The following is a 56,522-nucleotide window of genomic DNA, read 5'->3' as shown; positions in this document are numbered from 1 at the left end:
GGGTCGCGGTGATCACCGGCAAGTACGAGCCGAACGCCCGGCTGCACCTGGAGCACGCCGGGCTGCACGCGGACGCGCTGGTGGGGGACCTCTGGGCGGAGACCAAGGGCGTCGCGCTGCGCGAGCACGGCGCGACGGTGTACGTCGGGGACCACCTGGGCGACATCGTGGGGGCCAGGCACGCGGACGCCGTCGCGGTGGCCGTGGCCACCGGACCGTACGGGGCCGAGCAGCTGTGGGCGGCGGGCGCGGACGTGGTGCTGGACGACCTCACCGACTTCCCGGCCTGGCTGGCCGGGCACCTGGCCGCGCGCCCGGTCGGCTAGCCGCGCCCGGCGCGGGCGCCGGGCGCGGGCCCCGGCGCGAATCCGCGCGTGCCGGCGCTCCGGCGCTCAGGCGCCGGCGTGCACCCGGCGGCGCTGGGCGCGGGCGGAGAGCAGCAGGCCGGTCAGGGCGAGCAGGAAGCCCAGCGGCATCAGCATGCTCAGCCAGTACGCGGCCGTCGGCAGCGGCGTCAGGTGCAGGAACAGCGGGACGAAGGTGACCAGGGTGGCGAGCGCTCCGAGCCCGAAGACGATCGCTCCGGCCTTGACGTAGGCGTCGCCGCGGTCGGCGCTCTGGCTGCTCACTGGGTGCTCCTCTGCGGTCGGTCTGCCGTCCCAGTCTGGCAGAGGCAGCCGGTCGCGGCGGCGGTGGAGCGCTTCGCAGACGACTCGTCCGGTCACGTTGCGCAGTTTCCCGGAAGCTGGGAGTTTTGATCCCTGCTGGGCGGGGGTATGCAGGCTGTGCCGAGGGGTGCGACAGGTGCGCCCCGTCTCCTCAGACCGGGGGTGTGAGCCAGTGGAAAGCGCTAAGTCGCGCCCCGGCCATGCCGATACCGGATCGCCGGTGGCCACCAGAGCCCGGTACGGATCTTCCGCGGACCGCGGATGAGGCAGTGACGGACCGTTAGTCTGCTCCCCACAGCGTGCTGACCATGAGCGCCCCCACGGGCGCGGAGCCGAGGTCGGCCCGCCCTTCCACCCAGTGATCCCCGGCCAGGGCCGGGATCCCTCACACCCACATCGAGGACTGTTCGAGATGCCCACCGGCCAGGTCAAGTGGTTCAACGAGACGAAGGGCTTCGGCTTCCTTTCGCGCGACGACGGCGGCGACGTCTTCGTCCACACCAAGGCGCTGCCCGCCGGTGTCACCGTGCTGAAGCCCGGCCAGCGGGTCGAGTTCGGGGTGGTCGCGGGCCACCGCGGCGACCAGGCGATGGCCGTGCAGCTGCTGGACGCGTTGCCGTCGGTCGCCGCCGCCACCCGCAAGAGCCCGGACGACATGGCGGCGCTCGTACAGGACTTGATCACCATGATGGACGCGGTGCTGCCCGGCCTCCAGCACGGCCGCTACCCGGCCAAGCCGACCGGTCAGAAGCTGGCCGGCGTGCTGCGCGCGGTGGCGGACCAGTTCGACGTGTAGGCCGCGTCCGGCCGGGCCGGGCCGGGTTGGGCCGCGTCCGGCCGGCCGGTCGTCCTCAGGCGTCCAGCGCGCCCGGGTCGAGCGGGGGCACCAGCCCCTCGGCGGCGGCCCGGGTGAGCAGCGCCCGCACGGCGGCGTAGCCGTCCTCGCCGAGGTCGGCGGTGAACTCGTTGACGTACAGGCCGATGTGCTGGTCGGCGACGGCCGGGTCCATCTCCTGGGCGTGCGCGAGCACGTACTCCCGGCCGGCCGACGGGTCCGCCCAGGCCTGCCGGACGGAGGCGCGGATCGCCTCGGTGATCGCGCGCAGCCGCTCGGCCCCCAGCGAACGCTTGGCGATGATCGCGCCGAGCGGGATCGGCAGGCCGGTCTCCCGCTCCCAGACCTCACCCATGTCGGCCAGGCTGCGCAGCCCGTACTGCCGGTACGTGAACCGGGCCTCGTGGATCACCAGACCGGCGTCCACCCGGCCCTCCCGGACGGCGGGCATGATCTCGTGGAACGGCAGGACGACGATCTTCCCCAGGCCGCCGGGCACCGCCTTGGCCGCCCAGAGCCGGAACAGCAGGTAGGCCGTGGACCGCTCGGAGGGGACGGCCACCGTCCGGCCGCTCAGGTCGTCGCCGGTCTCGGGGCGGGTGAGCACCAGGGGGCCGCAGCCCCGGCCGAGCGCGCCGCCGCAGGGCAGCAGCGTGTACTCGTCCAGCACCCAGGGCAGGGCGGCGTAGCTGACCTTGAGGAGGTCCAGCTCGCCGCGCTCGGCCAGCCCGTTGGTGATGTCGATGTCCGCGAAGGTGACCTCGGGTGCCTCCGCGCCGGGCACCAGGCCGTGCGTCCAGGCGTGGAAGACGAAGGTGTCGTTCGGGCAGGGCGAGTAGGCGATGCTCAGCCGTTCAGCCACGGCGGGCCTCCTTGGACGTCGTCAGAAGCTCCGGGTAGGGGAGCGCGGCGAAGGCCCGCTCCAGTGCGGCCAGTGCCTCGCCGATCCGCCAGGCGGCCCGGTCGCGGGGGCCCACCGGGTTGGACACGGTGCGCAGCTCGAAGGCCGGCACCCCGTGCCGGGCGGCGGCCTCGGCGACCCCGAAGCCCTCCATCGCCTCGGCCACCGCGCGGGGGTGGCGGGCGATCAGGGCGGCGGCGCGCTCGGCGCTGCCGGTCACCGTCGAGACGGTGAGCACGGTGCCGGTGACGACGGCGGGCACGGCGGTGGAGGTGGCAGGGGCGGTCGAGGCGGTGGGGGCAGCGGCATCGGCGGCGGCGCCCAGTGCCTGGGAGGCCAGCGCCTCGGTGGCGAGCGCCACGGCGGCCGGGGCCGGGGTGTGCCGGACCGTCCCGAAACCCAGCTCGGTGACGTCGGCGAAACCCTCCGGGGTCTCCGCGCCCAGATCGGCGGCGACGATCGCCTCGGCGACCACGGTCGCGCCGACCGGCGCCTGCGGGGCGAACCCGCCGCCGATACCGGCCGAGACCACCAGGTCGTAGCTGCCGACCGCGAGCGCGGCGGACGCGGCCGAGGCGGCGGCGGCCGGGCCGACCCCGCCCGCCAGCACGTCCACGGTGACCCCCGAGGGGTGCTCGACGCGGTGCAGCTCACCGCCGGGCACCGGCACCGGGTCGGGCTCGGCGACGCCCTCGGACCGGCCCAGACCCCGCAGCACGGCCGAGGCCTCGGCCGGCACCGCGACGACGACGAGCAGCCGGCCCCACCCGGGGGCCGACTGCTCGTCGTCGTGACGTGCGGGAAGTCGCGCGGTCATCGGACGGCCGGTCAGGCGTCCTGGGTGTTCAGCTGGAAGTACCAGACGCCGTAGATCGCGTCCGGCTGCTTCGGGTCCGACTCGACCACGGTGACCAGGGTCTTGCCGGTGGCGTTGAGGGCCTTGGAGGCCGACACCGAGCCGGAGTAGGTCGAGCCCTTGGCGGCGGAGGCGAGGATGAAGCGGCCGCCCTGCGCCTGCTGGCCGCCATTGGTGTTGGCCCACCAGCCGCGGTCGGCCACGTCCGGGGTCACACCGAGACCGAGCTGGTCACTGGCGACCACGTCGGAGGTGGGGAGTTTGCCCGCGTCCAGGGCCCGGCTCGCGCTGTCCTGGCACTCCTCCTGCTGCTGCTCGGTGAGCGGCTTGCCGTCGTTGAAGCAGAACGGGCCGACCTCCATGGAGGAACGGCCGACCGTGAGGGTCACACGGTGGCTGGAGGGTTCTTCCTGGCCCATCGCGTAGGCGATGGACCCGCCGACCGTGCCGGCGCCGATCACGACGACGGCGCCGACGGCGGCGATGACACGGGTGCTGAGGCTCATGCGTCAGAGGCTACCGGGCTTTGCCGATCACGCTACGCGGGGGTCGGCAACCGCGTGTTGCGGTCGGCACCCTAGGCCACCCGCGGTGCGCCCGCGCGCCGCCGCACCCCCACCTTGAACAGCGAGCGGATCGTCCAGAGCAGCACCAGGCCGACCACCGCGGCCGCCACCGAGAGGCCCAGCGCGCCGTCCAGCGGCAGCAGGATGCCGACCGCGCCGCCGGCCACCCAGGACAGCTGGAGCAACGTCTCCGAGCGGGCGAAGGCCGACGTCCGCACCGACTCCGGGACGTCCCGCTGGATCAGCGCGTCCAGCGCCAGTTTGCCCAGCGAGGCCGCCACCCCCGACGCCGCGGCGACCACCACCACCGTCACCACGCCGTACCAGAGCGCGGCGGCGGCCGTCGCGCAGGTGGCCAGCAGCAGCATCGCGGTGACCGTCGCCTCCGAGCCGCGGGTCCGCAGCCAGGAGCCGAGCACCGAGCCGAGCGCGTTGCCGGTACCGGCGGCCAGTGCCACCAGGCCGAGCGCCAGGGTCGGCTGCAGTCCGCCGACGGGGTCGTCGCGCAGCAGGAACGCCAGGAACATCACCAGGAAGCCGACCAGCCAGCGCAGCGCCGACATCGCCCGCAGGGCCAAGATCACCGACGGACCGACGGTGCGCAGGGACGCCTTCGGGGCCGCCGCACCGGCGCCCGTCGCCGCCTCGGCACCCGGGGCGGCCTCGGCATGCACCTCGGCGTGCAGGACGGCTCGCTGCTCGCCCTTGGCGGAGTCCACCTTGTGCGGCAGGTGGAAGGCCATCAGGGTGCCGACCACGAAGACCAGGAAGGCGCCGCGAAGCGGCCAGCCCGGCCCGATCAGGTGCAGCAGCCCGCCGACCCCCGCCGCCACCATGGTGGCGAGCAAACCGGCCAGGGTGACCCGGGAGTTCGCCTTGACGAGTGACAGCCGGCTCGGCAGCAGCCGGGGCACCACCACGCTGCGCACCACCCCGTACGCCTTGGACGCCACCAGCACGCCCAGCGCCTCCGGATAGAGCGCCAGGCCGCCGCCGGCCACCGTGCCGGCCATCGTCCACGCCAGGACCGCACGGGCCAGCATCGACATCGCCATCGCGGCCCGGCGGCCGTGCGGCAGGCGGTCCAGCAGCGGGCCGATCACCGGGGCCAGCAGGGCGAACGGCGCCATGGTGATCAGCAGGTAGAGGGCGACCCGGCCGCGGGCCTCGCCGGTGGGGACGGAGAAGAAGATGGTGGACGCCAGCGCCACGGTGATCAGCATGTCGCCGAAGGAGTTCAGCGCGTGCAGCTCGATCAGCTTGGCCAGGCCGGACTCCCCGGCGCCCTCGGCGGAGGTGGCCCGGCGGATCCGCCGGCCGGTGCCGTGGACGACCTTGCCCGTCCGGGAGCCGGCGGCGGAGGCGGTGCGGACCAGGAAGTGACGGCGCGGCTCCGCGGCCTCGTCGAGTTCTGTCGCCCCGTCGTGTTCCGCGGCCTTGTCGAGCGCCGCGTCGACCGGCCGGTCCGGGTGCTTCACGAGATCCACCGGCGGCCCGTCGCCGCCCGGTCCGGGCGCCGTGGAGGCGCCCACCGGCTGCGGTTCGCCCGCAGCGAGGGCCGTAGCCTGCTGTCGCGGCACGGCGTTCGCCTCGTCGGGGCTGCCGGCCTGCGAGGCGCGCAGTGCGTGCTGCGACGGTTTTTCGTCCGCCACAAGCCCATCCTGCCCCAGAATCGGTTCTGCGACGCGGGATTCCGGTCCGCTCGGCGCGGCCCTTCCGGGGCCGGCGGCCGCCCCGGACTGTGCCGGGTGGCCGACCGGCGGGTAGCCTGCCCAGGGTCCGCCCGAACGCGCACCGGACTCCGGGGGACCGGACGAGCGGCGCGGCCGGTATCCGTGGCGGCCCGTGGTCGCGCAGAATGGTCGAGGGACACCGAGCCGCGACGGACAGGGCAACACGCCGTGGGCAACAGAAGAACTGGGAGAGAATCGACGCCGTGAGTGCTGCGATGCGAAGCCGTACCCCCGATCGGCTCTGTGCCGAGGCCGTCGAACTCGCCCGGCAGGCCGCGGACGAGGCCGTCGGAGCAGAGACCGTAGGGGCGCACCTCGGCGTCCAGGCGGATGCCGACCGCGTCGTCACCCACACCTTCGAGTGCCTGGACGCGGCATACCGGGGCTGGCACTGGGCCGTCACCGTGGCCCGTGCCCCGCGCGCCAAGAACGTCACCCTGGACGAGGTCGTGCTGCTGCCGGGCGCCGACGCCGTCCTCGCGCCGCAGTGGGTGCCGTGGAGCGAACGACTGCGCCCCGGCGACATGGGCCCCGGGGACCTGCTGCCCACCGACGCCGACGACCTGCGCCTGGAGCCCGGCTGGACCGGCGAGGACGAGCCGGCGCCGAACTCCGTGGTCGCGCTGGCCGCCGACGAGGACGTCATCGTCTCCGACCCGAACGTCCAGCCGGCGCCGGCCCGCGCCCAGATCGGCGCCCTCGCCGAGGAGCTCGGACTGGGCCGCAGCCGGGTGCTCTCCCGGCTCGGTCTGCACCTGGCCGCCGACCGCTGGGAGAAGGCGCACGGCCCGCAGACCCCGATGGCACAGGCCGCGCCGGCCTCCTGCGCGAGCTGCGGCTTCCTCGTCCCGATCGGCGGCTCGCTCGGTCAGGCCTTCGGCGTCTGCGGCAACGAGTTCGGTCCGGCCGACGGCCAGATCGTCTCCTTCGCGTACGGCTGCGGCGGCCACTCCGAGGCGGCCGTCATCCCGGCCCCGCCGGCGCCGTCCGAGCTGATCCTGGACGAGCTGGTGGTCGAGCCGCTCCAGTTGCACCCCGACCGCACCTCCGGCTCGGTGGAGCCGGACGGCCCGGCCGAGGAGCTCGGCCACTCCTGAGCCCGGCAGCGCCGACCCCGCCCCGGCGGGGTCGGCGGCGTGTCCGCCGCCCTGGAGCGCCGGAACACCGGCCACGGTCCGGGTCCGGCCGCCCCCGGTCCGCCGGGGGTGACCGCCCGGGGGAGAATGCCCCCCGTACGAAGTACAGGGCGGCGGAGGGTGGCAGTTCCAGTGGAACCTCGGATCATCGGCAGCGGCACGGACGAGCACCACGCGGACCCCTTCGGCGCCGCCGCACTGCGCCGCCGGGTACTGGACGCCTGGGTCGCCTCCCCGGCCCGATTCCGGGAGGACGCCAACGCCGAGGAGGAACTCGCCCTCGGTGGTTACCGCGACCGGCTGGTCGTCGAGTTGGCACAGAACGCCGCCGACGCGGCGGCCCGCGCGGGCGGCGCCCCGGGCCGGCTGCGGCTCACCCTGACGGACGGCGTGCTGGCCGCCGCCAACACCGGCGCACCGCTGGACGCCGCCGCCGTCGAGTCGCTCTCCACCCTGCGCGCCTCCTCCAAGCGCGCCGACGAGCAGCCCACCGTCGGCCGGTTCGGCGTCGGCTTCGCGGCCGTCCTCGCCGTCACCGACGAGCCCGCCGTGCTCGGTGCCGCCGGCGGCGTGCGCTGGTCGCTCGGCGAGGCCCGCTCGCTGGCCGAGGCGCAGCCCGCGCTCACCGAGGAGCTGCGCCGCCGCGACGGCCACGTACCGCTGCTGCGCCTGCCGTTCTCCGCCGAGGGCCCGGCCCCCGACGGCTACGACACGGTCGTCGTGCTGCCGCTGCGCGACGCCGCCGCCGCGGACCTCACCCGGCGGCTGCTGGCCGGGATCGACGACGCCCTGCTGCTCACCCTGCCCGGGCTCGCCGAGATCGTGGTGGAGACCGAGGAGGGCACCCGCACCCTCACCCGCCTCGCGACCGAGCCGCGCCCCGACACCGCCACCGGGCCGGGCCCCGACGGCGTCGCCGAGGTGACCGTCACCGACGACGCCGGCGGGCAGCTGCGGCGGACCGTCTGGCAGACCGCCGGCGCCTCCGGCACCCTGGACGCCGCGCTGCTCGCCGACCGCCCCACCGAGGAGCGCGCCCGCCCGTACTGGACGGTGACCTGGGCCGTCCCGGTCGCCGTCGACGGCAGCCCGCAGCCGACCGGGATCGCCCCGGTGCTGCACGCGCCCACGCCCAGCGACGAGCCGCTCGGCCTGCCCGCGCTGCTGATCGCCTCCTACCCGCTGGACTCCACCCGCCGGCACGTCGCCCCCGGTCCGCTCGCCGACTTCCTCACCGAGCGCGCCGCCGACAGCTACGCCGACCTGCTGCGCGCCCGCGGCGGGGACCTCGCCTCGCTCGGGCTCGTCCCCGGCCCGCTCGGCCAGGGCGCGCTGGACAACGCGCTGCGGGCCGGGATCCTCTCCCGGCTGCCCGGCACGCCGTTCCTGCCGCACCCGGCGCCGGTCGAGGAGGGCACGCCCGCGCTGCGGCCCCGGGACGCCACGCTGCTGGAGGGCGCGGACGGCTCGGTCGTCGAGGCGCTCGCCCCGATCTTCCCCGGGCTGCTGCCGGCAGGCCTGGAGCGCCGCACCGAACTGCGGGTGCTGAACGTGCGCCGGGTGCCGCTGGCCGAGGTGGTCGACCAGCTCGGCGGCCTGGACCGTGAGCCCGCCTGGTGGCGCAACCTCTACGCGGCGCTCGGCGCGGCCGACCCGGAGGCGCTCGGCGCACTGCCCGTGCCGCTCGCCGACGGGCGGACGGTCACCGGTCCGCGCCGCGTCCTGCTGCCCTCGGAGGACGCCGACTGGGCGGCCTTCCCCGGCTACCCCGAGGCGCTGGCCGGCGCGCTGGCCCTGCTCGACCTGCGGCTGGCCCACCCGGAGGCCGCGCACCCCCTGCTGGCCAAGCTCGGCGCCGCCACCGCCACCCCGGCCGGTGTGCTGGACACCCCCGAGGTGCGGGCCGCCGTCGCCCGCTCGTACGAGCTGGCCGAGGACGACCTGGACGCCGCCACCGACGTCGCCGACTCGGTGCTCGCCCTGGTCAAGGCGGCCGCTCCGGCGGTCGGCGAGCACCCGTGGCTGGCCCGGCTGGCGCTGCTGGACGACGAGGGCGAGCCGGCCCGCGCGGGCGAGCTGATCCTGCCGGACAGCCCGTTCGCGGCGCTCGCCCGGGAGGAGGACGCCGGCTGGGTCGACGACGACCTGCTGGACCGCTGGGGCCCCGAGGTCCTGTCCGCGGTCGGTGTGCTGGCGGACTTCGTCCTGGTCCGCGCCGAGGACGTGGTGCTCGACCCGGACGACCTGGAACGGCTCGACCCGACCGCCCCCGCCGACCGCGCGGCCGGCGGCCACCCCACCGGGCTGCTGGACGAGGCGCCCGACGGTCTCGCCGAGTGGGCCGAGGACGCCCTGGAGGCGCTGCACGCCGACGACGCCGACTCGGTCGGCGTCCCGCCGGTCGCCGCCGAACTGCTGGCCGTGCGCGACCTCGACCTGGTGGACGACGACGCGTGGCCGCAGGCGCTCGCCGCGCTCGCCCGCCCGCCGTACCGGGACGCCGTGGTCAACCCCGTCCGCACCCTGCTGCCCGACGGCTCGTACGCGGACCTGCCGCCGTACACCGCCTGGTGGCTGCGCGACCACCCGGTGCTGGACGGCCGCGAGCCGGCCGGGCTGCGCGCGGCCGGCGCCGACCCGCTGCTGCGCGGCCTCTACGACGAGGCCCGGACGACGCTGGACGAGCAGTTCCTGCACGCGCTCGGGGTGCGCACCACGCTGGCCGCACTGCTGGCCGAGCCGCACGGCCCGGACGAGCTGCTGGACCGGCTCACCGATCCCGCGTCCGAGCTGGGCCACCGCCAACTGCACGGCATCCACAGCGCGTTGGCCCGGGTCGAGGCCGACCGGATCGACCCGCTGGACGTCGTCCGGGCGCTGCCGCCACTGGATCCGGAGACCGGCCGCCGCCCCGCGCACACGGTGATCGTGGACGCCACCGAGGCGGTCGTCGCCGACGCCCCGGACCTCGTCCAGCTGCTCCACACGTACCCGCTGCTGCCGGTCGCCCCGGCGCTGGCCGCCGACCTCGCCGAGCGGCTGCACGTCTCGCTGGCCAGCGAGGTGGCCGGCGGCCGGGTGCTCTCCGAGGGGCAGTTGCACCGGGTGCCCGCCGTGGTCCGCGAGCTGCTGCCCGGCTGCCCGGTCGCGTACGAGGAGCACGACGAGCTGCTGGTGGTCGGCCCGGACGGCGACGAGGCCGCCGTGGACTGGCGGTGGGACAGCTCGGCCGGTACCCCGGAGGCGCCCTACGATCCGGAGGCGGCCGAAGCCGCCGACGAGGACGACGAGTTCGAGCTGCCGCCGGTGCCGGGACTGCTGCACGCCGCGACGCCGGAGGGGCTGGCGGCCGGGCTGGCCTGGTCGGTCGGGCAGTGGCACCGCCGGTTCGAGGTGCTGGCCGCGCTCACCGAGCCGGACCGCGCCTATGAGCTCTCGGCCGCCCGGGACTTCGAGGGCTGACCGGGCTGGCGGGCCGGCGGCCGGGGCGCCGGGCCGGCGCCCGGTCGGACCCGGCCGGGCGCGGGGAGCCCGCCCGTTGCCCGGCCGGGGCGGCCCTCGCACCGGCCCGGCCGGCCGCACCCAGTCGCCGGTAGAGGCCGACCGTGACGACGAGCCAGACCGCCCCGACCGCCACCGGCGCGGCCCTGTGCAGCCACCGGCCGGGCTCGATCAACTCATGGGCACCGACCAGGGCGAGGCCGGTCACCCCGGCTGCCAGCAATCCCCCGAGGAAGGCGGTGAACGCCTCCAAGTCCCCACCCCTGCGCGCCATCCGGCACCCCTCCGGGGTCAATCATCGGCCTTGTGCCGCATGATCCGCCAGCTGACCTCCAGCAGCAGCCCGGCCACCAGGGCGATGCCGACGCCGATCCACGGGTCCCGGGTGCCGGAGAGCGAGAGCTCGAAGAAGTCCGACAGCCAGGGCACCGTCAGCACCAGCGCGAACGCCCCGCCCATCGCCCCGATCAGCAGCAGCCGCCACCAGTTGTACGGCCGGGCCACGATCGCCAGCACCCACATCGCCACCAGGAACAGCGTCAGCGTCGCCACGCTGGTGTCGGACTCCAGGTCCGTGGCGTGGTCGGCCCGCGCCAGCGCGTACGCGGTGAAGGTGGCGGTGCCGGCGATGATCCCGCCCGGGACGGCCAGCCGCAGCACCCGGCGGACGAACCCCGTCCGGGCCCGCTCGTTGTTGGGCGCCAGCGCCAGGAAGAACGCCGGGATGCCGATGGTGAGGGTGGAGAGCACCGTCGAGTGCCGGGGCAGGAACGGGTAGGGCGAGTGCGTGAAGATCACCAGTAGCGCGAGCAGCACCGAGTAGACCGTCTTCACCAGGAAGAGCCCGGCGACCCGCTCGATGTTGCCGATCACCCGGCGGCCCTCGGCGACCACCGAGGGAAGGGTGGCGAAGGAGTCGTTCAGCAGCACGATCTGTGCGACGGCCCGGGTCGCGTCGCTGCCGGTGCCCATCGCCACGCCGATGTCGGCGTCCTTGAGCGCCAGCACGTCGTTGACGCCGTCGCCGGTCATCGCCACGGTGTGCCCGCGCGACTGGAGCGCCCCGACCAGCTCCCGCTTCTGCTGCGGGGTGACCCGGCCGAAGACGGTGGTCCGTTCGGCGGTGTCGGCGAACTCCTGCGGATCGGTGGGCAGGCGGCGGGCGTCCGCCGGATGGTCGGCACCGGGCAGGCCGAGGTGCGAGGCGACCGCGCCGACCGAGACGGCGGCGTCGCCGGAGATCACCTTGGCCTGGACGCGCTGCCCCTCGAAGTAGCGCAGGGTCTCGGCGGCGTCCCCGCGCAGCCGCTGCTGGAGCACCACCAGGGCGAGCGGCTGGAGGTCGGCGGCCGGATCGGGCGCGTCCAGCGGGACGGGCGTGCGCCCGAGCAGCAGTACCCGCAGACCCTTGGCGCCCAGCTCGTCCACCTCGGCGAGGGCCGGGTGGCCGGTGGGCAGCAGCACGTCCGGGGCGCCCAGCAGCCAGCTGGCCTCGCCGCCCTGCGGTTCCAGCAGCTGAACGCCGCTCCACTTGCGGGCGGAGGAGAACGGCATCGCCTCGATCACCCGCCAGCCGCCGACGGCGCTGCCGTCCGCCTCGTCCCTCCCGTACGCGTCGATGACGGCCTGCATGGAGGGGTTGGGACGGGCGTCGCTGCCGGCCATCACCCCGAGCGCCTGCTTGACGACCTCCGGGTCGGCGAGGACGTGCCGGGCCAGGGGCGCGTCGGGCCGCAGCTGACCGTCGGCCTCCGGCACCTGCGGCAGGGTGCGCAGCTCGACGACGTCCATGCCGCCCTCGGTGAGGGTGCCGGTCTTGTCCAGGCAGACGGTGTCCACCCGGGCCAGCCCCTCGATCGCGGGCAGCTCCTGCACCAGGCACTGCTTGCGGCCCAGCCGGACGACACCGATCGCGAAGGCCACCGAGGTCAGCAGCACCAGCCCTTCCGGGACCATCGGCACGATGCCGGCGATCATCCGGCGGACGGCCTCCTTCCAGTCCCGGCCCTCCACGGCGAGCTGGCTGATGATCAGCCCGATCGCGGTGGGGACGAGCAGCCAGGTGATGAACCGCAGGATGCTGTCGATGCCGCTGCGCAGCTCCGACCTCACCAGGGTGAACTTGCTGGCCTCCTCGGCCAGCTGCGCCGCGTACGCCTCGCGGCCGACCTTGGTGGCGGTGAACGCGCCCGCGCCGGCCACCACGAAGCTGCCGGACATCACCTGGTCGCCGGGCTGCTTGAGGACGGGGTCCGGCTCGCCGGTGAGCAGCGATTCGTCGATCTCCAGACCGTCCGCCTCGGTGACCTCGCCGTCGACGATCACCTTGTCGCCGATGCCCAGCAGCACGGTGTCGTCCAGCACGATGTCGCCGGTGGCGATCTGCTGGACGGTGCCGTCGCGGCGGACCTCCGGTTTCGCCTCGCCGATCAGCGCGAGGCTGTCCAGGGTCTTCTTGGCGCGAAGCTCCTGGATGATGCCGATCGCCGTGTTGGCGACGATGACCAGGCCGAACAGTCCGTCCTGGAGAGGGCCGACGACCAGGATGATCCCGAACATCACGCCGATGATCGCGTTGAACCGGGTGAAGACGTTGGCCCGGACGATCTCCCGGGTGGAGCGGCTGGACCGCACCGGGACGTCGTTGACGTCGCCGCGGGCGACCCGCTCGGCCACCTCGGCGGTGGACAGCCCGCCGCGCCTGCCGGGCAGCAGACCGAGCGGGTGGGCGCCGTCGTGCCGGTCCCCGGGCGTCTCTTCGCCAGGCTGCGCAGGGTGCGTCATGGCACCGACTCTACGGGCGCCTTATGTCCGATGCGTGCTACTAAAGGACTATTCAGTCCGACTGGGTGGCCGGGTCCGTGCCGTCGCCGGTGGCGGTCTTCGGCGCGGCCTCGGCGGCACGGTCGCGGGCGATGGCGTCCCGCCGGGCGCGGCAGTACCAGAGGCCGATCAGGCCGAGACCCGCCCCGGACAGGCAGATCCACGGCCAGGTGCCGTGCCCGTGGTCGGAGAGGGTGCCCTGGAAGGGGAGCAGTACCAGGAAGGCGACGAACCACAGCACCGTGCCACCGCCGACGATGGCGACGTCGTTGGCCTCCAGCGGCGGGGGCGAGGGGTGCAGCGGGCTCTTCGGCATGAGGCCTAGCGTACGGGGCGGGGCGCCGTTGTCCGCCACCTCCCGGGCCCGATCCGGGCCCCGTCGGCGGGTGGCCGCGGGCGGGCGCCGGCGGGGGCCCGGGACCGCTTCCGGTCGCCCGTTCCCTCCACGGCCGTTCCACGGGTCGTTCCGTGGGTGGTTCTGCGTTCCACGTTCGTTCTACGCGCGAAGATAGCGCGTGTGCAATCGGGGAACTCATACTTGTGATTCCGGTTGGCCGCGCCATGCCCAGGACGCCTGTGTTCGTGCCCGTCCCACCGGGCCCGCCCGGCCACCGTCGCTCCGGGCGTTCACCCTCTCCTCAGCCCCCACCAGAGGACGCACGCATGCCTGTGGCCCAGCCGACCACCGAGTCGCCCGAGCCAGCCTCCAGCGCGCCGAAGCCCCCCACCGGCGCCCTGGACCGCTACTTCCGGATCTCCGAGCGCGGCTCCACCCTGTCACGCGAGATCCGCGGCGGCACCGCCACCTTCTTCACCATGGCCTACATCCTGGTGCTCAACCCGATCATCCTGGCCAGTGCCACGGACATGACCGGCGCCCACCTGGACAGCGCCCAGCTGGTCACCGCGACCGCGCTCACCGCCGGCCTCACCACCCTGCTGATGGGCGTGATCGGCAACGTCCCGATCGGACTCGCCGCCGGCCTCGGCGTCAACACCATCGTCGCGCTGCAGCTCGCACCCAAGATGACCTGGCCGGACGCCATGGGCATGGTGGTGCTGGCCGGCTTCGCGATCATGATCCTGGTCGCCACCGGCCTGCGCGAGCGCGTCATGAACGCCGTCCCGCTCGGCCTGCGCAAGGCGATCGCGATCGGCATCGGCCTCTTCATCGCCCTGGTCGGCCTGGTCGACTCCGGCTTCGTCAGCCGCATCCCGGACGCCGCCCACACCACCGTCCCGCTCCAGCTCGGCGGCAACGGACACCTGCTCGGCTGGCCGGTGCTGGTCTTCGTGCTCGGCCTGCTGCTCACCCTGGTGCTGGTCGTCCGCAAGGTGCCCGGCGCGATCCTGGTCTCCATCGTCGTGATGACCGGCCTCGCCGTGGTGATCGACAAGATCGCCGACATCCCGGCGATGAACTGGGGCCTCACCGTCCCCAGCTGGCCCGGCAACCCGGTGGCCGCCCCCGACTTCGGCCTGGTCGGCAAGGTCAGCCTGTTCGGCGGCTTCGGGAAGGTCGGCGTCCTCACCGGCGTCCTCTTCGTCTTCACCGTCCTGATGTCCTGCTTCTTCGACGCGATGGGCACCATCCTCGGCGTCGCCGACGAGGCCCACCTGCTGGACGAGAAGGGCGACCTGCCCGGCATCAACAAGATCCTGATGGTGGACGGCATCGCCACCGCCGCCGGCGGCGCGACCTCCGCCTCCGCCAACACCTGCTTCGTGGAGTCCACGGCCGGCGTCGGCGAGGGCGCCCGCACCGGCTTCGCGTCGATCGTGACCGGCGCGTTCTTCGTGGTCGCCCTCTTCCTCACGCCGCTCGCCACCATGGTCCCCGCCCAGGCCGCCACCCCGGCGCTGGTCACCGTCGGCTTCCTGATCCTGGCCAACTCGATCAAGGACATCGACTGGGCCGACTACACGATCGCGATCCCGGCCTTCCTGACCATGGTGATGATGCCCTTCACCTACTCCATCACCAACGGCATCGGCTTCGGCTTCATCGCCTTCTGCGTCCTGCGCCTGGCCGCCGGTCGCGGCCGCGAGGTCCCGATCGCGATGTACGCGGTGTCGGCGGTCTTCGCCTTCTACTACCTGATGCCGGCCCTCGGTCTGCTCTGATCCGGCATGGACCGCGGCGCTCACGGCGTCTCACCGCACGGCGAACGGGCCCTCTCCTCCGACGGGGAGAGGGCCCGTTCTGCTGCCGGAACGCTCCGGCCTCCCGGCCCTCCGGTCATGTGCTCCGGAGCAGGGCGAGGTGGGCGGCCGCCGACTTCGACAGGCTGTCCAGCAGTGCCTGGCCCTTGCTCGCCGTCCCGAGGGACGGGCTGCCGATGATCTCGTTCTCGGTGTAGCCGGCCATGCCGAGAGTCAGGAGGTGGGGGCGGTCCGGGGCGGAGTGGTGGTCGCCCTCGATCCCGTCACGGACCAGGTGCGGGGCACTCTCAGGGCAGTGGGTCGCGAGGGTCAGGGCAGCGGACGCGACAGCTGATCCATGCCGCCCGGTCCGCGTCGTCACAGCGGATCAGAGGGTGGCAACGTGCAGCACGGTCAGGGCGACGGAGGCCATGGTGAGGACCGCCGCCGGAGACGCGCCCTTACGGTCGCCGACGCGCAGGTGGAAGGTGACCGCCCCGGCGAAATAGAGCATCAGGCCGATCGCGGCGGCGATTCCGACGGGCCCCCACCAGAGGCCGACGATCGCACCGGCCGCGCCGGCGACCTGAGCGCTGATCAGGAAGGCCATCATGCTCTGTGGCACTCCGAGAGTGGACATCTGCTCGGTGATGTGCCGCGTCCGCAGAGACTTGGCCCCGGCCGATACGAGGAGAAGCGCCGACATGACCACGGTGACGACGGCAAGGGAGACGAACACGGCTGAAACCTCAATCATGCGAGATGCGAGTAGAGAGGAGTGCGCACCTCGACGACGATAGGCGGCCGATAGGTACCTCCAGGTAACGTTCGGGCATGAGCCTGCGACCCGGACTTGTCTTCCTCGCCGACTGCCCCGCTCTCCTGGCCATGGAGATCATCGCGAGCAAGTGGTCCATGGTCACGCTCTTCGCGCTGACCGATGGCCCGTTGCGCCACGGCGAGCTGGTCGAGCTGAGCGGTGGCATCTCGCGCAAGGTACTGACCCAGACGCTGCGCCGGCTCCAAGCCAACGGGCTCGTCGAGCGACACGCGTACGCCGAGGCGCCGCCGCGCGTGGAGTACTGCCTGACCGATCTCGGGCGAACCCTGGAGGAGCCCATCAGGATGCTCACCGCATGGGCGCGGGAGAACGGCGAGGCGGTCGTCACCTTCCGGGAAGCAGCCGAGGCGGCCAGGATCATCGAGGCGGACCGGGTGACCTTGGTGAAGACACCTCCTGCTGATGAGAGTCTGAACCGTTCTTGATCGGTAGTAGTAGGCGACTGCCGAGTTGTGGTCAGCAGGCTTCAACTGCAAGCGGGCTGCCGGCCGTCAACAGCTCAAGGCGAGGCCGTGGCGCTCAAGTGTTGGCCTATTGGTCCCGAAGCAACCCGGGCGCCCCTCCTCCGGCATTGGCGCTCGCGCGTGCGGGTGGGCTGTTGGGCGAGTGGGGTCGATCCGCTCCATGGGGAGCGAGAGGCGGTGGAGGGCGCGGCCGGCGCCGGCTGGGTCGCTGAGAAGGCGGTCGCAGCCGATCATCAGCTCGTCGTGGTCCATCTCCAGCAGCGGCGCCGTGACGGCATCGGCTTCGGCTTCATCGCCTTCTGCGTCCTGCGCCTGGCCGCCGGTCGCGGCCGCGAGGTCCCGATCGCGATGTACGCGGTCTCGGCCGTCTTCGCCTTCTACTACCTGATGCCGGCCCTCGGCCTGCTCTGACGCCGCCCGGCGCCGCCGAGCCCTCTCCGCCTCGTGCGGGGAGGGCTCGGTGCTTTCCGGGGCGCGGGGGCCGCCGGCGGCTCCGGACGGGGCAATGTGGGGCTTCGCCCTCATGCGCGGCCGGGCTGGGGCAGAATCGGCCACGCCGACGGCGGTCTCGCGGGTGACCGTCCGGGTCGGCGTCCGATCACGTGGGGGAGCAGTTGGTCGTCGGACCCATTCCGATTCCCGGGCATCTGAAGCTGCCGGCCGGGCGGCAGGGCGTTGCCAGGCGAATACGTCGGGCCTGGCGCTCGCGGAAGGCCCTCACGGGCACCACGCAGTGGGTGGTCGACTGGGGGATCCCGATGGTCACCGGCCTGGGCGTCCTCTGCCTGTTCGCCGCGCGGGCGGGAGGCGCGAGCTCCGTCTACCGGACCTTCACCCTGATCGATCCGCCGGAGCACGTGCTCCTGTGGGTGGCGTCCCTGCTCGGCTGGCTCCTGGTGCCGGCCATCATCGGTGGTTTCGCCGGGCACATCATCGCCCAGCGCATCAGCAGCGTGAAGGCGATCTCGACCGACAGCATGTTCCGGCGCCGCCCGCTGAGCCGGCGCCTGAGGCCGCCGGGGCTGATCGACGACCTCGGGCCGTACTTCCACGGGTCGTACGGGCGGCAGGAGTTCGTCGACTCCTGGGTCCGAGTGGTCCACCGCAACGACTGGACCCTGGCCCAGGACCACTGGGAGGTCTACGTCCGGGACCTGATGTCGACCCAGCAGTACGCCCATCTCGACCGGCACGAGTGCCTGCGCCAGGCGCAGAACGCGGGCCGGATCGTCCTCATGTTCACGGGCCGGACCGGGGACTGCATCGTGTGCGACAGGAGGCGGTGACCGGTGCGTTCCGAGGACGCGGTCGAGATCGTGCGGGCCACCCTGGCCCTGGCCTTCCCGACCGCCAGCGCGGAAGGGCTGACCCGAGCGGCGGAGACGGTGATCCGGTGGGGGTCGGAGGAGGCCGCCCAGCAGCTCGACGAAGGGCTGACCACCCGCATGCTGCTCGACCTGCTGGGGGCGGCGGGGGTGGAGCCGGCCGACTTCCGGCCCGCTGAACGCGGCTGGCTGGCGCGGCGGTACGAAGAGGCAGCGGAGTACCGGACCTGGTCGCGGTCCCAGGGCATGCCCCGGTTGCCGTTCCTCCCCCGGCCGCTGGACGAGCCGATCGAACCGACCGGACCGGACGATCCGGATGATCCGGGCGGCAGCCGGCTTCGTGCCTGAGCGCTGACCGTCACCGGGGCCGCGGCGACCCGGTGGACGGGCTCGTGGGAAGTCGGACCCGCCGACTTCCCACGCCGGAGCGGTGCGGCCGGCTACTGCACGCAGAACTCGTTGCCCTCGGGGTCGGCCATCACGACGTGTTCGCCGCCGGGCTCCTTGACGTGGCGCAGGGCGGTGGCGCCGAGGGTCTCCAGTCGCTTCACGGTGGCGTCGCGGTCGGCGGGGCCGGGGTGGAGGTCGAGGTGGAGTCGGTTCTTGGTGGTCTTCTCCTCGGGGACCTGCTGGAAGAGCAGGCGGTGGCCGAGGCCGGTGTCGCTGACCGGGTCGAAGGGCTCGTCGGGGTGGCGGACGGCGGCGAGGGCGCGGAAGGCGCGGTGGCCGTCGACGTCGGTGAGGAGGTCGGGGGTGATCGCGCCGGCCGACAGCAGGCGCTCGATCAGTGCGCTGTGGTCCTCGATCCGGTACTCCAGGGCGGCGGCCCAGAAGGCGGCCTGGCGGTGCGGGTCGGCGCAGTCGATGACGAGCTTCCAGTGCAGAGGCATGTAACCGTTTATAACGGTTACCACTGACGCGTTCAATCACCGACGTGAAGAATCTGTCAAAAATGGGTCTGTGTAGTGCAGTTGGTGGTGGGCATACTGCCTGGACGGGAGACGGGGAGGGGGCTCTACCGATGGTGCAACAGGATCCGCCCGGGGGAGACGAGGCGAAGCTGCTGCCGGAGCTGTTCCGGACGGCTGACCAGGCCTCGCTGGACGGTCAGCGCGAGACGCTGCGCTGGTACCGGGGGCTGATCGGGATGCTGGTGATCGCCGCGGTGGTCGGCTCGCTGCCGGGGCCGGAGCACCGGGGGGACAGCGACATCACACCGCTCTTCTCGGTGGTGGCCTTCCTGGTGGCCGGCTACTTCTGGTCACGGCTGCGCCGCAGCAACCCGCAGGGGCGGTGGTACGAGGCGCGGGCGGCGGCCGAGTCCGTCAAGACGCTCGCCTGGAAGTACTCGATGCGGGCCCGGCCGTTCGACGGCGAGGCGGAGTCGGCGGAGGTGGACCGCGGTTACCTCCTCCAGCTGGAGGACGTGCTGCACGCCTTCGAGGACCCGGAGATCGTGCCGCCGGGCACCGTGCCGGAGATCACCCCGGAGATGCGCCGGGTACGGGCCGAGACCCTGGTCGCGCGCCGGACGCTCTACCTGCGCACCCGGGTGGAGGGGCAGCGCACCTGGTACCGCTCGCGGGCCGAATCGTGCGAGTCGCAGGCGGTCTCCTGGGGGCTGGGGATCGCCGCGCTGATCATCATCGGTGCGGCGGCGGCGATCGCGCAGGCGGTCGGTGCGCTGCCGGTGCACGTCTTCGGTGCCAGTTCGGCGGCGGCCGCCGCGGTGATCGCCTGGACCCAGCTGAAGCAGCTGCGCCCGCTGGCCGCCGCGTACCAGCTGGCCGCGCGCGAGCTGGAGAACGTCGGCAACCAGCTCTCCGACCTCGACCTGAAGACCCCGGACGCCGAGGCGCGTTGGGCCCGGCTGGCGGCCGAGGCGGAGGACGCGGTCTCGCGCGAGCACACCACCTGGCGGGCCCGGCGGGCGTTCCCCCGGTGAGGACGGGTGAGGGCCGGTGAGGAGACGGGTGAGGGCCGGTGAGGACCGGTGGTGACCGGTGGTGACCGGCCCGGGTGGTGAACCGGCGCGGTGTCCAGCGCCCGCCGTCCGGGCCGCGTCACGGGGGAAATCGGGAGGTCGTGGGGAGATCGGGCGAAGCCCGCGCACTGCCGGGTGCACAGGTGTGCAAGGTGGGTGAGGGTCGGCCCGGGAGGGCCCGTTCGTAATCGTTACGTGTCCATGCCCTGGTTTCATCGCCTCCGCGCACGACGTCAGTCACTGCCCGGAGGCCCCCCTTGCGCGTTCTTCTGATCGCCACCGCGTTCAACAGCCTGACCCAGCGCGTCCACACCGAGCTCCGCGAGCGCGGCCACGAGGTGGCCGTGCAGCTCGCGCTCGGTGACGAGCCGGTCCGGGCCGCGGTGGCCCGCACCGACCCCGAGCTGATCATCTGCCCGATGCTGACCAGGGCGATCCCGGAGGACGTCTGGTCGACCAGGACCGTCCTGATCGTCCACCCCGGCCCCAAGGGCGACCGGGGCCCCTCGTCGCTCGACTGGGCGATCACCGAGGGCGCCGAGCGGTGGGGCGTGACCGTCCTGCAGGCGGTGGCGGAGATGGACGCCGGGGACATCTGGGCGTCCGTCGACTTCCCGGTGCGGGCCTGCGGCAAGAGCGAGCTCTACCGGGGCGAGGTCGCGGACGCCGCCGTGGAGGCGGTGCTGCTGGCGGTCAGCCGCTTCGAGGGCGGGCTGTTCACCCCCGAACCGCTCGACTACGACCGGCCGGACGTCCGCGGACAGCTGCGGCCCTTCCTCAAGCAGGAGGCCCGCCGGATCGACTGGTCCGCCGACGACACCGCCACCGTGCTGCGCAAGCTGCGCGCGGGCGACTCGCAGCCGGGCGTGCTCGACGAGCTGTACGGGCGCGAGTACTTCCTGCACGGCGGCCACCCCGAGGACGAGCTGCGCGGCACCCGGCCCGGTGCGGTGATCGCCAAGCGGGACGGCGCGATCTGCCGGGCCACCGTGGACGGCGCGGTCTGGATCCCGCAGCTGCGCCCGCGCCGGACCCCCGGTGGGCCGGCCACCTTCAAACTGCCGGCCGCGACCGTGCTCGCCGACCACCTCCACCGGGTCCGCGAGGTGCCGGTCACCCCGGCCTCGGCGGCCGGGCGGGACACCTGGGCGGAGATCCGCTACCACGAGCGGGACGCCGTCGGCTTCCTCGAGTTCGCCTTCGCCGGCGGGGCGATGAGCACCGAGCAGTGCCGCCGTCTGCTGGCCGCCTACCGGGAGGCGGCGGACCGGCCGACCTCGGTGCTGGTGCTGGGCGCGCCCCGGGACTTCTTCTCCAACGGCATCCACCTCAACGTGATCGAGGGGGCGTCGTTCCCGGCGCTGGAGTCCTGGGAGAACATCAACGCGATGGACGACCTGGTCGAGGCGATCCTGACCACCACCGACAAGCTCACCGTCTCGGCCCTGGCCGGGAACGCGGCGGCCGGCGGGCTGATGCTGGCGATCGCCGCCGACGAGGTCTGGTGCCGCGAGTCGGCGGTGCTCAACCCGCACTACCGGCTGATGGGCCTCTACGGCTCCGAGTACTGGACGTACACGCTGCCCCGGCGGGTCGGCGCCGAACAGGCCGAGCTGCTGACCACGCAGACCCTGCCGGTGGGCGCGGCCCGGGCCGCGCGGCTGGGCCTGGTGGACCGGACCTCGGGCGGCAGCGCGGCCGAGTTCCGCCGCTGGGTGGAGCGGGAGGCGGACCGGCTGGCGGGCTCGCCGGAGCTGACCGGCCGGCTGGTGGAGAAGAAGCGCCGCCGGGCCGAGGACGAGGAGACCCGGCCGCTGGCCGACCACCGGACGCAGGAGCTGCGGCGGATGCACCGCAACTTCTACCGGGACGGCGAGCCGTACCACGGGCTGCGGCGTGACTTCGTGCACAAGGTCTGCCCGGTGGCCACGCCGGAGCACCTGACGGGGCTGCTCGGCCACCCGGAGTGAAGCGCGGTCCGGCGGGGGCGTCGCGCCAGGTGCGCCGCCCCCGCCGGCGGTGCGTTCGGCCCCCGTCGGATGCGGCGTTCAGCGCCCGCGCGGGGCGAGCGGGGCGGCCCGGCCGATCAGGACCGGTTGCGCGTTGAGGGTGCTGCGGCTCGGCGAGACCGCGAACGCCAGTGAGCCGAAGAAGATGTAGCAGCCCAGCCCGACCACCAGCGGGAAGATGAACTGGAGCGCCATCACGCCGCCCTGGGTGCCCTGCGAGGCGTCGAGCCGGACGGAGACCGCCGCCATCCCGGTGTAGTGCATGGCGCACACCGCGACGCCCATCACCGGGGCCGCGGCCAGCACGGCGACGGTGCCCTTGATGTTGAGCGCGGCCCAGAGCGCGGCCGTCGCCGCGAAGATCGCGATGCCGACCGAGAGGGCCACGGTGGTGCGGTCGTAGCCGATGTGGCCGGGCAGGACCATCGCGGCCATGCCGAGGTAGTGCATCGCCGCCACCCCGAGCCCGGTGGTCAGCCCGCCCGCGAGCAGTGCGGTGCGGCGGTGCCGGCTGTAGCCGACGATGAAGATGCCGATGCCGACCACCGCGATCGCGACGAGCAGGCTGAGCACGGTCAGCCCCGGGCGGTAGGTGATCTCGGCCCCGGTGACGGAGAAGCCGAGCATCGCGATGAAGTGCATCGACCAGATGCCCGCGCCGAGCGACGTCGACGCGAACAGCAGCCAGTAGGTCCGGGTGCGGCCTGACGAGACCAGCGCCCAACGGGCGCTGCGCAGCGCCACGAAGGCGCCCAGACAGGCGACGAAGTACGAGACCGCCGGCGTCACCCAGCCGAGGTCGGCATGGTGGATCTCACCCACGAGGAACTCCCTGGACGGGTTTGGGGGAGGACTGACGCCAGGAGATCGGGCGGACTCGTCGGCCGGGAGCGGCCGGTCATGGGTGGCGGCAGTGCCGGGACGCGGTACGCGCGGCGTCGTGGTCCTGCCCGGGGGAGACCTGGCGTGTGGTGCCCCTGACAACGGGCGACAGTAACCACTATCGGCGAGTCGCACAATGTTCGGTCATTTGGTGAAACCGCAGGTCAGAGGTGCTCTTCACGTCACCGGCAAGATCTCGCCACCAAGCCCTGACGCTGCCCGCGCATGCACACCCCGCCTGCGCATGCGGTCCGGGCCCGCCGTGTCACCGTGCCGCGACCGGCTGCGGGGCCCGACGCGACCGGGCCCCGCCGCAGTGTGCCGTCACTCCAGGGGAGCTAGGCCGAACGGGTGGCCGGCCGGGTCGATCAGCACCTTGAGCGTGCGGCCGTGCTGGTACTGCGGCTCGGTGGCGCCGAGCGCGAGCGCCCGGGCGGTGGCCTCCTCCAGGTCGTCGACGTAGAAGTCCAGGTGGAAGTGCTTGCCGCCGTCGGGCTCGGTCCACGGCTCCGGCCGGTATCCCGTGACCCGCCCGAACCCGAGCGGACTGCCGCCCTCGGGGTTGTCCAGGATGGCGAAACGCTCGTCCACGTGCCTGGTCTCCCACCCGAGCAGTTCGCCGTAGAAGGCGGCCAGCGCGACCGGGTCGGCGCAGTCGATGGTGACCATGGCGAGGCGGGCGAAGCCGGTGTCGTTCTGCTCGGCCTGCTCGGCGGCGACGTCGGTCATTTCTGGTCGGCCCTTTCGCTGAGGGGTGGTGCTGGTCGGCCCTTCCGTCGGGGGTGGCCTGGCATCGGGGGCTCGCGTGGGTCGGGCCCCAGGTCCAGCATCGCACCGGGAGTCACGGAGGGCACGGCCAGTGGCCCGGACCGGGGTGGGGTCCGCTCCCGGGGGCGGGACCGGTCGGCCGGTCGGCAGGAGGTGGAGCGGATCCGTCCGGATCAGTGCGGTTCGGTACAGAATCGGCACGTTCCGGAGGGCGGCGTCTGATGGTTCATTGGATAAAGTTTCTCCCATATCGACGGATTGGTGTTCATAGGGGGACCTGATGGCGATCGAGCTGCCCAGCGAGGTGGCGACGCTCCTCGACTTCATCGGTATTCACTGGCCCTCGGTCAACGAGGACAAGGTCCGCGAATTCGGGCAGCACGTGAAGGAGTTCGCGAAGGGACTCGAAGACCTGCACGCGGACTCGACCGCGACGGTCCATCAGCTCGGCGGGGCGTACGAGGGCGCGTCGTACGAGGCGCTGATCGCCAAGTGGGCGCTGATGTCCGACAAGCACTTCAACGAGGTCGTCCAGGCGGCCCACGTGGTGGCGAAGGCGCTGGATGTCGCCGCGGACGTGATCATCGCCATGAAGATGGAGGCGCTCGCCGAACTCATCGTGCTGGCCGCCTCCTTCGTCGCGGCCCAGGCCGCCGCCGTGGCGACCCTCGGCCTGGCGGAGGCCGGGGTGATCGCGATCCAGCAGGCCGGGCGCAAGCTGATGTCCTACCTGGCACACCAGTTGGAGGACCACATCATCTCCGAGGTGATCGAGGCGGCGATCACCCCGCTGGTGGAGATCGTCTCGGGGGCGGTGGCCGGGTTGGTGTTCGAGGCGGCCGAGGCCGCGCTGAGCGGCGGCGGCGGTTCGGCGGGCACCCAGTTCAAGATCGACCCCGCGGTCGTGGAGACGCACGCCCGGGCCCTGCACGACCAGGCGGACAAGGTCGCCCAGCACGCGCAGCTCTTCGGCGCCCGAGTGGCGGGGCTGAGCTTCGAGTGACCGATCCGATCGTCAAGGCGCTGCAGAAGAGCGCCAAGCAGGTGGGCAAGGCCCTGGCCGAAGACACCGGCAAGGCCGTCAAGAAGATGTACAAGCAGGCCGGCGACAACCTGGCCAAGACCGCCAAGCACCACAAGGACAACGACTCCAGCACCGCCCACGGCTTCAACGAGAAGGGCAAGGAGAAGGCCGCGCCGCCGCCCAAGGCGGGCAGCGGCAGCGGGGGCGACGGCCCGAAGACGCCGCCCCGGAAGTACTTCATCCACGACGACGGCCGGGTCCAGGAGATCAAGGACGGCAAGCTGGTCGACCTGGACGGGAGCGACAAGTCCCTCAAGACGCTGCTGGACGGGAACTCGGACAAGGTCAAGGACGCTTCCCCGGACGACCTGAAGTCGACGTACAACGCGAAGAAGTACAAGAAGTCCGACAAGGACGACGACGGCAACCCCAAGCAGGACGAGAAGGTCGTCAGCAAGAAGATCGACAGCCCGACGGAGCTGTCCCGGGCCGTGGAGGAGGCCCGGCGTGCCGAGGGCAACTACGGCGGCAAGAACTACGCCTCGCTCAGGTACCGCGACGAGCACGGCGAGTTCATCCTGGTCGGTCGGAGCGACTACGTCCGGAGCCACTCGGAACGGTCGATCGGCAAGCCGCTGCTGGGCGGCAAGGAAGGCAACGTCAGCGATCTCTACACCGAACGGGCGCCCTGTCAGGCCGGTCCGAACTGCGAGCGCTGGCTGGCCCGGCACTTCGAGTCGGAGAATCCCGACCTGAAGGTCACCCACGGCGTCGACTACGACAACAAGGTCGCCACGAAGGACCGCGACTGGGGTCACAAGGCCTATCTGGACCAGCTCGAGGAGGACCACTTCGCGGGCAAGCATGATGGCACGATGGGCACGAAGGACTTCGACGCGCAGGGGCAGCAGGACAAGGCGGCCTCCAACGCGAAGCACCCCGCGAAGAAGCACAAGGGCCTGTGACGGGCGAGTACGAAGGATGGATGACTGGTGCTGGTACAGATTGACTGGCCCGTGGTCGTCGAACGGGCCGAGCCCGGTGACCTGCTGAGGTTCCGGCCCGAGGTGGCGGCCCGGATCTGGCCGGACGGCGACGGCGCGCGCTTCGTGACGGAGGTCGGGATCCCGCACTCCAACGGGCTCTTCCGGATCCTGGAGGAGTTCGCGGACCGGGATCCGGCCAGCCCGGAGCGGGCCTTCGCGACCTGGCCGGGTGCCGAGCCGGTCGACGCCCCGCACGGAAGGCTGCAGCCGCTGGGAATGCTCTACCAGGCGGTCGTCTTCGTGCACCTCGGCGACGGCACGATCTGGGCCTCCGACCCGGATGCCGAGATCGAGTACGAGCTGATCCACGGGGACGTCTCCTCGCTGGGCTACCTCGTCTACAAGTTCGAGGTGGAGCGGCCGGGGCCGGACGAGCGCCCGGACCCCAACGACTGGGCCGAGGTGGAGGAGCTCGTCCGCGAGGGGATGGAGCGGTGGGACTCGCTGCCGTTCAAGAGCGAGTTCTGGACGTCGTTCCTCGACTCCTACCCCATGCTGTGAGAGGGCCGGTCAGGACGTGAACGCGGACAGGGACGACGACGAGCTGACGGCGGCGCTGCTGGCGCACTTCGGGCCGCAGGGCCTGCGGGCGCTCCCGATCGCGCCCGCGGGGCCGTTGCGGCACCCGGGTCTGCCGCTCCAGGTGGGCCCGTACTTCCGGGCGGCCGAGGAGGCGGACCCGCTCTCGGTGGGCGAGTACGCGGCCGCGGCCGGGCTGGACGCGGGACCGGCCGCGGGGCAGCTGCGGATCGGCACGGACGGCGGGGCCGAGCTGTACTTCGCGCCGGACCGGTCGGTGCGGGCGTTGCTGCCGGGCCAGGAGCCCGTCGACCTGCGGGTCAGCTCCGGCGTGGCAGAGTTCGCGGCCGGGCTGATGCTGCTCGACCGGCTGCTGCCGGCGGTCGCCGCGACGGACCGGCCGGAGGAGGCCTTCGCCGCCTACCGCGAGTTGCGCCAAGGGCTGCTGGCGGTCGACTCCGCGGCGTTCGAGGACCGCGAGGGCTGGTGGCCCCGGGTGCTGGACGACCTGCGGCGCCCCCTGAACGTCGACTCGTCGGCGGCCTTCGAGGTGGCCGACGACCAGGGCGGGCGGCGGATCGTCACGCAGGTGGGCGGCCCCGGGCTGCTGCACCCGGAGGAAGTGCTGTGGCACCGTCTCCGGGCGGACGGCGTCGAGGCCGAACAGGTGGTCCGGGTGCACTGCGAGCTGGAGCCCTGCATGATGCCCGGGCACTACTGCGCGCGCTGGATGGCGCGGGAGTTCCCGCAGGCGGAGTTCACGCACAGCTACGAGTACGGGGAGACGGCCGAGTCCCGCGAGATCGGGGTCAAGGCATTGATGATCAGCCTGGCCGAGCGGCAGGGCTGAGTCCGAGCAGGGCTGAGTCCGAGCAGGGCTGAGTCCGAGCAGGGCTGAGTCCGAGCAGGGCCGTTTCTGGGCAGGGCCGTTCATGAGCAGGGCCGAGCCCGGACAGGACCGGTCCGGGCACGGCGGGAACGCGGGAGAGGGAAGCAGGGGAATGGTGCGGGACGGGCGACGGATGCCGCCGCTGGGGGCGGGGCGCAGGGCGGCCGGACTGGCACTGCTCGGCTGGCTGGACGACGTGCGGGCGCCGCGGCTGTGCCGGGTGGCGGGGCCGCCCGGGGCCGGCAAGTCGCACCTGCTGGCCTGGCTGGTCCGCGGCTGCACCGCGGAGGCGGTGCCGGGCGAGCGGCGGATCCACGCCGTGCTGCCCGCCGCCGGGGCCACCGTCCGGACGGCCGTCTGGTCGCTGGGACGCCAGCTCGACCTGGTCGCGCACGCTCCGGGCCCGCTGGTCGAGGCGATCGCCGCGGACGGTCGGCCGACCCTGATCGGCGTCCCCGGGCTGGACGCGGCCGAGGACCCGGCCGGCCTGGTGGCTGGACTGCTCGACCCGCTGCTCCGGCTGCCCGGCGTGCGACTGGTGATCGAGGCGACCACCGGGGGCGCGGCGGCCGGGGCGTTCACCGCGGTGCCCGCGCCGGCGGTGCTGGACCTCGGCGATCCGCAGTGGACGGACCGGGCGCGGTTCGCGGGGTGGGCGGCGGCCCGGGGTGCCGACGCGGCCGCCTACCCGCTGCCCGGGCCGGCCCTCGGGGCACCGGCCGTCCCGCCGGTGCCGGCGCCGCCCGCGCTCCCGGCCGGCGCCGACCTGCGGTCCGCCGGGGAGGAGGTGCTGTCCGCGCTCTGGACGGCCGCCGCGGCCGGTGGCGACCCCGGCCCGCTGGCCGCCGACCCGCTGCTCTACGCGCTGGCCCGCCCCGTTCCGGTGACGGCGGCCGTCGAGCGGCGGGACGACGCGCTCGGCCGGGCCTGGCGTGCCGCCGGTCCGGCCGTGATCGAGGAGCCCGATCCGGCCGTCCGGGCCGCCGTGCTGCGGACCAGGCTGCTGGGCACGGACACCGCCGCCGCGGCCGTCCTCGCGCAGCTGCCCGCGCCCTGGTCCGGGCGCTGGGCGCGCTGGGAGGGCGCCGACCGGGACTGGCCGGGCCCGTCCGTCGCGATCACCGCGGGGACGGGGCCGTACCTGGCACAGGTGCTGGTGGCCGATCCGACCGGCGCGGTGCGGACCTTCGACGCCGCCACCGGCCGCCGCGCCGGGGCCGTGGTGGTGCCGTCCCCGCGCCCGCTGCGGGGGCTGGCGATGACGGCAGGCGGCTCCGTGGTGCTGCTCGACGCCTGGGGGCGGGCGGAGCTGGTGGTCCCGGCCGAGCCGCGGCCCGGGCTGGACGCGTACGGGCTGATGGCAGCGCTGGACGCGGTCCGCGCGGCGGCCGGTGGCCCGGGCGGCGGCCTGAGCGCGGTCGCGGCGATCGGCGGGCTGGCCGACTCCGCGCCGGCCTTCGGCGACGCGGCCGGAGCCGTGCACTGGTACCAGGACGGCAGGGTGGTGACCGAGCGGCTGCACCACGGCCCGGTCACCGCGCTGGCCGGCGCCGCGCTGGGGGGCGGCCCGCTGTCCGATCCGGAGATCCCGCTGCTGGTGAGCGGCGGTTTCGACGGTGCGGTCCGGCTCTGGGGTCCGCGCTCGGCGCCGATGCCCGAGCCGTCCGACCGGCACGGCTGCCCGGTGACGGCGGTGGCCGCCGGGGCGACGGCGGCCGGCCCGGTGGTGGCCGCGGCCTGGTCCGACGGGCTGGTCCGGGTGCGCGACCTCGGCACCGGCGGGGTGCTGGACCTGCGGACGGGCTCGGAGGTCTGGTCGCTGGCCCTGGCCGGGACGCTGCTGGTGCTGGGGATGCCGGACGGCCTCGCGGCGGTGGACACCCGGCCCCGGACGTACGGGCGCGGCGCGCCGGCCGTCGGGCTCCGGGCGGGAGCGGAAAGCAATTTTCCTTAGCGAGAGTAATGACATAGACTAAGGACATGCCCGAGATGTCCGAGCAGGACCTCGCAGCCGTCAATCAGCTGCGGTCGTCCACCATGCGCCTCTCCCGTCGCCTGCGTCACCAGCGGGTCGAGGAGTCGCTCAGCCCTACCGAGATGGGGGTGCTGGGCACCCTCGCACGCTGCGGGAAGGCCACGCCGGGTGAGCTCGCCCGCAAGGAGCACGTACAGCCGCCCTCGATGACCAGGATCGTCGCGATGCTGGAGGAGAAGGGCCTGGTGCGGCGGGAGCCGCACCCGGAGGACCGCCGGCAGGTGGTCGTCAGCAGTACCGAGCAGGCGGAGGTGATCCTCGCGGAGAGCCGCCGCCGGCGCAACGTCTGGCTCGCCGAACTCGCCGAGGGTCTCGACGAGGAGGAGTGGGCCGCCCTGCGGGCGGCCGCGCCGGTGCTCTACAAGCTCGCACACCTGTAAGACACGCTCTGGGCCCAGCCGTTCCGGTCAGCCGCCGGAGGACGAAGGAGAACCGCATCACCGCAGCACCGACCACCGACACCAGGAACGCGACGGCCCCCCGACGGGTCGTCGCGTCGCGAGGGGAGAGCACCGTGACACCGCCGGCCGCAGCCAGCGCCGCCATCCGCACCGACGACCCGACCACCGAACCCGCCGCGGCCACCGCCGCGGCCGCCGACGCCCAGGCACCCGCCCCGACGGGGCTGCCGGGCAACGGCGACGACGACCCCGACGAACGCACCGCGGCGGTCACCCCCGCCGCTCAGGAATCCCCGACCGGAGCCCGCTTCACCCGGCCCGGAGGGATGTTCTCCTCGCTGCGCGTCCGCAACTACCGCTACTACTTCGCCGGCCAGGTGGTCTCCAACACCGGTACCTGGATGCAGCGGATCGCCCAGGACTGGCTGGTCCTCAGCCTCACCGGCAGCCCGCTCGCGGTCGGCATCACCACCGCCATGCAGTTCCTGCCGATGCTGCTGCTCGGCCTCTTCGGCGGCGTGCTCGCCGACCGGATGCCCAAGCGCCGGCTGCTGATCTACACCCAGGGTGCGATGGGCCTGCTCGCCGCGGGCCTGGCCGTGCTGACCGTCGGCGGCGTGGTGACGCCGTACTACGTGTACGCGTTCGCGCTGCTCCTCGGCCTCGTCACGGTGGTGGACAACCCCACCCGGCAGGCCTTCGTCTCCGAGATGGTCGGCCCCAAGGACCTCGCCAACGCGGTCAGCCTGAACGCCGCCAACTTCCAGACCGCCCGGCTGGTCGGCCCCGCCGTCGCGGGTCTGCTGATCGCCGCGGTCGGCAGCGGCTGGGCCTTCGCGGTGAACGCGCTCTCCTTCGCCGCCGTGATCGGCGGGCTGCTCGCCATGCGCCCGAGCGAACTGCGCCCGACCGCGCCGATCGCCCGTGAGAAGGGGCAGTTGAGGGAGGGACTGCGGTACGTCAAGGAGCGCCCCGAGCTGCTCTGGCCGATGGTGCTGGCCGGCTTCATCGGCACCTTCGGGTTCAACTTCCCGACGCTGCTCTCCGGTTTCGCCCACGACACCTTCAAGGTGGGCGCCGGGCAGTACGGCCTGCTGAACACCGCCATGGCGGTCGGTTCGCTGGCCGGCGCGCTGCTCGCGGCCCGTCGCGGCGCCCCCAGGCTGCGCCGGCTGGTCGTCGCCGCGCTGGCCTTCGGCGCGCTGGAGGTGCTGGCCGCCTTCGCGCCCGACTACTGGTCCTTCGCGCTGTTGCTGACCCTGATCGGGGTCTTCGGGCTGAGCTTCAACACCTCGGTCAACTCGATGCTCCAGCTGGCCACCGACCCCGCGATGCGGGGCCGGGTGATGGGCCTGCTGGTACTGGTGTTCACCGGCGGCACGCCGATCGGCGCGCCGGTCGTGGGCTGGGTGACGGCCTCGTACGGGCCCCGACTCGGGCTGCTGGCCTGCGGGTTGGTCTCGGCGCTGGCGGCCGGGACGATCGGCCTGGTGCTGGCCCGCAGTGCGGACCTGCGGGTCCGGGTCGATCTGCACCCGGGCCGCGGCGGCCGGGTGGTGGCCTTCGTGCCGCGCACCGTGACGCCCGTCAAGTCGGAGCTGGCCGCCGCCTGCTGACGGATCGTCGGCCCCGGACGCACCGCGTGGTGCGCCCGGGGGCGGGGTCAGAGCCGGATCTCCAGGATCTGGCCCCGCCAGGGCCTGCCCTTGTACTCGGACTCGAAGGAATCGGTCTCGGTGAACCCGAGCGCCCGGTACTGGCCGACCAGGCGGCGGTCCTCGCTCGCGTAGCAGTCCACCCGGACCAGGCCGATGCCGCGCCGGCGGGCCTCGTCCAGGGCGTCGGCGACCAGCGCGGCGCCGATGCCGGAGCCCTTCAGCGAGCGGTCGGTGACCAGGTTGCGGATGTACAGCTCGCGCTCGTCGACGGGCGTGGCATAGGCGTTGGCCTGCTCGGAGACCACGCAGCAGCCGATGGTGCGACCCTCGTCGTCCAGTGCGAGCCGGATCAGGAACGGTTCGGCGGTGTAACCGTCGATGCGCTCGATCAGGGCCGGGATGCTGCTCCAGGGCTGGTCGCCCCACTGGTCCGCCCGGCCCCGGGCGGCGAGCCAGGCCACCGCGCCGTCGAGCAGCGAGAGGATGTCGGCGGTGTCGGTGGGTCCACCGGTACGGATCTTCATGGAAAAGGTTCTAGCCCAAACCGTGTGGCGGGGGAAGATGATTCCATGAGGCTCTTTGTGGCGGTGTTGCCGCCGGTCGAGGCGTTGCAGGGGCTCGTCGACGCGGTCGCTCCGGTGCGCGGGCTGCCGGGGGCGGACCGGCTGCGCTGGACGTCCGTCGAGGGCTGGCACCTGACCCTGGCCTTCCTCGGCGAGGTGCCGGTGGAGCGGCTGCCGGAGCTGGAGGCCGCCCTGGCGGCGGTGGCCCAGGTGCACGCCGTGCACCGGCTGAGGATCGCGGGTGCCGGGCGGTTCGGCGACCGGGTGCTCTGGGCCGGTGTGGAGGGCCAGGCGTGGGCGCTGCGGCGGCTCGCCGAGGCCGTGAACGAGGCCACCGCGGACGTGGTCGGCGAGGTGGACGCGTTCACCTTCCACCCGCATCTGACCCTGGCCCGGGCCGGGTCCTCCCGGGGGCACCGGCGGGCGGTGCAGCGGATGGCGGCGGCCGAGCTGGACTCCCTGGCGCTGGCGCTGGGCGAGTACCGCGGGCCGGAGTGGGAGGCCGCCGAACTGCACCTGATGAAGAGCGAGCCGGACGGTGGCATCGCGCACTACGAGACGGTCCGCTGCTGGCCGCTGGCCCGCTGGAGCTGAGGCCCGGCGGGGCCGGCCCCCGCCGTGGCGGTGGCGGTGGCGGTCAGGGCCAGACCCGCATGGCGTCGGTGGCGACCCGCTCCAGTTCGGCCCGCCCGGCGCCGTCGCGGGCCCGCTGGGACATTCCCTGCAGCACGGTGGCGGTGAACTGCGCCAGTGCCGCCGGGTCGGCCTCGGCCGGCTCGTGACCGGCCGCGACGTCCGCCCGGATCAGTGACTCCAGCGCGCGGACGTTGGCGGTGCGGATCGCCCGGACCGCCTGTTCGACCTCGGGGGACGTGCAGTTGACCGTCGAGCTGATCAGCAGGCAGCCCCAGGGGTGGTCCGGGTCGGTGGCCTCGGCGGCGGCCTCGCGCAGCATCCGGGCGATGCCCGCCCGGGCGGTGGGCTCCTCGGCCAGCGCGCGGGTCGCGTACGCGCCGTGGCTCTCCCGGTAGCGGGCGACGACCTCCTCGAAGAGTGCCCGCTTGTCGCCGAAGGCCGCGTACAGGCTCGGCGGGCGGATGCCCATGGCGGCGGTGAGGTCGGCGACGGAGGTCGCCTCCCAGCCGCGCTCCCAGAACAGCCGGAGGGCCTGCTCCAGGGCGGCCTCGCGGTCGAAGGAGCGGGGGCGTCCGCGCGGCGGGGTGCGGGTGCCCCGGCCGGGGAGGGGCGGCGTGCCGGCGGCTGGAGTGGCGTCCATGCCGGTCATTCTATATCGACCACTACAGAAGCTCTGGTACGGTTCCTTTCATTAGCGACCGCTACAGAAATGAGGGGGCGTGGCCATGGGCGCGCTTGCGGGCAGGACGGCACTGGTGACGGGCGGCAGCCGGGGGATCGGGCGGGGCATCGCCGAGCGGCTGGGGCGGGACGGTGCGCTGGTCGCCGTCCACTACGGCCGCGACGCGGCCGCGGCGGGGCAGGTCGTCGAGGCGATCGAGGCGGCCGGCGGGCGGGCCTTCGCGGTCGGCGCCGAGCTGGGGGTGCCCGGCGACGCCCAGGCACTCTGGGCGGCCTTCGACGAGGGCCTGGCCGCACACGGTGGCGGCGAGGGTCTGGACATCCTGGTGAACAACGCGGGGATCGGTCAGTACGGGCGGATCCACGAGGTGGCCGAGGTGGACTTCGACCGGGTCTTCGCGGTGAACGCCAAGGCCCCGTTCTTCGTCGTCCAGCACGGCCTGGGCCGGCTGCGGGACGGCGGCCGGATCGTCAACGTCTCGTCCGGGGTCACCCGGGTCGCGTTCCCGACGGCCGTCTCGTACGCGATGACCAAGGGGGCGCTGAACACCCTCACGCTGACGCTCGCCCAGGAGCTCGGCCCGCGCGGGATCACCGTCAACGCGGTGCTGCCGGGCGTCGTCGCCACCGACATCAACCCCTGGCTGGCCGACCCGCAGGCGCGGGCCAGGGCGGCCGCCTACTCGGTCTTCGACCGGGTCGGGGAGGCGGCCGACGTGGCGGACCTGGTGGCCTTCCTGACCTCCGAGGACGCCCGCTGGATCACCGGGCAGAACCTGGACGCCAGCGGCGGATCGAACCTCGGCGTCTGACCGGCGGCGGGCCGGAGGTACGCTCGATGACCGTGGATCCCAAGACTCGCATGCGTATCGTGACCGGCGCCCTGCTGCTGCTGCTGGTGGTGGTGCTGATCAGCTCGCTCGTCGACAAGTAGCGCGACAGGCGGAAGGGCCACCGCCCGCAGGCGGTGGCCCTCACGCGTGTGCCGGCCCGCTCGGGGCCGCGCCGACCGCGGCGAAGCTCAGAGCTGCTCGACCACGTAGTCGATGCAGGCGGTGAGCGCCTCGACGTCCGCCGGCTCGATGGCCGGGAACATCGCGACGCGCAGCTGGTTGCGGCCGAGCTTGCGGTACGGCTCGGTGTCGACGATGCCGTTGGCACGCAGTGCCTTGGCGACGGCGGCGGCGTCCACCGCGTCGTCGAAGTCGATCGTGCCGACCACCTGCGAGCGCTCGGCCGGGTTCGCCACGAACGGGTTGGCGAACGACGACTTCTCGGCCCAGCCGTACAGCCGGGACGACGAGTCGGCCGTACGGGCGACCGCCCAGTCCAGCCCGCCGTTGCCGTTCAGCCACTCCAGCTGGTCGGCCAGCAGGAACAGGGTGGCGATCGACGGGGTGTTGTACGTCTGGTCCTTCGACGAGTTGTCGATGGCCGTCGGCAGGTCGAAGAACGGCGGGATGTAGCGGCCGGAGCCGGCGATCTCGGCGGCGCGCTCCAGGGCGGCCGGGGAGAACGTCGCCAGCCAGAGGCCGCCCTCGGCGGCGAAGGACTTCTGCGGCGCGAAGTAGTAGACGTCGGTCTCGGTGATGTCGACCGGCAGGCCGCCGGCGCCCGACGTGGCGTCCACCAGGACCAGCGAGCCCTGGTCGGCGCCGGCCGGGCGTCCGATCGGCATCGCGACACCGGTGGAGGTCTCGTTGTGGGTGAGCGCGTAGGCGTCCACGCCCGCCTCGGCGACCGGCAGCGGGTGGGTGCCCGGGGCGGTCTTGATCACGGTCGGCTCGCCCAGCCAGGGGGCCGCCTTGACCGAGGAGGCGAACTTGGAGGAGAACTCACCGAAGTCGAGGTGCTGGGACTTCTCCCGCACCAGGCCGAAGGCCGCGATGTCCCAGAAGGCGGTGGAGCCGCCGTTGCCGAGGACCACCTCGTATCCCTCGGGGAGGGAGAAGAGGCTGCTCACGCCCTCACGCACGCGCTTGACCAGGTTCTTCACCGGGGCCTGGCGGTGCGAGGTGCCGAGCAGGGAGGTCTCGGTGGCGGCGAGGGCACTCAGGGCCTCGGGGCGCACCTTGGACGGGCCGCAGCCGAAACGGCCGTCTGCGGGCTTGATGTCAGCGGGGATCTGGATCTGAGCCACGGGCGGCAGCCTACCGGCCGCGATCACCGAAGTGGTACGGCGGTCCGCCCGCTGAGATGCGATCTCCACCGCTGCGAGCTGCGGAAACAGCGGGCCCGACGGAGCGTCGGACCCGCTGCTCACCAGGGGTTTCTCAGTGCGCGATGGCCTCGTAGCCCTCGATGTCGCGCGGGCTGCGCGGGGCGGGGCCGATGTAGCGCGCGGCGGGGCGGACGAGCCGGCCCGTGCGCTTCTGCTCCAGGATGTGCGCCGACCAGCCGGCGGTGCGCGCACAGGTGAACATCGAGGTGAACATGTGCGCCGGGACCTCGGCGAAGTCCAGCATGATGGCCGCCCAGAACTCGACGTTGGTGGCCAGCACGCGGTCGGGGCGGCGGTTGTGCAGCTCCTCCAGCGCGGCCTTCTCCAGCGCCTCGGCGACCTCGAAGCGCGGCGCGCCGAGCTCCTTGGCGGTGCGGCGCAGCACGCGGGCGCGCGGGTCCTCGGCGCGGTAGACGCGGTGGCCGAAGCCCATCAGGCGCTCGCCCTTGTCCAGCGCGTTCTTCACCCAGGTCGTGGCGTCGCCGGTGCGCTCGATCTCCTCGATCATGCCGAGCACCCGGGACGGCGCGCCGCCGTGCAGCGGGCCGGACATCGCGCCGACCGCGCCGGAGAGCGCGGCCGCCACGTCGGCGCCGGTGGAGGCGATGACGCGGGCGGTGAAGGTGGAGGCGTTCATCCCGTGCTCGGCGGCGGACGTCCAGTAGGCGTCGATGGCCTTGACGTGCTTCGGGTCCGGCTCGCCGCGCCAGCGGATCATGAAGCGCTCGACGACCGTCTCGGCCTTGTCGATCTCGCTCTGCGGGACCATCGGCAGGCCCTGGCCGCGGGCGGACTGCGCCACGTAGGAGAGGGCCATCACGGCCGCGCGGGCGAGGTCGTCGCGGGCCTGCTCGGCGGAGATGTCGAGCAGCGGCTTCAGGCCCCAGACCGGGGCGAGCATGGCGAGGGCGGACTGCACGTCCACCCGGATGTCGCCGGAGTGGACCGGGATCGGAAAGGGCTCGGCGGCCGGCAGGCCCGGGTTGAACTTGCCGTCCACCAGCAGGCCCCAGACGTGGCCGAAGGAGACGTGGCCGACCAGGTCGTCGATGTCGACTCCGCGGTACCGCAGGGCGCCGCCTTCACGGTCGGGTTCGGCGATCTCGCTCTCGAAAGCGACGACTCCCTCAAGCCCGGGTACGAAGTCGGACATGCGACGGCTCCTTCAGCTCTGTGATCGGCGGTCCGCCGTGGTGGGGGCCCGCCAGTGACCGAATGGTGGTTGGCACTCGGTGCCAGCGTGCCAGGCACGGGGTGCATTGCGCCATACACCACAGCGGTGATGTTTCCCGCAGGACCGCCCGACCTTCACCTGAAGGCCGGTCGCGCCCGGCAAATCTCCGGAATCAACCACCGGTTTCCGGACAATTGCCCGTAGCTCGGACGGCCGAGCGGTGGCGAGACACCTTATCTCCCACCGGGGTTTGTCCGGAGGTAGCGGCGCCGGTTGCTTGTCGTACGGGATGATGTTGACGTGCAGACCCCGGAACGCGCCCAGTCGACGCCCCCGAGCCCCGCCACCCGGATCCTGGCCGAGGAGGCCCGGCCCGGGCCGGACCTCACCGTGATGCGCAAGCACTACGCCCACGAGGGTCTGGTCGAGGATCGGCTCGCCGCCGACCCGATCGCCCAGTTCACCCGCTGGTTCCACGAGGCGGACGACGCCGGGGTGGTGGAGCCGAACGCGATGGTGCTCTCCACGGCCGACGCCGAGGGGCGGCCCAGCTCGCGGACGGTCCTGCTGAAGGGCTTCGACCGGCGCGGCTTCGTGTTCTTCACCAACTACGGCTCCCGCAAGGGCACCGAACTGGCCGCCAACCCGCACGCGGCGCTGCTCTTCCCGTGGATCGCGCTGGCCCGCCAGGTGATCGTGCGGGGCCGGGTGGAGAAGGTCGGACGGGACGAGACCGCCGCCTACTTCCGCACCCGCCCGCACGGCTCCCAGCTCGGCGCCTGGGCCAGCGAACAGTCCAGCCCGGTCGGCAGCCGGGAGGTGCTGGAGCAGCGGTACGCGGAGCTGGAGCGCCGCTATCCGGAGGGTGAGGGGGTGCCGGTGCCGCCGTTCTGGGGCGGGTACCGGGTGGTCCCGGAGAACGTCGAGTTCTGGCAGGGCCGCGAGAACCGGCTGCACGACCGGCTCTGCTTCCTCGCCGACCCGTCGGCGCCGACGGGCTGGCAGGTGGAGCGGCTCTGCCCGTGAGCGACCCGACCGAACGGGCCACCCGCCGGGGCCCCGGGGTCGCGCGGGCCCGGGAGGCGATGGGCGAGACCCGTCCGGTCACGGCGGCGAGCAGGGCCGGGCGGCGGCTGGAGAGCGGTATCGAGAGGCGACCGGGGTGAGTCCGCGGGCCGCCGCCGGGGGGCGGTGCGCCGTGCAGGTGCCGCTACGCGACCGCCGAGTGGGTGAACTTTCGGCGAGACTTCGCTGGATGGCGGGGTAGAGGGCGCGGAGGCTTGTGCGGCAGTACGGTGTTGCCCCCGCGCTGCCACTACATTTGGTCGAAGAGGCCTCGGGATATACCCGGCGTCTGCTCTCTCTAACCCCCATCGTGGAAGAGAATCGAACATGACATCCGCACTGGACATCAAGCCCAACCAGGATCTGACGGTTCATCACCAGGCTTCCCGGCCGACCCTGGCCGATCTGGCCTCGCTCGGGGCCGACGAGCTGGCCGCGCAGCTCCGGCGCGCCCTGCCCGGCTCCGATACCGGTCTGGTGCCGGTCGCGGCCTTCAACTCCTCCATCTGACCAGCCGATCGAGCATCGGCTCCGGCTGAAAACGACTGACCATGACGCGGTCCCTGCTTCCGATCACGCAGTTCGTTGTGAAGGTCCACAGCCGGTGCGATCTCGCCTGTGACCACTGCTACGTCTACGAGCACGCCGACACCAGTTGGCGCGCCCGGCCCAAGGTCATCGGCGACGAGGTCCTGGCCAGGGCCGCCGAGCGGATCGGCGAGCACGCCGCCGCCCACGGTCTGGCCGTCGTCCGGGTCGTCCTGCACGGGGGAGAACCCCTGCTGGCCGGCCCGGAACGACTGCGCCGCGCGGCCGAGGAGTTCCGGGCGGCGCTCCCGCCCGGCTGCGCGCTCGACCTGCGGATCCACACCAACGGGGTGCTGCTCGACCCCGCCTTCTGCGATCTCTTCGACGAGGTGCGGATCAAGGTCGGCATCTCGCTGGACGGCGACCGAGCGGCCAACGACCGGCACCGGCGGTTCGCCGACGGCCGCAGCAGCCACCCGCAGGTGCTGCGGGCGGTGGGCCTGCTCCGCCGGCCCGAGTACCGCCACCTCTACGCCGGTCTGCTCTGCACCGTCGACGTCGACAACGATCCGGTCGCCGTCCACGACGCGCTGGCCGAACTCGACCCCCCGGCAGTCGACTTCCTGCTCCCGCACGCCACCTGGGAGCAGCCGCCGAAGCGCCCCGCCGACCGGGGGCCGAACCCCTACGCCTCCTGGCTGCTGGCCGTCTACGACCGCTGGGAGGCGGCCGGCCGGCCGTTCGCCGTCCGCACCTTCGACTCGGTGCACCGCACGCTGCACGGGCTCTCCAGTCTCACCGAGTCGCTCGGCCTGGAACCGGCCGCCCTGGTGGTGCTGGAGACCGACGGCAGCTTCGAACAGGCCGACAGCCTGAAGACCGCGTACGACGGCGCGCCCGCCACCGGTCTCGACGTCTTCACCCACAGCCTGGACGAGGTCGCCCGGCACCCCGGCATCGCCGCCCGGCAGTCCGGTCTGGCAGGCCTGAGCGCCACCTGCCGCGCCTGTCCCGTCGTCCGCTCCTGCGGAGGCGGTCTGTACGCCCACCGCTACCGGGCCGATGGTGGTTTCGACAACCCCTCCGTCTACTGCGGGGATCTCATGACGCTCATCAACGGCATCGCCGACCGCGGCGAGCAGGCGCCCGGGCCCGGCGCGACCACGCACGTCGTACCCGCGCAGGCCGGTGAGCCGGCCGTGCCCGCCGGCCTCACCCACCCGCAGCTCGACGAGCTGGCCCGCGGACACGGCGGCGCGGACACCGTCCGGTCCCTCGTCCGCTCCCAACTCGCGCTCACCCGGGCCATGCTGGCCGCCGTCCGGGGCGCCTCCGGCCTGCGCACCTCGGCCGCCTGGGAGCTGCTCGCCGACCTCGACTCCGCCGCTCCCGCCGCGCTGGACGCCGTGCTCGGCCACCCGTACGCCCGGGCCTGGGCGGCCCGGCGGCTCGGCGGCGACCCCGGCGCCGGCATCGGCCCGCTGGCCGAGCTGGCCGCCGCCGCGGCCGTCCGGGCCGGGCGGGGCGACACCGTGGCCGTGCCGGTCCGCGCCGGCGCCCTGCACCTGCCGACGCTCGGCCGGCTCGACGTCGCGGCGCGGACCGGCGAGGTGCTGGTCACCGGTGCCCGCGAGGGCTTCACCGTGCGGACGGCCGACGGCGAGGCGGTGACCGTCGCCGCCGAGGGCCGGACGGACCCGCGCTGGCAGCCCGTCCGGCGGATCCGGCTCGCCGAGGGCTGGACCGTCGCGCTGGAGGACACCGACCCGCAGCGCGACAGCCACCAGTGGCCGGTCGAGGACCGCCTCGGCGATGCCGAACTACAGGCCTGGGCCGGGGCGTTGCGGGAGGCGGCGGAGCTGCTCGACCGTGATCTGCCCGGCTACGCGCAGGGCCTGCGGGTGGGTCTGAGCACCGTCACTCCGCTGCGCCCGGGCCCGCCCGGACGCGACGTCAGCGCCGCCGCCCGGCAGGCGTTCGGGGCGGTCGGGATCGCCCGCCCGGCCACCGCGCCGACCCTCGCGCTGCTGCTGGCGCACGAGTTCCAGCACGTCAAGCTGGGGGCGGTGCTGGACCTGGTGGATCTCTACGACCCCGCCGACACCGCGCTCTACCACGCCCCCTGGCGGCCCGATCCGCGCCCGTTGGAAGGCCTGCTCCAGGGCACGTACGCCCATCTCGCGGTGACCGCCTTCTGGGGTACCCGGGTCCGCCGCTACGACGGCCTGCCGGGCGAGGCCGCCGACCACGCCCGGGCGCAGTTCGCCCTCTGGCGCGGGTACACCGCCGAGGCGGTCGAACGGCTCGCCGGCTCGGGCTCGCTGACCGCCCTCGGAGCGCGCTTCGCCGACGGTATGCGGGCGGGCGTCCGACCCTGGCTGGAGGTCCCGCTGCCGGGGGCGGCCGAGGAGAGCGCCCGGCGGGCCCGCCGGGCGCGGCAGTCGACCGCGGGGGCCGGCTGACCGGCCGTCCACCACGCACGCCCACCGCACCCGCCGTCCGTACGGCCGGCCGAATCGTTCGACCGGCTGATCGAGCGCCGGCGCTCGCCCGGACCGTCCGACGGCCCGTCGCGGGAGGCCGGGCGGAAGCCGGTCACCCGCCCGGTCGTTTCCGCTGTACCCTCGCCCCACCCCGGCTCCGCGGACCCCCTGCGGAGCCACGCACCCTCGGGAACCGCCATCCTCACCCACACGCGCGCCAAGGGCGCCGCGACCGCCACCGAGCGTGCCGCGCCGCCCGCGCAGGACGTGTCGCCGAGCGCCATGACCAGGAGTCAGCTCGTCGACCGGTTCTCCGAGTTGGGCGTGCGCCCGGGTGAGGTGCTGCTCGTGCAGGCCTCGCTGCGCGCCCTCGGCCCGGTCGCCGGCGGGGGCGACACGGTCGTCGCGGCACTGCTGGAGGTGCTCGGCCCCCGCGGCACCCTGGTGGCGTACACCTCGACCCCGGAGAACTCCTCCACCTCCCGGCTGGTCACCACCATGATGCGGGGCTGGACGCCCGAACAGGTCAGCGCCTGGCGGGCGGCCATGCCCCCGTTCGACCCGGACGAGACGCCGGCCTCGCCGACCGTGGGCCGGCTCTCCGAGCTGGTCCGCACCCACCCGGGCGCGCTGCGCAGCAGCCACCCGCAGTCCTCCTTCGCGGCGGTCGGCGCCCGCGCCGAGGAGATCACCGAGCTGCACGAACTGACCTGCCACCTCGGCGAGCGGTCCCCGCTCGGACGGATGTACGAGATCGGTGCACGCGTCCTGACCATCGGTGTGCCGATGGCCAAGTTCACCGCGTTCCACCTGGCCGACCTGCGGGTGCCGGACGGGCGGGTGCGCCACTACGGGTGTGTGGTCAGGGACGGCGAGGGCGGTCGCTGGATCCACTTCGACGGCCCGCACCTGGACGACCTGCACTTCCAGGAGCTGGGCGACGAAGTCCTGCGGGTGGCCACCGGGGTGGTGGAGGCGCGCATCGGCGGCGCCGACTGCCGACTGATCCCGATGCGCGAGGCGGTCGACCTCGCCGTCCCCGTCCTGCTGCGGCGCCGCGGCACGGCCCCGCCGGAGTAGCGGGCCGGGTGGCCCGAGGGCGTTCGTTTCGGTCATGTCAATCCGTGCCACCCGCTGTGCTATTCCATTGGGGCCGCAGTCGTTCCTACACTGAAGCCCCGCGTACGGGGACTCGCGGTGAAGACGTTGCCGGCGAGCCAGGGGGAGGCGCGTGTGAACGACCATGGCTGGGACGAGGACGCCGCCCGGCCGTACTTCTTCCTCAGCTACGCCCACACCCCGAGAGCGGGGGCGCGCGGTGCGGGCGACCCCAACCACTGGGTGCGGCAGCTGTACCGGGACCTCTGCGAGGCGGTGCTCCAACTCACCACCGTGCCCGCGGGAGTGCCGGTCGGGTTCATGGACGAGTCCATGCACCAGGGGGAGTTGTGGGCCGAGCGGCTCTCCGAGGAGCTGGCCGCCTGCCGGGTCTTCGTGCCGCTGTACTCGCCGCGCTACTTCAACAGCGTGCCGTGCGGCCAGGAGTGGCACTCCTTCACCCGGCGACCGGTGTACCCGGCGAACCTCGACTCGGAGCGGACCAGTGGGATCGTGCCGGTGCTCTGGGCGCCGATGAGCCGCTACAAGCTGCCCCGGGTGGCGAGCGAACTCCAGTTCAACCACACCAGTTTCGGGCCGGACTACGCCACCGAGGGCCTGTACGCGCTGATGAAGCTCAGCTACTTCCGCTCCGCCTACGAGCTCGCCGTGCACCGGCTGGCCCGGCGGATCGTCGAGGTCGCCGAGGAGACGGTGATCCCGGTCGGGCGCCCACTGGACTTCAACGCCCAGCCCAGCGCCTTCGACGTCACCGCGCCCACCAAGCAGCTGCGGATCTCCGTCCTCTCCTACCACCAGGGCGAGCTGCCGGCGGACCGCAACCCCGACTACTACGGCACCAAGCGCACCGACTGGCACCCCTACCGGCCCGTGGCCGCCCGCCCACTGGCCGAGCACGCGGTGCGCCTGGCCCGGCAGCTGGGGTTCCAGGCCACCGTGCACGAGTTCGACGACGAGGCCGAGGCGATCATCGCGGGCGGCGAACCCAGTGCGCCCGGCCTGCTGTTGCTGGACCGCTGGGCGCTCCAGGACGAACGGCGGCGGGAGCTGGTCCGGCGCTTCGACCGCTCGGACTCCACCTGGGTGAGCGTCCTGGAGCCGTGGAACCTGGACGACCCGGACTGCGTCGAGCGGCACCGGGAGATGGGCGAACTCAGCGACCAGATACTGAGGATCACCCACCGGTCGGCCCGGCCCAGCTTCCTCGGCGCCGCCGGCGGGACACCCGGGCTGGGCAGTCTGGAGGAGTTCGACGACGCGCTGCCGCGGGCCGCGATGAAGGCCAAGTACGCGTTCGAGGGCCGGACCAGGACCGAGCCCGACGAACCGGCGCCACCGCGGCCCAATCTGCGCGACGCCTTCCGGCCGGGGGGCGGGCGGGACGGACCGGGCTCCGCTCCCTTCGGCCACGACGACCACCCAGCCAGCGACTCAGGCGACCGCCCGGACGACGGGACGCCGCCCGGGGGAGGATTCGCATGAGCGAGCACCGCACCAGGAACCTCCGCATCGGCGGGCCGACCGCGGCCGAACTCGCCGCCCAGCGCGAGGCGGAGCAGGACCGGCAGGGCCGGGTCATCACCTTCTACTCCTACAAGGGTGGCACCGGGCGCACCATGGCGCTGGCCAACACCGCCTGGATCCTGGCGGCCAACGGCTTCCGGGTGCTCACCGTGGACTGGGACCTGGAGGCGCCGGGCCTGGCCAAGTTCTTCCACCCGTTCCTCGACCCGGCGGTGCTGGCCGGCACCACCGGAATGATGGACCTGATCGCCGAGTACCGGGAGGAGGCGCTGCGGCCGGTCGAGCACGAGGAGGGCTGGCACCTCGACTTCGCCCGGGTGCACCCGCACGCGCTCTCGCTCTCCTGGCCGCTGTTCCCCGGCGGCGGGAGCCTGGACTTCCTCTCCGCGGGCCAGTTCAACCGGGACTACTCCGAGGCCGTCACCCACCTGGACTGGGACATCTTCTACGACCGCTTCGACGGCGGGCAGTTCTTCGACGCGCTCAAGGCCGACATGAGCAAGCGCTACGACTACGTACTGATCGACTCCCGCACCGGTCTGTCCGACATCGCCGAGATCTGCACCGTCCAGATGCCCGACGACCTGGTGGTCTGCTTCACCCTGAGCGACCAGTCGATCGACGGCGCCTCCCGGATCGCCCAGCACATCCACGACCGCTACCGCGAGCGCGGCATCCGCATCCTGCCGGTGCCGATGCGCATCGACGAGGGCGAGAAGGAGAAGGCGGACGCCGGCCGGGCGCTGGCCCGGATCCGCTTCGACGGCCTGCCGGCCGGCCTGTCGGGTGAGGAACTCGCCCACTACTGGGGCTCGGTGGAGATCCCGTACCGGCCGTTCTACGCCTACGAGGAGATCCTGGCGACCTTCGGCGACCAGGGTGGTGCCCAGACCTCGATGCTGGCCGCCTGCGAGCGGCTGACCGGCGTGATCACCAACGGCCGGGTCTCCTCGCTGCCGACGGTCGACGAGGAGGTGCGGCTGCGCTACGTCGACGCCTTCACCCGGCGCCGCCCGTCCGTCCCGGCCGACCTCTACCTCTCCTACGTCCCCGAGGACCGGATGTGGGCGGACTGGATCGAGTCGGTACTGACCAGGGCCGGCTTCCGGGTGCTGCCCCGGGACCTCAGCGCCGGCTCCGACCCGCGCCAGGAGACCGAACGCGGCATCGACGCCGCCTACCGGACGGTCGCCGTGCTCTCGCCCGCCTACCAGCGCTCGCCGCAGGCCCGCGCGCTCTGGGAGTCCGTGGTCAGCTCCGACCCGTCCGGCACCCGCCGCCAGCTGGTCCCGGTCCGGGTCGGCGACGTCCGGCTCACCGCACCGTTCAGCAACCGCAACCCGGTCGACCTGGTCGGCCGGGACGAGACCGCGTCCGTGCAGACCCTGCTGCGCGCACTCGGCCGGGCCGACGTGCCGCTCGCCGAGACCACCGGCACCGGCCCGCGCTTCCCCGGCAGCAAGCCGCAGGTCTGGGACGTGCCGCCGCGCAACCCCTCCTTCACCGGCCGGGCCGCCGTCCTGGAGCAGCTGCGCAACCAGCTGCGCGGCGGCATGGCCGCCGTCCTGCCCACCCCGCAGACGCTGTACGGGCTCGGCGGCGTCGGCAAGACCCAGGTGGCGCTGGAGTACGCGCACCGCTTCATGTCCGACTACGACCTGGTCTGGTGGATCGACGCGGAGCAGACCGAGCTGGTCGCCCCGGCGCTGGCCGACCTGGCCCGCCGGCTCGGCCTGCGGGTCGGCGACTCGGTCACCGAGGCGGCCGAGGCGGCCCGGGAGGCGCTGCGCCGCGGCGTGCCCACCTCCCGCTGGCTGCTCATCTTCGACAACGCGGACGAGCCGGCCGAGATCCGCCGGTTCTTCCCCGGCGGCTCCGGCCACATCCTGGTCACCTCCCGCAACCAGGCCTGGTCCGGGCACGCGGAGGCGCTGGAGGTGGACGTCTTCACCCGCGGCGAGAGCGTCGAGCACCTGTGCCGCCGCGCCCGCGGGCTCTCCCGCTCCGACGCCGACCGGGTGGCCGAGGCGGTCGGCGACCTGCCGCTGGCCGTCGAGGTCGCCGCCGCCTGGCTGGACACCACCGGCACGCCGGTGGACACCTACGTCGCCCAGCTGCAGGCCGAGGCCGCCCGCGCGCTGGCCGGCGCCCGCCCGGCGGACTACCCGACGCCGGTCGGCGCGACCTGGAACGTCTCGATCGGCCGGCTGCGCACGCAGTCCCCGGCGGCGGTCCGGCTGCTCCAGCTCTGCGCGTTCTTCGCGCCGGAGCCGATCTCGATGAACCTCTTCTACAGCGACCAGATGATCCGCGCGCTGGTGCAGTACGACGCCGACCTCAGCGACAAGTTCATGCTGGGCAAGGTGATCCAGGCGATCGGCCGGTACGCGCTCGCCAAGGTCGACGCCGGCACCAACAGCTTCCAGGTGCACCGGCTGGTCCAGGCCGTGATCCGGGCCGAGATGACCGAGGACGAGCAGGAGATCGCCGTCCACGAGGTACACCGCATCCTCACCGGCGCCCGGCCCGTCCTCGGCGACACCGACGACCCGGCCAACTGGCCCGCCTTCGACGAGATCTGGCCACACCTGTCGCCCTCCAAGGCGCACAACTGCGACGAGGCGGACACCCGGCAGCTGCTCATCGACCGCGTCCGCTACCTCTGGAAGCGCGGCGAGCTGGACCGCGCCCGGGACCTCGGCCACGCACTGGACGCGGAGTGGACCGGCAAGCTCGGCGAGGACGACCGGCAGACCCTGCTGCTGCGCTTCCAGCTCGCCAACGTGCTCCGCTCGCAGGGCAACTACGCCGAGGCACTGGCCCTGGACGAGTCCACCCTGGAGCGCCAGCGGGCCCTGCTGGGCGAGCACCACCCCTACACCCTGATGACCGCGGGCTCGCTCGGCGCCGACCGCCGGGCCCTCGGCCGGTTCCAGGAGGCGCTCGACCTGGACCGCGAAATCCTGGAACAGTTCCGCGAGTTGTTCGGCGACGACAACCCGCGCACGCTCTCCATGGCGAACAACCTGGCCATCGACTACCGGCTGGTCGGTGCCAGCGAGGCCGCCCGCGAACTCGACCAGGAGACCCTGGACCGGCGCACCGCGGTGCTCGGCCCGCGCCACCCGTACACCCTCTCCACCAAGTCCAACCTCGCCCGGGACCTACGCGAACTCGGCGACTACCGGGGCTCGGTGGAGCTGCTGCAGGAGGTCACCAACGACCTCGGCGACGTGCTGGACCCGGACCTGCCGGAGAACCTGCGCAACGCCAAGTCGCTGGCCGTCTCGCTGCGCCGGACCGGCCAGCTGGCCGAGGCCCGCCGGATCACCAAGGAGACCTACGAGCGATACCTGGAGCGGTACGGTGCCGACGCCCCCGACGCGCTGGCCTGCGCGCTCAACCTGGCCGCCGACCACAGTGCCTCCGGCGACAAGGAGGCCGCCCGCGACCTCTGCACCACCGTGTACGAGGGCCACCGCCGACTGTTCGGCGAGGAGCACCCGTTCACCCTGGCCTGCGCCAACAACCTCGGCATCTACCTGCGGGGCAGCGGCGACGTCCAGGGGGCCATCGAGCGCGGCCGGGACACCGTGGACGGGCTCACCCGCTCGGTCGGCCCGGAGCACCCGTACACCCTCAACGCGATGATCAACCTGGCCAACGCCCACGGGGACGCCGGCCAGGTCGGCCTCGCCGAGGAGCTGGGCCGCCGCGCGTACGCGGGCCTGTGCGAGCGCTACACGCCCCGCCACCCCGACGCGGTGGCCTGCGAGGCCAACCTGGCCGTCACCCTGCGCGCCGCCGGGCGGCACAGCCAGGCCGCCGAGCTGCGGGCCCGGGCGATCGCCGAGCTGATCCGCCAGTTCGGCGAGGAGCACCCCAACACCGTCGCGGCCCGCGGCTGGAAGCGGATCAACCGCGACCTGGAGCCGCAGCCGGTGTGACGCCGGGGTGCCGCCGGGAGGACCGGACGTCGACGGCCGCCCGCAGGGCCCGGAGCGTATGCTTCGGGCCCTATGAGCGAGCAGCCCCTGCCCCCGGTCCTGGTCACCCGCCGCCTCGCCGCCGGGGTGATCGAGCGGCTCACCGCGCGGCACGCCGTGACGCAGCACGACTCGGACCTGCCGATGGCGCGCGGCGAACTGCTGGCGGCCGTCCGCGGCCGGACGGCGGCGATCACCACCCTGGACGACGTGGTGGACGGCGCGTTCCTGGACGCGGCCGGCCCCGGCCTGCGCATCGTGGCCAACCACGCGGTCGGCCACCACAACGTCGACCTCGCGGCCTGCGCCGAGCGCGGCGTGCTGGTCAGCAACACCCCCGGCGTGCTCACCGCCGCCACCGCCGACATGGCCTGGGCACTGCTGCTGGCCGCCACCCGCCGGCTCGGCGAGGGCGAGCGGCTGCTGCGCTCCGGGCGGCCCTGGGCCTGGGCGCCGAACTTCCTGCTCGGCCTGGAGCTCGGCGGCACCCCGCTGGGCGTCCTCGGGATGGGCCGGATCGGGCAGGCGGTGGCCCGCCGGGCCCGCGGCTTCGACATGCCGGTGAGCTACCACAACCGCCGCGAGCTGCCCCCGGAGCAGGCCGAGGGCGCCGAGTGGCTGCCGCTGGAGGAACTGCTCGCACGGTCCACCGTGCTGGTGGTCACCTGCCCGCTCGGCCCCACCACCCGGCACCTGCTGGACGCCCGCAGGCTGGCCCTGCTGCCGCCCGGCGCGGTCGTGGTCTCGATGACCGCCGGGGTGGTGGACGAGCAGGCGCTGGCCGCCGCACTGGAGTCGGGCGCGCTCTTCGCCGCCGCGGTGGACAACTTCGAACGCGAGCCGGCGGTGCCGTCCGCGCTGCTCGCCCAGGAGCGGGCGGTGCTGGCGCCGCACCTGGGCAGCGCCACCGTGCGGACCAGGCAGGCGATGGGCGGCCTGGCGGTGGACAACGTCCTGGCGGTGCTGGCGGGCGGCGCGCCGGTCACGCCGGTCGCCCCGGTCACGGCCTGAACGGTCATGCCGGTGGGGCCCGCCCCGCCGCAGCCCGGTCGGTCACGCTGTCAGGGCCCGGGCGGCCATCCCGTCAGGGCTTGAACGGGCATGCCGTCAGGACCCGGTCGGTCACGAGGTAAGGACCCGGTCGGCATGCCGTCAGGGCCCGACCGGCCATGCCGTCAGGGCCTGAACGGGCCACCCGGTGGCAGGCCGGCCGAGGTGTGGCCGGCCGCCCAGGCCAGCGCGGTGGTCATCACCCGGAAGGCGCCGAAGTGCGCGGCGCCGGGCTCCAGGAAGAGCACGGCCCCGGGAATGTGGTCGCCCAGCCAGCGCGAGTGCTCGACCGGGGAGAACTGGTCGTCCGCGCCGTGCCAGAGCCAGGTCGGCACGGTGATGTCCTGGACCTTGAAGCCCCAGTCGGCGGTGAACGCCAGCACGTCGTCGATCCAGCCGTCGGCGCCGTGCCGGAACGCCTCGCGGTAGTTGCTCTGCAGCATCCGGCGCAGCCCGGTGTCGGCGACCACCTCCCGGTCGGTGGGCGGCAGTTCCGACCGCAGGCCCTTCAGCAGCCGGCCCGGGTCGGCCCTGATCTGCTCGGACCGGAACCGCATCGAGTCGGCGATCCGGCCGTGCCCCCGCTCGGCCTCCCGGTACGCCCGGATGTTGGAGGGGGTCATCCCGCCGTACCAGTCCAGGCCGGCCGCGTTCCGGGGCGCCAGGCCGACCAGGACGGCCACCCGGCTGACCCGGTCGGGCAGCAGCGCCGCGCAGGCCAGCGCGTGCGGGCCGCCGCCGGAGCGGCCGAGCACCGCGAAGTCGGTGAGCCCGAGCTCGTCCGCGATGGTCCGCACGTCGGCGGCGGCCGCGCTGACCCGGCGGCCGGGCAGCCGGGTGGAGTCGCCGTAGCCGGGCCGGTCGAAGGAGATCAGCCGGACACCCAGGCGGTAGAGCACGGTGCTGCGGGGGTGCGGGCCGACCCGGCTGCCGGGCGTGCCGTGCACCAGGAACACCGGCCGGCCGCGCGGGTCGCCCACGACCTCGACGGCGAGGGCGCGGCCGTCGGCCGCCTTGACCATCCGTAATGACACGCGCGGCCTCCTCAGGCTCCGGTCCGGTCTCCGGTCAGGCTCTGTCAGTGGTCCCGGTCGGTCGTGCCGCGGACCTCGCGGCGGGCCTGCCAGGTGGTGTGCTCCCGGGAGACCGCGTCCTCGGCGTCGCGGGCCAGCCGGGCCCAGATCTCCTCGGCGTCGGCCGACCCGACGTCCAGTCCGGCCAGCTGGTGGCGGATCAGCTCCAGCTCCTCGGCGGCCAGGGCGTAGGCGGCGGCCAGCGGCCGGTACTGGCGCAGCTGGGCCCAGGCGGTGACCGAGGCGGCCACCGCGGAGACCGTGCCGAGCGCGTCGTAGCGGAACCAGCCCATCGCCCGCAGGACCGCCAGCACCAGGCCGAGCAGCGGCAGCACCACGCCCAGCACGCCGGTCCAGAAGCCGGCCCGGGCGCAGTACCGGGCCTTGGCCCGGTACCAGTCGTGCTGCACCTGGATCCGCTCGCGCAGGTACACCTCGCGGCGCACCGCCAGCGGCTGGGCACGCAGCCCGCGCATCGCCTCGGTGATCCCGGTGCCGGCGTCCGGCTCCCCGGTGTCCGCCGCGGTGCCGGTCGCCGCGCTCCCGGCGGCCGGGCCGAGCGCGCGGCTGCCCCGGAAGGCGTTCAGCACCCGGCCGAGCTGGAAGCGGTACAGGCCCTCGGCGTCCGGCAGGCTTCGCGGCGGCGGTTGGTAGGCGTCGGCCCGGACGGCGAACTTCCAGGCCAGCGTCTTCACCGACTCGGCGGCCGCCCGGCCCTCGTACCAGAGGCCCTGCGGGTTCTGCCGGCTGATCACCAGGGCGAGGACGATCGCGCCCAGGTAGGCGACGGCGGCCGGCCAGGCCCAGGGCTCGCCGTCGGCGGAGCCGGCCGCGGCGGCGACCACGAGCAGCGCCAACTCCCAGGCGGAGAGCAGCACGGACCGGCGCTGCCCCTGCAGCGAGGCGGAGTCGGCGACCCGGAACAGCTCGGGCAGCAGCTCCCGCTCGTGCACCCATCCCCTCGGACCCGCACCCGACGCCATCCTCGGCCCCCACCCGTCGCTCCGGTCGCACCGCTCTCCTGCCCCGGCCGCCCGCCCGGTACGCCCGGACGGGGCCCGGCCCCGCCGCATTGGCCGGGATACCGCCGGAGGTTGTCCCATACCGTGACACTCCGGCGGCGCGGGGGCGACTCAGTAGGTGTAGAAGATCCGCTCCGCGTTGTCGGCCATCTGCTTGGCGTTCCACTCGGTGCCGCCGGGCACGTTGCCGGAGCGGAACAGCGGCGGAGCGGCACCGTCGCCGTCGGCCGCCGCGTCGGCCAGCCGGCCGACCGCCGAGGCGACCACGGCCTGCATCAGCGCGCTGGTGACGATGGTGGAGACCGGGCCGAAGGTGGTCTCGGCGGCCGGGTGGGTCAGCTCGCCGTCGCCGACCGCGATCTTGTTGTCCAGGACGACGTCGCAGTGGTCCTTCAGATAGGTACCGGACGGGTGCGCCGAGGGGACCTGCGCCGGGTACGCCAGCGAGGTCACTCCCACCACCTTCAGGCCGCGGGCCCGGGCGTACTGGGCCAGCTCGACCGGCATGATCTGGCGGCCGGAGAGCGAGATGACGAAGAGCAGGTCCCCGGCGGTGGCCGGGGTGAGGTCCAGGGTGGTGGTGGCCAGGCCGGAGACCCGCTCCAGCGCGCTCGCGAGCGGCGCCGGCATCACCGTCACCCCGGCCATCCCGGGGACGTCCAGCAGGTTGACCGGGACGAGCCCGCCGGCCCGGTAGACCACGTCCTGGGCGGCGAGCGAGGAGTGGCCGGAGCCGAAGGTGAAGACCCGGCGCCCCCCGCTGATCGCCTCGGCCAGCAGCGCGGCGGCCGCCTCGATGCTCCCGGCCTCCTCGGCGTGGACCCGCCGCAGGTGCTCGATCGCGGCGTCGAAGTACCGGCCGACCAGGTCGCTCATCTGTTGCCTTCGCTCTCTGCCGGTGGGGGAGCCGGCCGGATGGGACGGTCGGGTGGTCCGGACCGCCGATGGAGAAAGCTACGGCGAGCACGGTGCTGCCTCACCGGTACCGCTGTCAACAGGAACGAAAACCCGCCCCCGAAGCCCCTGCGCGGACCCGGTAGCCCGCCCGGTACGTCAGAATTGGCGGTGAGGACACCGAGGAACGGAGCCAGCGGCGATGTCTGGGCTGATCGACACCACTGAGATGTACCTTCGCACCATCCTGGAGCTGGAGGAGGAGGGCATCACCCCGATGCGCGCCCGGATCGCCGAGCGTCTGGAGCAGAGCGGCCCCACGGTCAGCCAGACGGTCGGGCGAATGGAGCGGGACGGGCTGCTGCAGGTCGCGGGCGACCGCCACCTCGAACTCACCGAGGAGGGCCGCCGGCTCGCGGTGCGGGTGATGCGCAAGCACCGCATCGCCGAGTGCCTGCTGGTCGACGTGATCGGGCTGGAGTGGGAGCAGGTGCACGAGGAGGCCTGCCGCTGGGAGCACGTGATGAGCGAGACGGTGGAGCGCAAGGTGCTCGCCATGCTCGGTCACCCCACCCAGTCCCCGTACGGGAACCCGATCCCCGGGCTGGACGAGCTGGGGGACGCCAAGGCGGAGGGCGAGGGGTTCGACGCCGCGCTCGTCCCGCTGGACACGGTGCGGCCGGGCGACGGCGGCGCCAATGTGGTGGTCCGCCGGATCGGCGAGCCGATCCAGACCGACGGCGAGCTGATGCGCACGCTGCGCCGGGCCGGGATCCGTCCGGGGTCGACGGTGCGGGTCTCCGCCGGGGTCGGCGGAGTGCTGGTGGGCACCGGGGACAACACGGCCGAGCTGGGCAAGGAGATCGCCGCGCACGTCTTCGTCGCGCAGCCCTGACCACGCTGGGGCGGCGCGTCCGCCGTGCGGTGCCACCCGGTGGCCCGGGGCCGTGACGGCACGAGGCCGTGCGGACGACGACACGAGGTCGTGACGGTACGAGGCGATGAGCAGGGCCCGGTGCTCCCGCGCACCGGGCCCTGCTCGTCCTCCCCGTCCCTCCCGCTCCCGCGGCACCGGCCTCCCCGAACCCGGCCGGTGCCACGGCCCCCCGCGCTCCCCTCCTGTTCCCTCCCGTCCCCTCCGTTCCCCTCCTGGTTCCCCTCCGGCCCCTCCCGCTCCCTCCCGTTTCCCTTCCGACCGCCTCACCCGGCTTCCCCGTCCGAGCGACCCTTCCGGCGTCCCCTCACGGTGGAATTCCTCCCCTCGGCAGATCATGGCAATCCTTGAGCGTTGTCACTCGTACGAGGGGCTTGTGCCGTTGACCAGCGGGTACATCGAAGCCTTATCCGCACATGCGTCTGACGGGCCCCGCCTCCGGTGGGAGGCAAGGCCCGTCAGTCGCGCGCGGGGTCTCGCGCATCGCACGCCCTCACCCGATAGGCGTAGGGCGGCTGTTCACGGGGTGGTGAATCATTCGGCCGAACCCGGCCGAACCCCCGCTCCGGGGCACGGCGCGGGCCCCGGAGCGGGAGGCCTCAGCGCACCGCCGCCGGCTGGGCCGACCGGGGGTGGACCGAGGGCGCCTCGCGGCCGCACGCGTACGCCAGCGGGCTGATCAGCTCGGCGGCGTCGGGCAGCCAGCGGTTCAGCGCGGAGGGCGAGCGGGCCCACTGGGCGAAGCCGCTCGGGCCGACCCGGGAGGGCGGGGCCACCGTCCAGTCGCCCTCGCCGCGGGCCACCAGGTCCAGTCGGCCCGGCGGCCAGCCGAGCCTGCGCAGCATCTCCGGCAGCTTGGCCGCCACTCCGGGCAGGACCAGGAAGTGCAGCCGCCGCCCGGACCGCCCGGGCGCGGCCGGGACGGCGACCACCGGGCCGAGCTGGAGGTCCATCCGCTCCATCCGGGCCAGCGCCAGACAGCCGGCCATCTCCGGTACGTCCAGGACGTCGAAGGACCGGCCGGTGGGCAGCAGGATCGAGGCGTCGGGCCGCTCGGTCCACCAGCGCCGCACCGCTCCCGGACCGGCGCTCGCCTTGCGGGCCCAGTCCGCGTCGATCGGGTGCGCACCGGGCAGCGGGCAGCGCCCGTCGCCGCAGGAGCAGTGGGCCGGCCCGTCGCCGTCGATCAGCCAGGCGCCCGGGGCGACCTCCCAGTGGCGGTTCTCGGCATAGCTGACGGCTTCGACGAGCAGCGGGGGGAGTCCGGCGTTGCCGCCCTGGTCGGGGGAGTCTGGGATGTCTTCCACGCGCTGCTCAACTACCGTGCGTGAGGCTGGTTACGGCCCGGCGGGAGCGGGTCTGTCGCGTGGCGCCAATTGTCACTCGAACCGGTGAGGCGGCCGAGTTGGGGTGGGCAGCGGTGGGCGCAGCGGGGGCGCACGGGAGCATTTACCAGGGCGCGTGGGGGGTGGGGATCGTCACCGTGGGTATCCCGGTGGCGTTGCTGATCGCTAACCTGGTGTCAGATTCCTTGGACGGTCGGACAGTCGGCAACAGATCAGCAGAATCGTCGCCCGCCGGCCGGGACCGGAGGGTGTGGGGAGGCGAAGCCAATGGCCGCGAGACCACTTGTCGCACGACAGCCCAACGAGCGTCTGCAGCAGCTGATCCAGGAGGCCAGCTGCTCGAACGCCGGCCTGGCGCGGAGGGTCAACCTCTGCGGGGCCGAGCACGGCCTGGACCTGCGGTACGACAAGACCTCCGTCGCGCGCTGGCTCCGTGGCCAGCAGCCGCGCGGGCAGGCTCCGGCGGTCATCGCCGAGGCGCTCGGTCGCAAACTGGGGCGGGGTGTGTCGGTCGAGGAGATCGGCATGGCCGACGGCAAGAACCTCAGCTCCGGGATCGGGCTGCAGTTCGCGCCTACCCTGAACGCCGCGCTGGAGCAGGTCTGCGAGCTGTGGCGCAGCGACGTCGGCCGGCGGGACTTCCTGACCGGGGCGACGGTGGCGGCCTCCGCCCTGGTCGAGCCCAGCCGGGACTGGCTGATCACCCCGCCCGACCCGGTGGTGGCCCGCACCGGCGGACCGCGGGTCGGCCCGACGGACGTCGCGGCCATCAAGGCCACCACGGCGATGCTGGTCGACCTGGACCACCGCTTCGGCAGCGGACACGTCCGCCCGGTGGTCGTCCACTACCTCAACAGCGTGGTCTCCGGACTGCTCGGCGGCGCCTACCGGGAGGAGACCGGGCGGCAACTCTTCGCGGCGGTCGCCCGGTTGACCGAGCTGGCCGGCTACATGGCGGTGGACACCGGGCAGCCGGGGCTGGCCCAGCGCTACTACATCCAGGCGCTCCGGCTCGCCCAGGCGGCCGACGACCGCGGCTACGGCGGGTACGTGCTGGCGGCCTCGATGAGCCACCTGGCGGCGACGCTCGGCAATCCGCGCGAGATCGCCCAACTCGCCCGTGCCGCCCAGGAGGGCGCCCGTTCGGTGGCCACCCCGACGGCGATGGCGATGTTCTACGCGGCCGAGGCACGTGGCCACGCCCTGCTCGGCGACGCCCGCTCCTGCGAGGCGGTGGCCGCCAAGGCACTGGAGGCCATGGAGAAGCGCCGCCCGGAGGACGACCCGGACTGGATCGTCCACTTCGACGACGCCTACCTGGCGGACGAGCTGGCCCACTGCCACCGGGACTTGGAGCAGGCCGGCCAGGCCGAGCACTACGCCCGGCGGGCGCTCGACCTGCACCCGCCGACCAGGGTCAGGCGCCGCGCGGTGGACTTGGTGCTGCTGGCGACGGCCCAGCTGCAGCAGCGGGACGTGGAGCGGGCCTGCGAGACGGGCGCGCAGGCGGTCCGGCTGCTGAGCGGGCTGCGGTCCAACCGGGGCGTCGAGTACCTGGACGAGTTCCGGCGCCGGCTGGAGCCGTTCCGGGAGCAGCGGGTGGTCCGCGAGTTCCAGGCCCGGGCCGAGGCGGAGGCCGCCTGACCGGGGGCGCCGCGCGGCGCGCGAGGGGCCGGTGAGGGATGGACCGCCCACGTGGTCACCCGGTTCGGCGAACCGGTAGCGTGGGCGCGACGTCCAAGGAACTGTGATGCCCCCAAGAACCGACGAGATGTGGTCCGCCGTCAGCGCGCGGTCGTGCACAGGTGAGGAATCGCGTTGAGCCAGCGCCGCTCGTACCCCAACTCGGGTGACTTCAACCTGGACGACCTGTTCCGCCCCGAGCCCGGTCAGCCCCCGGGCCCGGGTGCCCAGCCCCAGGGGCAGCAGCCGCCCCAGCAGCCCGGCCAGCCCGGTCCGCAGCCGCCGGCCGGGCAGCCGGAGTACCTCGGCGAGGGCGCGCACGCGCTGCCGACGCAGGCCCTCCCGGCCCAGGGCGCTCCCTGGGGCGGCGCACCGCAGCCCGGGTACGGCGCTCCGCAGCCCGGCCAGGCGCCGGAGACGCAGTACCTGCCGCCCTACCCCTCGGGAGACCCGCAGGGGGCCGGTTTCCCGGCGCAGCAGGGCTACCAGCAGCCCGCCCAGGGCTATCCGCAGCAGCCGGACCACGGCTACCCCGTCTACCAGCAGACCCCGCAGGAGTACCCGGCGCAGGAGTACCCGGCCCCGCAGGAGTACGGCGGGCAGGACTACGCGACCGCCCAGGTCGCCGTCCACGGCGAGGGCAACGGCGGACGTTCCTCCGGCAAGCTGATCATCGGCGGCGTGGTGGCCGGCTGCGTGGCCGCCGGCATCCTGGTCGCCGTCCTGATGAGCGGCGACGACGAGAAGGGCGGCCAGGAGAAGAAGGCCGCCCCGGTGGTCACCGGCAGCAGCACGGCCGGCGGCTCGCCGGCCGCGAGCGCTTCGGCGGCGGGCGTCGCCCCGGAGGTCAAGGCCCAGGCCCAGGCCCTCTCCGACCTGCTGGGCACCGCCAACGACAGCCGCCAGGCGGTGATCGGCGCGGTCGGCTCGGTGCAGAAGTGCGACAAGCTGCCGGAGTCGCAGCAGGCGCTTACCGACGCCGCGGGCAAGCGCCGGGACCTGCAGACCAAGCTCGCCGCGCTCAAGACGGACAAGCTGCCCAGCGGCCCGCAGCTGGTCGAGCAGCTCAACGCGGCCTGGCAGGCCTCGGCGACCGCCGACGACGAGTACGCGGCCTGGGCCGCCGACGCGCAGAGCGCCTGCGATCCCAAGAAGATCGACAACCAGCACTACAAGAACGCGGTCCAGGCCAGCGGCACCGCCACCAACGCGAAGAAGCAGGCCTCCGCCCTCTGGAACGCCATCGCCGGCCAGACCGGCCTGCCGAACCGCGGCGACGGGGACCTGTAAGTCACCCTCGCCTCCGGACGCAGGGGGCGGGGAGTCGCCCGCCCGCCTCCGGGCGGCGGGGGCGGGCCGGGGCCGCCGTCGGTCGCCCGGGACGGCCCCTCGGATCGCCGGCCGCCGTCAGGCCGGCGGCCGGCCCCCGGTGAGCACCCAGCGGACGTCCACGAAGCCCGGCTGCTGCAGGGTCATCCGGCCGCCCTTGACCACCTGGTAGGACACCCAGGTGTTGACCAGCCGCGGCGACTCG

The 56,522-nt window shown here is 73.7% G+C and carries 52 protein-coding genes (2 of these 52 running past the window's edge); 31 read left to right on the top strand and 21 right to left on the bottom strand.

Translation table 11 applies throughout. The features are described 5' to 3' along the window. On the top strand, window positions 1-326 hold the 3' portion of the coding sequence (locus tag AB0J08_RS01235; RefSeq protein WP_360624842.1) for an HAD hydrolase-like protein. 313 nt of this gene lie to the left of the window's left edge; 326 of the gene's 639 nt are visible here — the last part of the coding sequence; its start codon lies beyond the left edge, outside the window; the stop codon is at window positions 324-326. A gap of 66 nt (window positions 327-392) precedes the next feature. Here the strand turns inward: AB0J08_RS01235 and AB0J08_RS01230 are convergent, their stop codons facing one another. Next, window positions 393-629: a hypothetical protein gene (locus AB0J08_RS01230; RefSeq protein ID WP_360624839.1), complete on the bottom strand. Its 237-nt coding sequence runs from the start codon at window positions 627-629 to the stop codon at window positions 393-395. Window positions 630-1,080: 451 nt separating this feature from the next. Here AB0J08_RS01230 and AB0J08_RS01225 point away from each other — a divergent pair, with 451 nt between their 5' ends. After that, window positions 1,081-1,464, top strand: a complete 384-nt coding sequence (locus AB0J08_RS01225; RefSeq protein WP_360624836.1) for a cold-shock protein — start codon at window positions 1,081-1,083, stop codon at window positions 1,462-1,464. A gap of 55 nt (window positions 1,465-1,519) precedes the next feature. On the opposite strand, the gene AB0J08_RS01220 is transcribed toward AB0J08_RS01225, so the two are convergent. From AB0J08_RS01220 to AB0J08_RS01205, 4 genes are all read right to left on the bottom strand, one after another. Continuing rightward, window positions 1,520-2,365, bottom strand: a complete 846-nt coding sequence (locus AB0J08_RS01220; RefSeq protein ID WP_360624833.1) for a 1,4-dihydroxy-6-naphthoate synthase — start codon at window positions 2,363-2,365, stop codon at window positions 1,520-1,522. Continuing rightward, window positions 2,358-3,221: a futalosine hydrolase gene (gene mqnB / locus AB0J08_RS01215; RefSeq protein ID WP_360624829.1), complete on the bottom strand. Its 864-nt coding sequence runs from the start codon at window positions 3,219-3,221 to the stop codon at window positions 2,358-2,360. Before mqnB ends, AB0J08_RS01220 begins: the two co-directional genes overlap by 8 nt. A gap of 11 nt (window positions 3,222-3,232) precedes the next feature. Beyond that, complete coding sequence (locus AB0J08_RS01210) at window positions 3,233-3,766, bottom strand: hypothetical protein (protein ID WP_360624826.1); 534 nt, start codon at window positions 3,764-3,766, stop codon at window positions 3,233-3,235. A gap of 71 nt (window positions 3,767-3,837) precedes the next feature. Beyond that, a complete protein-coding gene (locus AB0J08_RS01205; protein ID WP_360625177.1) occupies window positions 3,838-5,202 on the bottom strand; it encodes an MFS transporter in 1,365 nt (454 codons plus the stop codon). Window positions 5,203-5,774: 572 nt separating this feature from the next. Between AB0J08_RS01205 and AB0J08_RS01200 the strand changes: the two genes are divergently transcribed. After that, on the top strand, window positions 5,775-6,656 hold the full coding sequence (locus AB0J08_RS01200; RefSeq protein ID WP_360625174.1) for a DUF3027 domain-containing protein: 882 nt from the start codon (window positions 5,775-5,777) through the stop codon (window positions 6,654-6,656). A gap of 171 nt (window positions 6,657-6,827) precedes the next feature. Then, complete coding sequence (locus AB0J08_RS01195; RefSeq protein WP_360624823.1) at window positions 6,828-10,157, top strand: molecular chaperone Hsp90; 3,330 nt, start codon at window positions 6,828-6,830, stop codon at window positions 10,155-10,157. Window positions 10,158-10,487: 330 nt separating this feature from the next. Here the strand turns inward: AB0J08_RS01195 and AB0J08_RS01190 are convergent, their stop codons facing one another. Together AB0J08_RS01190 and AB0J08_RS01185 are read right to left on the bottom strand one after the other, a co-directional pair. Further along, a complete protein-coding gene (locus AB0J08_RS01190) occupies window positions 10,488-12,980 on the bottom strand; it encodes an HAD-IC family P-type ATPase (RefSeq protein WP_360624820.1) in 2,493 nt (830 codons plus the stop codon). A gap of 52 nt (window positions 12,981-13,032) precedes the next feature. Further along, window positions 13,033-13,335, bottom strand: coding sequence for a DUF2530 domain-containing protein (locus tag AB0J08_RS01185; RefSeq protein ID WP_360624817.1), 303 nt, complete (start codon window positions 13,333-13,335; stop codon window positions 13,033-13,035). Between the two features lie 347 nt (window positions 13,336-13,682). On the opposite strand from AB0J08_RS01185, the gene AB0J08_RS01180 reads away from it, so the two are divergent. Then, window positions 13,683-15,143: an NCS2 family permease gene (locus AB0J08_RS01180; protein WP_360624814.1), complete on the top strand. Its 1,461-nt coding sequence runs from the start codon at window positions 13,683-13,685 to the stop codon at window positions 15,141-15,143. 115 nt (window positions 15,144-15,258) lie between these two features. Here AB0J08_RS01180 and AB0J08_RS01175 read toward each other — a convergent pair whose 3' ends face one another. Both AB0J08_RS01175 and AB0J08_RS01170 read right to left on the bottom strand, forming a co-directional pair. Further along, on the bottom strand, window positions 15,259-15,387 hold the full coding sequence (locus AB0J08_RS01175) for a hypothetical protein (protein WP_360624811.1): 129 nt from the start codon (window positions 15,385-15,387) through the stop codon (window positions 15,259-15,261). 162 nt (window positions 15,388-15,549) lie between these two features. Further along, complete coding sequence (locus AB0J08_RS01170) at window positions 15,550-15,900, bottom strand: DoxX family protein (RefSeq protein ID WP_360624808.1); 351 nt, start codon at window positions 15,898-15,900, stop codon at window positions 15,550-15,552. Between the two features lie 95 nt (window positions 15,901-15,995). Between AB0J08_RS01170 and AB0J08_RS01165 the strand changes: the two genes are divergently transcribed. The 4 genes from AB0J08_RS01165 (at window position 15,996) to AB0J08_RS01150 (ending at window position 18,139) form a co-directional block, all read left to right on the top strand. After that, window positions 15,996-16,427 (top strand): helix-turn-helix domain-containing protein, encoded by a 432-nt coding sequence (locus AB0J08_RS01165; protein ID WP_360624805.1) that lies wholly within the window; start codon window positions 15,996-15,998, stop codon window positions 16,425-16,427. A 216-nt stretch (window positions 16,428-16,643) separates the two neighbouring features. Next, complete coding sequence (locus AB0J08_RS01160) at window positions 16,644-16,877, top strand: hypothetical protein (protein WP_360625202.1); 234 nt, start codon at window positions 16,644-16,646, stop codon at window positions 16,875-16,877. A 326-nt stretch (window positions 16,878-17,203) separates the two neighbouring features. Then, window positions 17,204-17,752 (top strand): DUF6313 family protein, encoded by a 549-nt coding sequence (locus tag AB0J08_RS01155; protein ID WP_360624802.1) that lies wholly within the window; start codon window positions 17,204-17,206, stop codon window positions 17,750-17,752. Window positions 17,753-17,755: 3 nt separating this feature from the next. Next, window positions 17,756-18,139 carry a hypothetical protein gene (locus AB0J08_RS01150; protein ID WP_360624799.1) on the top strand — a complete coding sequence of 128 codons (384 nt, stop codon included), beginning with the start codon at window positions 17,756-17,758 and terminating at the stop codon, window positions 18,137-18,139. A gap of 92 nt (window positions 18,140-18,231) precedes the next feature. Here the strand turns inward: AB0J08_RS01150 and AB0J08_RS01145 are convergent, their stop codons facing one another. Beyond that, the gene (locus tag AB0J08_RS01145) at window positions 18,232-18,681 is read right to left on the bottom strand and encodes a VOC family protein (RefSeq protein WP_360624796.1); all 450 of its coding nucleotides are present in this window, start codon (window positions 18,679-18,681) and stop codon (window positions 18,232-18,234) included. Window positions 18,682-18,812: 131 nt separating this feature from the next. Here AB0J08_RS01145 and AB0J08_RS01140 point away from each other — a divergent pair, with 131 nt between their 5' ends. Both AB0J08_RS01140 and AB0J08_RS01135 read left to right on the top strand, forming a co-directional pair. Further along, entirely contained in the window at window positions 18,813-19,736 is a 924-nt protein-coding gene (locus AB0J08_RS01140; RefSeq protein ID WP_360624793.1) for a DUF4231 domain-containing protein, read from the top strand. A gap of 296 nt (window positions 19,737-20,032) precedes the next feature. Beyond that, window positions 20,033-21,745 carry a hydrogenase maturation protein gene (locus tag AB0J08_RS01135; protein WP_360624789.1) on the top strand — a complete coding sequence of 571 codons (1,713 nt, stop codon included), beginning with the start codon at window positions 20,033-20,035 and terminating at the stop codon, window positions 21,743-21,745. 78 nt (window positions 21,746-21,823) lie between these two features. Here AB0J08_RS01135 and AB0J08_RS01130 read toward each other — a convergent pair whose 3' ends face one another. Beyond that, on the bottom strand, window positions 21,824-22,606 hold the full coding sequence (locus AB0J08_RS01130; protein WP_360624786.1) for an MHYT domain-containing protein: 783 nt from the start codon (window positions 22,604-22,606) through the stop codon (window positions 21,824-21,826). Window positions 22,607-22,990: 384 nt separating this feature from the next. Further along, window positions 22,991-23,395, bottom strand: a complete 405-nt coding sequence (locus AB0J08_RS01125; RefSeq protein WP_360624783.1) for a VOC family protein — start codon at window positions 23,393-23,395, stop codon at window positions 22,991-22,993. 319 nt (window positions 23,396-23,714) lie between these two features. Between AB0J08_RS01125 and AB0J08_RS01120 the strand changes: the two genes are divergently transcribed. From AB0J08_RS01120 to AB0J08_RS01090, 7 genes are all read left to right on the top strand, one after another. Next, window positions 23,715-24,437 carry a WXG100 family type VII secretion target gene (locus AB0J08_RS01120; RefSeq protein ID WP_360624780.1) on the top strand — a complete coding sequence of 241 codons (723 nt, stop codon included), beginning with the start codon at window positions 23,715-23,717 and terminating at the stop codon, window positions 24,435-24,437. Then, window positions 24,434-25,423, top strand: coding sequence for a nucleic acid/nucleotide deaminase domain-containing protein (locus tag AB0J08_RS01115; protein ID WP_360624777.1), 990 nt, complete (start codon window positions 24,434-24,436; stop codon window positions 25,421-25,423). The genes AB0J08_RS01120 and AB0J08_RS01115 overlap by 4 nt, the downstream gene beginning before the upstream one ends. A gap of 27 nt (window positions 25,424-25,450) precedes the next feature. Then, window positions 25,451-26,005 carry an SUKH-4 family immunity protein gene (locus tag AB0J08_RS01110; RefSeq protein WP_360624774.1) on the top strand — a complete coding sequence of 185 codons (555 nt, stop codon included), beginning with the start codon at window positions 25,451-25,453 and terminating at the stop codon, window positions 26,003-26,005. Between the two features lie 16 nt (window positions 26,006-26,021). Further along, the gene (locus tag AB0J08_RS01105) at window positions 26,022-26,873 is read left to right on the top strand and encodes a nucleic acid/nucleotide deaminase domain-containing protein (RefSeq protein WP_360624771.1); all 852 of its coding nucleotides are present in this window, start codon (window positions 26,022-26,024) and stop codon (window positions 26,871-26,873) included. Between the two features lie 151 nt (window positions 26,874-27,024). Next, window positions 27,025-28,866 (top strand): hypothetical protein, encoded by a 1,842-nt coding sequence (locus tag AB0J08_RS01100; RefSeq protein WP_360624768.1) that lies wholly within the window; start codon window positions 27,025-27,027, stop codon window positions 28,864-28,866. A 26-nt stretch (window positions 28,867-28,892) separates the two neighbouring features. Beyond that, a complete protein-coding gene (locus AB0J08_RS01095) occupies window positions 28,893-29,327 on the top strand; it encodes a MarR family transcriptional regulator (RefSeq protein WP_360624765.1) in 435 nt (144 codons plus the stop codon). Window positions 29,328-29,674: 347 nt separating this feature from the next. Beyond that, window positions 29,675-30,964 carry an MFS transporter gene (locus AB0J08_RS01090; protein ID WP_360625171.1) on the top strand — a complete coding sequence of 430 codons (1,290 nt, stop codon included), beginning with the start codon at window positions 29,675-29,677 and terminating at the stop codon, window positions 30,962-30,964. Window positions 30,965-31,011: 47 nt separating this feature from the next. Here AB0J08_RS01090 and AB0J08_RS01085 read toward each other — a convergent pair whose 3' ends face one another. Beyond that, window positions 31,012-31,530 (bottom strand): GNAT family N-acetyltransferase, encoded by a 519-nt coding sequence (locus AB0J08_RS01085; protein ID WP_360624762.1) that lies wholly within the window; start codon window positions 31,528-31,530, stop codon window positions 31,012-31,014. A 45-nt stretch (window positions 31,531-31,575) separates the two neighbouring features. On the opposite strand from AB0J08_RS01085, the gene thpR reads away from it, so the two are divergent. Then, complete coding sequence (thpR, locus tag AB0J08_RS01080) at window positions 31,576-32,163, top strand: RNA 2',3'-cyclic phosphodiesterase (protein ID WP_360624759.1); 588 nt, start codon at window positions 31,576-31,578, stop codon at window positions 32,161-32,163. A 43-nt stretch (window positions 32,164-32,206) separates the two neighbouring features. Here thpR and AB0J08_RS01075 read toward each other — a convergent pair whose 3' ends face one another. Further along, the gene (locus tag AB0J08_RS01075; protein WP_360624756.1) at window positions 32,207-32,845 is read right to left on the bottom strand and encodes a TetR/AcrR family transcriptional regulator; all 639 of its coding nucleotides are present in this window, start codon (window positions 32,843-32,845) and stop codon (window positions 32,207-32,209) included. 85 nt (window positions 32,846-32,930) lie between these two features. On the opposite strand from AB0J08_RS01075, the gene AB0J08_RS01070 reads away from it, so the two are divergent. Further along, window positions 32,931-33,698 (top strand): SDR family oxidoreductase, encoded by a 768-nt coding sequence (locus AB0J08_RS01070; RefSeq protein WP_360624753.1) that lies wholly within the window; start codon window positions 32,931-32,933, stop codon window positions 33,696-33,698. A 209-nt stretch (window positions 33,699-33,907) separates the two neighbouring features. On the opposite strand, the gene serC is transcribed toward AB0J08_RS01070, so the two are convergent. Next, window positions 33,908-35,026, bottom strand: coding sequence for a phosphoserine transaminase (gene serC / locus AB0J08_RS01065; RefSeq protein ID WP_360624750.1), 1,119 nt, complete (start codon window positions 35,024-35,026; stop codon window positions 33,908-33,910). 133 nt (window positions 35,027-35,159) lie between these two features. Next, window positions 35,160-36,260, bottom strand: coding sequence for a citrate synthase 2 (locus AB0J08_RS01060; RefSeq protein WP_360624747.1), 1,101 nt, complete (start codon window positions 36,258-36,260; stop codon window positions 35,160-35,162). Between the two features lie 414 nt (window positions 36,261-36,674). Here AB0J08_RS01060 and pdxH point away from each other — a divergent pair, with 414 nt between their 5' ends. From pdxH to AB0J08_RS01020, 8 genes are all read left to right on the top strand, one after another. Next, window positions 36,675-37,307: a pyridoxamine 5'-phosphate oxidase gene (gene pdxH, locus AB0J08_RS01055; RefSeq protein ID WP_360625168.1), complete on the top strand. Its 633-nt coding sequence runs from the start codon at window positions 36,675-36,677 to the stop codon at window positions 37,305-37,307. Next, a complete protein-coding gene (locus AB0J08_RS01050) occupies window positions 37,304-37,447 on the top strand; it encodes a hypothetical protein (protein ID WP_360624744.1) in 144 nt (47 codons plus the stop codon). Before pdxH ends, AB0J08_RS01050 begins: the two co-directional genes overlap by 4 nt. Window positions 37,448-37,673: 226 nt before the next feature. After that, window positions 37,674-37,856: a hypothetical protein gene (locus AB0J08_RS01045; RefSeq protein ID WP_360624741.1), complete on the top strand. Its 183-nt coding sequence runs from the start codon at window positions 37,674-37,676 to the stop codon at window positions 37,854-37,856. Window positions 37,857-37,897: 41 nt separating this feature from the next. Next, the gene (locus AB0J08_RS01040) at window positions 37,898-40,336 is read left to right on the top strand and encodes an FxsB family cyclophane-forming radical SAM/SPASM peptide maturase (RefSeq protein ID WP_360624738.1); all 2,439 of its coding nucleotides are present in this window, start codon (window positions 37,898-37,900) and stop codon (window positions 40,334-40,336) included. Between the two features lie 303 nt (window positions 40,337-40,639). Further along, window positions 40,640-41,437 (top strand): AAC(3) family N-acetyltransferase, encoded by a 798-nt coding sequence (locus AB0J08_RS01035; protein WP_360624735.1) that lies wholly within the window; start codon window positions 40,640-40,642, stop codon window positions 41,435-41,437. A 153-nt stretch (window positions 41,438-41,590) separates the two neighbouring features. After that, window positions 41,591-42,958: a TIR-like protein FxsC gene (locus AB0J08_RS01030; protein WP_360624732.1), complete on the top strand. Its 1,368-nt coding sequence runs from the start codon at window positions 41,591-41,593 to the stop codon at window positions 42,956-42,958. 134 nt (window positions 42,959-43,092) lie between these two features. Further along, window positions 43,093-46,947, top strand: coding sequence for an FxSxx-COOH system tetratricopeptide repeat protein (gene fxsT / locus AB0J08_RS01025; protein WP_360625165.1), 3,855 nt, complete (start codon window positions 43,093-43,095; stop codon window positions 46,945-46,947). Between the two features lie 72 nt (window positions 46,948-47,019). Further along, window positions 47,020-47,997, top strand: coding sequence for a D-glycerate dehydrogenase (locus AB0J08_RS01020; RefSeq protein WP_360624728.1), 978 nt, complete (start codon window positions 47,020-47,022; stop codon window positions 47,995-47,997). A gap of 164 nt (window positions 47,998-48,161) precedes the next feature. Here AB0J08_RS01020 and AB0J08_RS01015 read toward each other — a convergent pair whose 3' ends face one another. The 3 genes from AB0J08_RS01015 to AB0J08_RS01005 form a co-directional block, all read right to left on the bottom strand. Further along, complete coding sequence (locus AB0J08_RS01015; RefSeq protein WP_360625161.1) at window positions 48,162-49,058, bottom strand: alpha/beta hydrolase; 897 nt, start codon at window positions 49,056-49,058, stop codon at window positions 48,162-48,164. A 56-nt stretch (window positions 49,059-49,114) separates the two neighbouring features. Further along, window positions 49,115-50,062, bottom strand: a complete 948-nt coding sequence (locus tag AB0J08_RS01010) for a DUF4231 domain-containing protein (protein WP_360624725.1) — start codon at window positions 50,060-50,062, stop codon at window positions 49,115-49,117. A gap of 180 nt (window positions 50,063-50,242) precedes the next feature. Further along, the gene (locus AB0J08_RS01005; protein WP_360624721.1) at window positions 50,243-51,007 is read right to left on the bottom strand and encodes an SIS domain-containing protein; all 765 of its coding nucleotides are present in this window, start codon (window positions 51,005-51,007) and stop codon (window positions 50,243-50,245) included. 220 nt (window positions 51,008-51,227) lie between these two features. On the opposite strand from AB0J08_RS01005, the gene AB0J08_RS01000 reads away from it, so the two are divergent. Beyond that, window positions 51,228-51,920 (top strand): metal-dependent transcriptional regulator, encoded by a 693-nt coding sequence (locus AB0J08_RS01000; RefSeq protein ID WP_360624718.1) that lies wholly within the window; start codon window positions 51,228-51,230, stop codon window positions 51,918-51,920. Window positions 51,921-52,558: 638 nt separating this feature from the next. Here the strand turns inward: AB0J08_RS01000 and AB0J08_RS00995 are convergent. After that, window positions 52,559-53,257 carry a bifunctional DNA primase/polymerase gene (locus AB0J08_RS00995; RefSeq protein ID WP_360625158.1) on the bottom strand — a complete coding sequence of 233 codons (699 nt, stop codon included), beginning with the start codon at window positions 53,255-53,257 and terminating at the stop codon, window positions 52,559-52,561. Window positions 53,258-53,572: 315 nt separating this feature from the next. On the opposite strand from AB0J08_RS00995, the gene AB0J08_RS00990 reads away from it, so the two are divergent. Then, a complete protein-coding gene (locus AB0J08_RS00990; RefSeq protein WP_360624715.1) occupies window positions 53,573-54,949 on the top strand; it encodes a transcriptional regulator in 1,377 nt (458 codons plus the stop codon). A 174-nt stretch (window positions 54,950-55,123) separates the two neighbouring features. Next, a complete protein-coding gene (locus tag AB0J08_RS00985) occupies window positions 55,124-56,278 on the top strand; it encodes a hypothetical protein (RefSeq protein ID WP_360624712.1) in 1,155 nt (384 codons plus the stop codon). A 117-nt stretch (window positions 56,279-56,395) separates the two neighbouring features. Here AB0J08_RS00985 and AB0J08_RS00980 read toward each other — a convergent pair whose 3' ends face one another. Further along, window positions 56,396-56,522: the end of an ABC transporter substrate-binding protein gene (locus tag AB0J08_RS00980; RefSeq protein ID WP_360624709.1), read on the bottom strand. Its footprint extends 1,175 nt past the window's final position; 127 of the gene's 1,302 nt are visible here — the last part of the coding sequence; its start codon lies beyond the right edge, outside the window; the stop codon is at window positions 56,396-56,398.

Source organism: Kitasatospora sp. NPDC050463, assembly GCF_040655255.1.
Taxonomy (GTDB): Bacteria; Actinomycetota; Actinomycetes; order Streptomycetales; family Streptomycetaceae; genus Kitasatospora.
This window is presented reverse-complemented; position numbering and strand designations above follow the sequence as displayed.

What these genes read in the sequence shown, in the direction of transcription:
- AB0J08_RS01225 (WP_360624836.1), top strand. Translation starts at nt 1,081, where the DNA reads ATGCCCACCGGCCAGGTCAAGTGGTTCAACGAGACGAAGGGCTTCGGC.
- mqnB (WP_360624829.1), bottom strand. Translation starts at nt 3,221, where the DNA reads ATGACCGCGCGACTTCCCGCACGTCACGACGACGAGCAGTCGGCCCCC.
- AB0J08_RS01210 (WP_360624826.1), bottom strand. Translation starts at nt 3,766, where the DNA reads ATGAGCCTCAGCACCCGTGTCATCGCCGCCGTCGGCGCCGTCGTCGTG.
- AB0J08_RS01200 (WP_360625174.1), top strand. Translation starts at nt 5,775, where the DNA reads ATGCGAAGCCGTACCCCCGATCGGCTCTGTGCCGAGGCCGTCGAACTC.
- AB0J08_RS01190 (WP_360624820.1), bottom strand. Translation starts at nt 12,980, where the DNA reads ATGACGCACCCTGCGCAGCCTGGCGAAGAGACGCCCGGGGACCGGCAC.
- AB0J08_RS01185 (WP_360624817.1), bottom strand. Translation starts at nt 13,335, where the DNA reads ATGCCGAAGAGCCCGCTGCACCCCTCGCCCCCGCCGCTGGAGGCCAAC.
- AB0J08_RS01180 (WP_360624814.1), top strand. Translation starts at nt 13,683, where the DNA reads ATGCCTGTGGCCCAGCCGACCACCGAGTCGCCCGAGCCAGCCTCCAGC.
- AB0J08_RS01175 (WP_360624811.1), bottom strand. Translation starts at nt 15,387, where the DNA reads ATGGCCGGCTACACCGAGAACGAGATCATCGGCAGCCCGTCCCTCGGG.
- AB0J08_RS01165 (WP_360624805.1), top strand. Translation starts at nt 15,996, where the DNA reads ATGAGCCTGCGACCCGGACTTGTCTTCCTCGCCGACTGCCCCGCTCTC.
- AB0J08_RS01145 (WP_360624796.1), bottom strand. Translation starts at nt 18,681, where the DNA reads ATGCCTCTGCACTGGAAGCTCGTCATCGACTGCGCCGACCCGCACCGC.
- AB0J08_RS01140 (WP_360624793.1), top strand. Translation starts at nt 18,813, where the DNA reads ATGGTGCAACAGGATCCGCCCGGGGGAGACGAGGCGAAGCTGCTGCCG.
- AB0J08_RS01125 (WP_360624783.1), bottom strand. Translation starts at nt 23,395, where the DNA reads ATGACCGACGTCGCCGCCGAGCAGGCCGAGCAGAACGACACCGGCTTC.
- AB0J08_RS01120 (WP_360624780.1), top strand. Translation starts at nt 23,715, where the DNA reads ATGGCGATCGAGCTGCCCAGCGAGGTGGCGACGCTCCTCGACTTCATC.
- AB0J08_RS01100 (WP_360624768.1), top strand. Translation starts at nt 27,025, where the DNA reads ATGGTGCGGGACGGGCGACGGATGCCGCCGCTGGGGGCGGGGCGCAGG.
- AB0J08_RS01095 (WP_360624765.1), top strand. Translation starts at nt 28,893, where the DNA reads ATGCCCGAGATGTCCGAGCAGGACCTCGCAGCCGTCAATCAGCTGCGG.
- AB0J08_RS01090 (WP_360625171.1), top strand. Translation starts at nt 29,675, where the DNA reads ATGTTCTCCTCGCTGCGCGTCCGCAACTACCGCTACTACTTCGCCGGC.
- AB0J08_RS01085 (WP_360624762.1), bottom strand. Translation starts at nt 31,530, where the DNA reads ATGAAGATCCGTACCGGTGGACCCACCGACACCGCCGACATCCTCTCG.
- thpR (WP_360624759.1), top strand. Translation starts at nt 31,576, where the DNA reads ATGAGGCTCTTTGTGGCGGTGTTGCCGCCGGTCGAGGCGTTGCAGGGG.
- AB0J08_RS01075 (WP_360624756.1), bottom strand. Translation starts at nt 32,845, where the DNA reads ATGGACGCCACTCCAGCCGCCGGCACGCCGCCCCTCCCCGGCCGGGGC.
- AB0J08_RS01070 (WP_360624753.1), top strand. Translation starts at nt 32,931, where the DNA reads ATGGGCGCGCTTGCGGGCAGGACGGCACTGGTGACGGGCGGCAGCCGG.
- AB0J08_RS01060 (WP_360624747.1), bottom strand. Translation starts at nt 36,260, where the DNA reads ATGTCCGACTTCGTACCCGGGCTTGAGGGAGTCGTCGCTTTCGAGAGC.
- pdxH (WP_360625168.1), top strand. Translation starts at nt 36,675, where the DNA reads ATGCGCAAGCACTACGCCCACGAGGGTCTGGTCGAGGATCGGCTCGCC.
- AB0J08_RS01045 (WP_360624741.1), top strand. Translation starts at nt 37,674, where the DNA reads ATGACATCCGCACTGGACATCAAGCCCAACCAGGATCTGACGGTTCAT.
- AB0J08_RS01040 (WP_360624738.1), top strand. Translation starts at nt 37,898, where the DNA reads ATGACGCGGTCCCTGCTTCCGATCACGCAGTTCGTTGTGAAGGTCCAC.
- AB0J08_RS01035 (WP_360624735.1), top strand. Translation starts at nt 40,640, where the DNA reads ATGACCAGGAGTCAGCTCGTCGACCGGTTCTCCGAGTTGGGCGTGCGC.
- fxsT (WP_360625165.1), top strand. Translation starts at nt 43,093, where the DNA reads ATGGCGCTGGCCAACACCGCCTGGATCCTGGCGGCCAACGGCTTCCGG.
- AB0J08_RS01020 (WP_360624728.1), top strand. Translation starts at nt 47,020, where the DNA reads ATGAGCGAGCAGCCCCTGCCCCCGGTCCTGGTCACCCGCCGCCTCGCC.
- AB0J08_RS01015 (WP_360625161.1), bottom strand. Translation starts at nt 49,058, where the DNA reads ATGGTCAAGGCGGCCGACGGCCGCGCCCTCGCCGTCGAGGTCGTGGGC.
- AB0J08_RS01005 (WP_360624721.1), bottom strand. Translation starts at nt 51,007, where the DNA reads ATGAGCGACCTGGTCGGCCGGTACTTCGACGCCGCGATCGAGCACCTG.
- AB0J08_RS01000 (WP_360624718.1), top strand. Translation starts at nt 51,228, where the DNA reads ATGTCTGGGCTGATCGACACCACTGAGATGTACCTTCGCACCATCCTG.
- AB0J08_RS00990 (WP_360624715.1), top strand. Translation starts at nt 53,573, where the DNA reads ATGGCCGCGAGACCACTTGTCGCACGACAGCCCAACGAGCGTCTGCAG.